At 66.7% G+C, this 57,671-nt stretch carries 51 protein-coding genes (2 of these 51 cut by a window edge); 20 read left to right on the top strand and 31 right to left on the bottom strand.

What is annotated here, in order from left to right; translation table 11 throughout:
• The 9 genes from ACFWO8_RS10405 to ACFWO8_RS10365 all read right to left on the bottom strand — a co-directional run.
• A protein-coding gene (locus tag ACFWO8_RS10405; RefSeq protein ID WP_378947369.1) for a hypothetical protein crosses the window boundary here: on the bottom strand, positions 1–471 show its 5' portion. 291 nt of this gene lie to the left of the window's left edge; 471 of the gene's 762 nt are visible here — the first part of the coding sequence; it begins with the start codon at positions 469–471; its stop codon lies beyond the left edge, outside the window.
• Positions 472–600: 129 nt separating this feature from the next.
• A complete protein-coding gene (locus ACFWO8_RS10400) occupies positions 601–1,779 on the bottom strand; it encodes an MlaD family protein (protein ID WP_378947366.1) in 1,179 nt (392 codons plus the stop codon).
• Positions 1,776–2,864 (bottom strand): MCE family protein, encoded by a 1,089-nt coding sequence (locus ACFWO8_RS10395; RefSeq protein ID WP_378947363.1) that lies wholly within the window; start codon positions 2,862–2,864, stop codon positions 1,776–1,778. The genes ACFWO8_RS10400 and ACFWO8_RS10395 overlap by 4 nt, the downstream gene beginning before the upstream one ends.
• Before the next feature lie 8 nt (positions 2,865–2,872).
• The gene (locus ACFWO8_RS10390; RefSeq protein ID WP_378947360.1) at positions 2,873–3,973 is read right to left on the bottom strand and encodes an MlaD family protein; all 1,101 of its coding nucleotides are present in this window, start codon (positions 3,971–3,973) and stop codon (positions 2,873–2,875) included.
• Positions 3,970–4,965, bottom strand: a complete 996-nt coding sequence (locus ACFWO8_RS10385) for an MCE family protein (protein ID WP_378947357.1) — start codon at positions 4,963–4,965, stop codon at positions 3,970–3,972. The genes ACFWO8_RS10390 and ACFWO8_RS10385 overlap by 4 nt, the downstream gene beginning before the upstream one ends.
• Positions 4,962–5,987, bottom strand: a complete 1,026-nt coding sequence (locus ACFWO8_RS10380; protein ID WP_378947354.1) for an MCE family protein — start codon at positions 5,985–5,987, stop codon at positions 4,962–4,964. The genes ACFWO8_RS10385 and ACFWO8_RS10380 overlap by 4 nt, the downstream gene beginning before the upstream one ends.
• The gene (locus ACFWO8_RS10375) at positions 5,984–7,480 is read right to left on the bottom strand and encodes an MCE family protein (RefSeq protein ID WP_378947351.1); all 1,497 of its coding nucleotides are present in this window, start codon (positions 7,478–7,480) and stop codon (positions 5,984–5,986) included. The genes ACFWO8_RS10380 and ACFWO8_RS10375 overlap by 4 nt, the downstream gene beginning before the upstream one ends.
• A gap of 7 nt (positions 7,481–7,487) precedes the next feature.
• Positions 7,488–8,351, bottom strand: coding sequence for an MlaE family ABC transporter permease (locus ACFWO8_RS10370; RefSeq protein ID WP_378947348.1), 864 nt, complete (start codon positions 8,349–8,351; stop codon positions 7,488–7,490).
• Between the two features lie 3 nt (positions 8,352–8,354).
• Complete coding sequence (locus tag ACFWO8_RS10365) at positions 8,355–9,209, bottom strand: MlaE family ABC transporter permease (protein WP_378947345.1); 855 nt, start codon at positions 9,207–9,209, stop codon at positions 8,355–8,357.
• A 490-nt stretch (positions 9,210–9,699) separates the two neighbouring features.
• Here ACFWO8_RS10365 and ACFWO8_RS10360 point away from each other — a divergent pair, with 490 nt between their 5' ends.
• Positions 9,700–10,368 (top strand): S1 family peptidase, encoded by a 669-nt coding sequence (locus ACFWO8_RS10360; protein ID WP_378947342.1) that lies wholly within the window; start codon positions 9,700–9,702, stop codon positions 10,366–10,368.
• A gap of 60 nt (positions 10,369–10,428) precedes the next feature.
• On the opposite strand, the gene ACFWO8_RS10355 is transcribed toward ACFWO8_RS10360, so the two are convergent.
• Positions 10,429–11,880, bottom strand: coding sequence for an MFS transporter (locus ACFWO8_RS10355; RefSeq protein ID WP_378947339.1), 1,452 nt, complete (start codon positions 11,878–11,880; stop codon positions 10,429–10,431).
• A 34-nt stretch (positions 11,881–11,914) separates the two neighbouring features.
• Positions 11,915–12,514 (bottom strand): hypothetical protein, encoded by a 600-nt coding sequence (locus tag ACFWO8_RS10350; RefSeq protein WP_378947332.1) that lies wholly within the window; start codon positions 12,512–12,514, stop codon positions 11,915–11,917.
• A gap of 256 nt (positions 12,515–12,770) precedes the next feature.
• Here ACFWO8_RS10350 and ACFWO8_RS10345 point away from each other — a divergent pair, with 256 nt between their 5' ends.
• From ACFWO8_RS10345 to ACFWO8_RS10315, 7 genes are all read left to right on the top strand, one after another.
• On the top strand, positions 12,771–13,931 hold the full coding sequence (locus tag ACFWO8_RS10345; RefSeq protein WP_378948194.1) for a serine hydrolase domain-containing protein: 1,161 nt from the start codon (positions 12,771–12,773) through the stop codon (positions 13,929–13,931).
• A 36-nt stretch (positions 13,932–13,967) separates the two neighbouring features.
• Entirely contained in the window at positions 13,968–15,305 is a 1,338-nt protein-coding gene (locus ACFWO8_RS10340; RefSeq protein WP_378947329.1) for a cytochrome P450, read from the top strand.
• A 317-nt stretch (positions 15,306–15,622) separates the two neighbouring features.
• Positions 15,623–16,513: a L,D-transpeptidase gene (locus ACFWO8_RS10335; protein WP_378947326.1), complete on the top strand. Its 891-nt coding sequence runs from the start codon at positions 15,623–15,625 to the stop codon at positions 16,511–16,513.
• A 150-nt stretch (positions 16,514–16,663) separates the two neighbouring features.
• On the top strand, positions 16,664–17,575 hold the full coding sequence (locus ACFWO8_RS10330) for a carbohydrate ABC transporter permease (RefSeq protein WP_378947323.1): 912 nt from the start codon (positions 16,664–16,666) through the stop codon (positions 17,573–17,575).
• Positions 17,572–18,438, top strand: coding sequence for a carbohydrate ABC transporter permease (locus ACFWO8_RS10325; RefSeq protein WP_378947320.1), 867 nt, complete (start codon positions 17,572–17,574; stop codon positions 18,436–18,438). Before ACFWO8_RS10330 ends, ACFWO8_RS10325 begins: the two co-directional genes overlap by 4 nt.
• A gap of 21 nt (positions 18,439–18,459) precedes the next feature.
• Positions 18,460–19,788: an ABC transporter substrate-binding protein gene (locus ACFWO8_RS10320; protein WP_378947315.1), complete on the top strand. Its 1,329-nt coding sequence runs from the start codon at positions 18,460–18,462 to the stop codon at positions 19,786–19,788.
• A gap of 68 nt (positions 19,789–19,856) precedes the next feature.
• Entirely contained in the window at positions 19,857–20,933 is a 1,077-nt protein-coding gene (locus tag ACFWO8_RS10315) for an ABC transporter ATP-binding protein (protein ID WP_378947312.1), read from the top strand.
• 4 nt (positions 20,934–20,937) lie between these two features.
• Here the strand turns inward: ACFWO8_RS10315 and ACFWO8_RS10310 are convergent, their stop codons facing one another.
• From ACFWO8_RS10310 to ACFWO8_RS10290, 5 genes are all read right to left on the bottom strand, one after another.
• The gene (locus tag ACFWO8_RS10310; RefSeq protein WP_378947309.1) at positions 20,938–22,131 is read right to left on the bottom strand and encodes a Fic family protein; all 1,194 of its coding nucleotides are present in this window, start codon (positions 22,129–22,131) and stop codon (positions 20,938–20,940) included.
• Positions 22,132–22,269: 138 nt separating this feature from the next.
• Positions 22,270–23,022: an MBL fold metallo-hydrolase gene (locus ACFWO8_RS10305; RefSeq protein WP_378947306.1), complete on the bottom strand. Its 753-nt coding sequence runs from the start codon at positions 23,020–23,022 to the stop codon at positions 22,270–22,272.
• 71 nt (positions 23,023–23,093) lie between these two features.
• Positions 23,094–25,109, bottom strand: coding sequence for a M13 family metallopeptidase (locus ACFWO8_RS10300; RefSeq protein WP_378947303.1), 2,016 nt, complete (start codon positions 25,107–25,109; stop codon positions 23,094–23,096).
• 42 nt (positions 25,110–25,151) lie between these two features.
• The gene (locus ACFWO8_RS10295; RefSeq protein WP_378947299.1) at positions 25,152–25,517 is read right to left on the bottom strand and encodes a DUF397 domain-containing protein; all 366 of its coding nucleotides are present in this window, start codon (positions 25,515–25,517) and stop codon (positions 25,152–25,154) included.
• Positions 25,518–25,527: 10 nt separating this feature from the next.
• Entirely contained in the window at positions 25,528–26,382 is an 855-nt protein-coding gene (locus tag ACFWO8_RS10290; protein WP_378947296.1) for a helix-turn-helix domain-containing protein, read from the bottom strand.
• Between the two features lie 221 nt (positions 26,383–26,603).
• Between ACFWO8_RS10290 and ACFWO8_RS10285 the strand changes: the two genes are divergently transcribed.
• Entirely contained in the window at positions 26,604–27,134 is a 531-nt protein-coding gene (locus tag ACFWO8_RS10285; protein ID WP_378947289.1) for a hypothetical protein, read from the top strand.
• 2 nt (positions 27,135–27,136) lie between these two features.
• On the opposite strand, the gene ACFWO8_RS10280 is transcribed toward ACFWO8_RS10285, so the two are convergent.
• On the bottom strand, positions 27,137–27,856 hold the full coding sequence (locus ACFWO8_RS10280) for a pirin family protein (protein WP_378922077.1): 720 nt from the start codon (positions 27,854–27,856) through the stop codon (positions 27,137–27,139).
• 247 nt (positions 27,857–28,103) lie between these two features.
• Between ACFWO8_RS10280 and ACFWO8_RS10275 the strand changes: the two genes are divergently transcribed.
• The gene (locus tag ACFWO8_RS10275; protein ID WP_378947286.1) at positions 28,104–29,417 is read left to right on the top strand and encodes an MFS transporter; all 1,314 of its coding nucleotides are present in this window, start codon (positions 28,104–28,106) and stop codon (positions 29,415–29,417) included.
• On the opposite strand, the gene ACFWO8_RS10270 is transcribed toward ACFWO8_RS10275, so the two are convergent.
• Positions 29,386–29,619, bottom strand: a complete 234-nt coding sequence (locus ACFWO8_RS10270; protein ID WP_378947281.1) for a hypothetical protein — start codon at positions 29,617–29,619, stop codon at positions 29,386–29,388. The two genes, ACFWO8_RS10275 and ACFWO8_RS10270, sit on opposite strands and share 32 nt — an antisense overlap.
• Before the next feature lie 127 nt (positions 29,620–29,746).
• Here ACFWO8_RS10270 and ACFWO8_RS10265 point away from each other — a divergent pair, with 127 nt between their 5' ends.
• The gene (locus ACFWO8_RS10265) at positions 29,747–31,267 is read left to right on the top strand and encodes a DUF4185 domain-containing protein (RefSeq protein WP_378947278.1); all 1,521 of its coding nucleotides are present in this window, start codon (positions 29,747–29,749) and stop codon (positions 31,265–31,267) included.
• On the opposite strand, the gene ACFWO8_RS10260 is transcribed toward ACFWO8_RS10265, so the two are convergent.
• The 7 genes from ACFWO8_RS10260 to ACFWO8_RS10230 form a co-directional block, all read right to left on the bottom strand.
• Positions 31,236–32,126 (bottom strand): biotin-dependent carboxyltransferase family protein, encoded by an 891-nt coding sequence (locus tag ACFWO8_RS10260; protein ID WP_378947275.1) that lies wholly within the window; start codon positions 32,124–32,126, stop codon positions 31,236–31,238. The genes ACFWO8_RS10265 and ACFWO8_RS10260 overlap by 32 nt on opposite strands.
• 69 nt (positions 32,127–32,195) lie before the next feature.
• Positions 32,196–32,870, bottom strand: a complete 675-nt coding sequence (locus tag ACFWO8_RS10255; protein WP_378922046.1) for an allophanate hydrolase subunit 1 — start codon at positions 32,868–32,870, stop codon at positions 32,196–32,198.
• Between the two features lie 15 nt (positions 32,871–32,885).
• Complete coding sequence (locus ACFWO8_RS10250) at positions 32,886–33,635, bottom strand: LamB/YcsF family protein (RefSeq protein ID WP_378947272.1); 750 nt, start codon at positions 33,633–33,635, stop codon at positions 32,886–32,888.
• 99 nt (positions 33,636–33,734) lie between these two features.
• On the bottom strand, positions 33,735–34,958 hold the full coding sequence (locus tag ACFWO8_RS10245; RefSeq protein WP_378948190.1) for a sulfate/molybdate ABC transporter ATP-binding protein: 1,224 nt from the start codon (positions 34,956–34,958) through the stop codon (positions 33,735–33,737).
• Positions 34,959–35,167: 209 nt separating this feature from the next.
• Positions 35,168–36,022 (bottom strand): ABC transporter permease, encoded by an 855-nt coding sequence (locus ACFWO8_RS10240; protein ID WP_378947269.1) that lies wholly within the window; start codon positions 36,020–36,022, stop codon positions 35,168–35,170.
• Between the two features lie 76 nt (positions 36,023–36,098).
• Positions 36,099–36,851: a molybdate ABC transporter substrate-binding protein gene (gene modA / locus ACFWO8_RS10235; protein ID WP_378947265.1), complete on the bottom strand. Its 753-nt coding sequence runs from the start codon at positions 36,849–36,851 to the stop codon at positions 36,099–36,101.
• A complete protein-coding gene (locus ACFWO8_RS10230) occupies positions 36,848–37,246 on the bottom strand; it encodes a molybdopterin-binding protein (protein WP_378947261.1) in 399 nt (132 codons plus the stop codon). Before ACFWO8_RS10230 ends, modA begins: the two co-directional genes overlap by 4 nt.
• A gap of 138 nt (positions 37,247–37,384) precedes the next feature.
• On the opposite strand from ACFWO8_RS10230, the gene ACFWO8_RS10225 reads away from it, so the two are divergent.
• Entirely contained in the window at positions 37,385–38,200 is an 816-nt protein-coding gene (locus tag ACFWO8_RS10225; protein WP_378947258.1) for a hypothetical protein, read from the top strand.
• Here ACFWO8_RS10225 and ACFWO8_RS10220 read toward each other — a convergent pair whose 3' ends face one another.
• Entirely contained in the window at positions 38,201–39,664 is a 1,464-nt protein-coding gene (locus tag ACFWO8_RS10220) for a CCA tRNA nucleotidyltransferase (RefSeq protein WP_378947254.1), read from the bottom strand. It abuts the gene before it with no gap.
• A 575-nt stretch (positions 39,665–40,239) separates the two neighbouring features.
• Here ACFWO8_RS10220 and ACFWO8_RS10215 point away from each other — a divergent pair.
• The 8 genes from ACFWO8_RS10215 (at position 40,240) to ACFWO8_RS10180 (ending at position 52,899) form a co-directional block, all read left to right on the top strand.
• A complete protein-coding gene (locus ACFWO8_RS10215; protein WP_378922054.1) occupies positions 40,240–40,695 on the top strand; it encodes an NUDIX hydrolase in 456 nt (151 codons plus the stop codon).
• Positions 40,692–43,151 carry a DUF6049 family protein gene (locus ACFWO8_RS10210; RefSeq protein ID WP_378947251.1) on the top strand — a complete coding sequence of 820 codons (2,460 nt, stop codon included), beginning with the start codon at positions 40,692–40,694 and terminating at the stop codon, positions 43,149–43,151. The genes ACFWO8_RS10215 and ACFWO8_RS10210 overlap by 4 nt, the downstream gene beginning before the upstream one ends.
• Before the next feature lie 1,512 nt (positions 43,152–44,663).
• Entirely contained in the window at positions 44,664–48,284 is a 3,621-nt protein-coding gene (locus ACFWO8_RS10205) for a murein biosynthesis integral membrane protein MurJ (protein WP_378948187.1), read from the top strand.
• A 356-nt stretch (positions 48,285–48,640) separates the two neighbouring features.
• On the top strand, positions 48,641–49,237 hold the full coding sequence (gene sigM / locus ACFWO8_RS10200) for an RNA polymerase sigma factor SigM (RefSeq protein WP_378922081.1): 597 nt from the start codon (positions 48,641–48,643) through the stop codon (positions 49,235–49,237).
• A gap of 95 nt (positions 49,238–49,332) precedes the next feature.
• Entirely contained in the window at positions 49,333–50,088 is a 756-nt protein-coding gene (locus ACFWO8_RS10195; protein ID WP_378947248.1) for a hypothetical protein, read from the top strand.
• Between the two features lie 129 nt (positions 50,089–50,217).
• Positions 50,218–51,204, top strand: coding sequence for a thioredoxin-disulfide reductase (trxB, locus tag ACFWO8_RS10190; RefSeq protein ID WP_378947245.1), 987 nt, complete (start codon positions 50,218–50,220; stop codon positions 51,202–51,204).
• Positions 51,205–51,221: 17 nt separating this feature from the next.
• Entirely contained in the window at positions 51,222–51,554 is a 333-nt protein-coding gene (trxA, locus tag ACFWO8_RS10185; protein ID WP_378947242.1) for a thioredoxin, read from the top strand.
• Between the two features lie 133 nt (positions 51,555–51,687).
• Positions 51,688–52,899 carry an N-acetylmuramoyl-L-alanine amidase gene (locus ACFWO8_RS10180; RefSeq protein ID WP_378947239.1) on the top strand — a complete coding sequence of 404 codons (1,212 nt, stop codon included), beginning with the start codon at positions 51,688–51,690 and terminating at the stop codon, positions 52,897–52,899.
• 57 nt (positions 52,900–52,956) lie between these two features.
• On the opposite strand, the gene ACFWO8_RS10175 is transcribed toward ACFWO8_RS10180, so the two are convergent.
• The 5 genes from ACFWO8_RS10175 to ACFWO8_RS10155 all read right to left on the bottom strand — a co-directional run.
• Entirely contained in the window at positions 52,957–53,682 is a 726-nt protein-coding gene (locus ACFWO8_RS10175; protein ID WP_378947236.1) for a GNAT family N-acetyltransferase, read from the bottom strand.
• A gap of 80 nt (positions 53,683–53,762) precedes the next feature.
• Positions 53,763–54,794, bottom strand: a complete 1,032-nt coding sequence (locus ACFWO8_RS10170; protein WP_378947233.1) for a ParB/RepB/Spo0J family partition protein — start codon at positions 54,792–54,794, stop codon at positions 53,763–53,765.
• Between the two features lie 33 nt (positions 54,795–54,827).
• Entirely contained in the window at positions 54,828–55,823 is a 996-nt protein-coding gene (locus ACFWO8_RS10165; protein WP_378947230.1) for a ParA family protein, read from the bottom strand.
• 515 nt (positions 55,824–56,338) lie between these two features.
• Entirely contained in the window at positions 56,339–57,085 is a 747-nt protein-coding gene (gene rsmG / locus ACFWO8_RS10160) for a 16S rRNA (guanine(527)-N(7))-methyltransferase RsmG (protein WP_378947227.1), read from the bottom strand.
• Between the two features lie 85 nt (positions 57,086–57,170).
• Positions 57,171–57,671, bottom strand: the 3' portion of a protein-coding gene (locus ACFWO8_RS10155) for a R3H domain-containing nucleic acid-binding protein (protein WP_266294803.1). 36 nt of this gene lie beyond the right edge of the window; the window shows 501 of its 537 coding nt (coding positions 37–537); its start codon lies off the right edge, out of view; the stop codon is at positions 57,171–57,173.

Here is a 57,671-nt window from a genome sequence, read left to right as displayed (position 1 = left end):
GACCTGGGCCTGCACCATGGCGCCCTTGAGCGCCTCGCTGGCATCGGTGAACTCCTTGAGGTAGTCGCCCGTGGCGCCCGCCTTCATCGACTCGATGTAGCCGTCGAGGTCCTTGGAGTAGTCGTAGTTGGCCAGGATGGCGCCGTAGTCGCAGGCGGCCTTGGTCGACTCGGCGATGGCGTCGAGCTTCTCGGCCTTGTTGTTGTTCTGCAGGAAGAACACCACACCCGCGGTGATCGCGCCGACCGCGACCACACCGGCCACACCTGCGGCGATCCAGCCCGTCGAGCTCGATGCCGCGCTCGGGGCAGCGGCCGGCGCCGGCGCCTCGGTCACGGTCTGTGCTGTGACAGTCGGCTGATCGACCTCGGGAGTCGCCGCCGCACCCTTCACGGTGTCGTCGGCCTTGGCCAGATCGGGCTTGTCTGCCGCGGCAGCATCGGACTTGCTCTGGGCATCGTCGCTGGTCATCGAATCAATCCTGCTCTTTCCCGGCGCACATATCGCACCGATTTTCCGATTGTGGTCCGTGAGCCGGGCCACACGTCTTCCCCGCGAGTATGCCCGGTCGAGCTGTGAACAGCCTGGCCGGGCATCACCTCACTTGGCGGGAATCGGCGTCCGTTCCTTCGGGTCGACACCCGGAGGCATCTGCGCGCCGTTATTGGGCACGTTCGGGCGCGGGGCGTTGGCCGAACCACGGATCTGCAGGTCGGAGGTCGGGTTGGTGCAGTAATTCCACTTCGGAATGCTGCCGTCCTGGACCTCTTCGTTGCGCCGGTACTCGGTGTCGTAGTTACACGTCGGACGTGGCCAGACGTCGAGGATGGTGTGGAATTCGCCGTCGTGCGCCGGGGCGCCGATGGACCCGAGACCCAGCGCCAGCGACGGGAACAGCAGCCGCATGGCAGGCGTACGCAACTGCGCCGCCCTGGTGATGGCCACGAAGTTGGCCGCCAGCGAACTGATCGGATCGGCCGTCGAATCCAGCACCGCGCCAAGGGTTTCGAACTGAGCGGGCGCGTTGTCGAGCACGCTCTGCAGCTCGGCGTTGGCATTGTTGAACTGCGTGAGCAGTGCACCCGAATTGCTGGTGAGCGTCTGCAGATCCGGCTGGGCGTTCGAGGTGGTCTCGGCGATCACCCGCAGGTTGGCGATGAGGTTCACCGTCTGCGGAAGCAGATTGTCCAGACCCGCGACCACCAGGCTGACGCCGTTGATCAGGCCGCGCAGCTGGTCGGGACCGGCACCGAGCGCGATGTCGAGCTCGTCGAGGATGACGCTGAACTGCTTCGGATCCACCGAGCCGATCAGCGCGCTCGTGTCGTCGAGCACGGCCCACACGGGAACCGGCGTCTGGATCTGCTCCGGGTTGAATTTGATCACCGCACCGTCACTGAGGAACGGGCCGACATCGCTGCGGGGACGGAAGTCGATGTACTGCTCACCCGCCGCCGACAGCGCCGCCACCTGGATCATGGTGTCGACCGGGATCTTGAAGTCCTTGTCGATCTGCGCCTTGGCGGCGATGGCCTCGCCGTCGTTGATCAGTTCGATCGAGGTGACCTTGCCGATCCGGAATCCGCGCATGGTCACGTCGTTGCCCGGCTGCAGACCGCCGGAGCGGTCCAGGTTGACGGTGACGTCGTACTCGGACCGCAGCGGATTGACCCGCATCACGTTGACCAGCAGGTACGTCCCGCCGAGCAACAACACGACTACCAGCGCGCAGTTCGCCAGCAAGATCTTGCTGCCCGCGAACTTCTTCAGCCTGCTCATCGGTGGCCTCCCACTCGGCCCTGAACGACCTGCAGCACCTGAATGAAGCTGCCGACGAAATCGTTCACATCTTTCATGTCCCAGAGCTTGCTGTTCGCCGGGTCGGTCAGCAGACCCACGTCGAGGTTGGTCAGCGTCGCGTACGGCGCCAGACCCTTACCCTGGAAGGTCTGGTTGGCGCCGGGCCGGATCGCGTGCAACTGGTCCATCACATAACCGAAGTCGCCGCCGGTCGCGGCCAGCGCGTTCATCAGGTTGTCGAGATTGGTGAGCAGTTCGGACAGCTGATCACCGGTGGTGTTGGAGTAGTCACCGATGGCAGCGGTGGCCGTGGCCAGCTTGGTGAGCAGATCACCGATCGCCCGGTTGTTCTCGGCGATCGCGCCGATGGCCTGGGGGAGTGTGTCGGCCACCTGGCCGAGCTGACCCTTGTTGGTCTCGATGGTGTTGGCGAGGGTGTTGAACTCGGTGAGCACCGAGTCGACCTTGGCGCTGTTGGCGTTGAGTTCGCCGATGACGCCGGTCATCTCGTAGATCAGATGCCCCAGCTCACCGCCGTGCCCGTTGAGGATCGAGCCGAGTTCGGTACCGAGCCTGCTCAAGCTGGCGACACCGCCACCGTTGAACAGCATCGACACCGAAATCAGCAGCTCTTCCACCGTGGCGCCGGCCGAGGTGGCGTCCAGCCCGAGGGTCGCGCCCGCGGGCAGGGTCTCCGCGCTGGTGATGTTCTTCGGCTGGTTCAGCGAGATGAAGACGTCACCGAGCGGGGTGGCCTGGCGCAGCTCCGCGGTACTGCCCTTCGGCAGCTTGAAATCGGTGCTGATCTCCATATCGACCAAGGCGGTGAAGTCCTTGGTCTTGATCGACGACACCACGCCGACATCAGAACCACCAACCTTCACCTTGGCCTGGTCGGGCAGGTTCAGCGCGTTGTCGAACTTCGCGTGCAGGGTGTAGGTCTCGCCGCCGGTGCCCGGCTTGGGCAGCGGCAGATCCTCTACGGTGAAGCCACAGCCGGTCGTGATCGTGACCGTGGCCAATGCGGCCGCGGAGAGCAGCGCGCGGCGGGCCTTCATCGTCATTCGCTGGTTCATTTCGTCAGTCCGAGCAGTGCGGCGGTGAGCCCGTAGTCGGGGCCGAAATCCTGGACGTTTCCGGAGCGGCAACCATCGGCCCGCATCTGGATCCGCTCACAGAACACGCTGACGATCTCGCCCGAGAGAGCGGTACCGATCAGCGCGTGCAGGCGGACGAAGCCCTTTTCCTTGTTGATGGCGCCGTCGATGTTCTGCATGAGCAGCGGCACCACGTCGACGATCTCGACCAATGCGCCCGAGTTGGCCCGCAACTGGTTGGTGACGGTGGTCAAGCCGGTGAGCGAGGCGGCCAGTTCTTCCTGATGTCCGGCGAAGGTCGTCGAGGTGTTGTTCAGGAACTGGTTGAGCTGGTCGAGCGTGGCCTGCAGACCGGGTGCCTGCTCGGCGAGCAGGCCCGACATGGCGGTCATCCGGTCGCTGAAGTCGCGCACCGACTGATCGTTGTCGGCCAGCATCGTCGTCAGCTCGTTGAGCTTGATGATGATGTTGGAGATGGCGTCCTTGTTGTCGACACCGACCTTCAACGCACCCGAGAGCGCGTCGAGGGTTTCCCTGATCTTCTGGCCGTTGCCGTTGAGCACCGGGTAGAGCACCCGGCCCGACAGCGGGCCGAGACCCTCCTGGCCGGGTTCGGGCTTCAGGGCGGCGGCGAACTGGTCGATGGTCTTGATCATCGTGTCCAGCTCGACCGGTGTCCTGGTCCGCGCCTTGGGCAGGTGATCGCCGGACTTCAGTGTCTCACCGCCGGTGAAAGGCGGGCTGATCTCGATGTGCCGGTTGGTGACGATCGACGGCGAGATGATCGCGGCGATCGCTTCCTTCGGAATCTTCGTGCCCGCGTCGATGGTCATGTGGACCTCGACGTAGGTGCCCTTCGGCACGATCTTGTCGACCTCGCCCACCGCGAGGCCGAGGACCATGACCTCGTTGCCCTCGAACATGCCCGCGATGTTCTCGAAGTCGGCGGTGATCTTGGTCGAGCGGCCGAGCGCGTCGTCGAACTGGCTCGGCAGCAGCGAGCAGCTACCGAGGGCCAGCGCGGTGGTGGCGATCATCATCGTCCGCGCGATGCGGAGCTTGTTGGTCAGTTTCATCCTTGGCACCCCTGGATCACCTGAACGAAGCACAGCCAGTTGTCCGGGAACAACCACGGCAGTGCGACCGAACCGTAGTTACCGTTGCCGAGCGCGTTGTTGAAGTAGCGCGCGGTGGGCTGACCGATCTGCAGCAGCTTGTCGAGATTGTCCTTGTTCTTCTGCAGGCCCTCGGCCATGGTGTTGAGCTGGCTGATGGTGCCGCCGAACTGGTCGCCGTTCTGGGCGCCGATCTCCTCCAGCTGACGGGTCAGCGTGGCGACGTTGTCCAGCAGCTGGCGCAGCAGACTCTGCCGTTCCATCACCCGGTTGGCGATGGCCTCGCCCTGGGTGATGACGAGCAGGATCGAGTTGCGGTTGTCGGCGAGCAGCTGCGTGACCCGGTTGAGGTCCTTGAGCAGGCTGTCGACCTCGCCCTTGCGCTGGTCGACGACCTTGGCGACCGCGCCGACGCTGTCGAGCGCCTGGGCAACCAGCTCCGGCGAATCGCCGAGCTGGGAGTTGATGGTGTTGAGTGAGGCGGCGAGCTTCTTGGTGTCGAGCGCCTCGAACTTCGGCGTACCGACCTGCACCACATCGGCGATGTCGTACGGCACGTCGGTGTTGCTGCGCGGGATCGTCTTGTCCTTCAGGCCCGATCCGTCGCCGGGCGTCAGGTCGACGTAGCGCGCGCCGAGCAGGGTCGCCATCTTGATCGCGGCGTGCGCGTCGGGACCGAGCTTCACCGAGCTGTCCACGTCGAGGGTGATCACCACGTGATCGCCCGCGAGCTTCGCACCGGAGACCGTACCGACCTGCACACCGGAGACCGCGACCTTGTCACCGGTCTTGATGCCCGCGGCCTGCACGAATTCGGCGTCGATGGACTGCTTTCCGAGCCCGATCAACCCGAAGATGCTCGAACCGACCAGCAGCAGCACGATGCACAGCGCACCGACCACACCCAGCCAGAAGTTGCGGTTACCGACGAAGGCTGACTTGATCTTGCTCATCTGCACACCTCGGAGTGGCCGTTGCCACCGATCTGGCTGAACAGACCGCGCGGGAACAGAACCCCGTACAGCGAGATGTCCAGACCACACAGGTAGGCGTTGGCGTGGGTGCCTTCCGATGTCATCCGGCCGAGGTCGGCGAGCATCGAAGGCATGTCGATCGCGACCTGGTCGAGCTTGGCGCCGTTGGCCAGCAGCAGATTCAGCGCCGCGGTGGTCGAGTTCTGGGTCGCCGCCAGCTTCGGCTGGATCTTGGTCATCATCCCGACCAGGGCGGTCGTCGAATCGGCGAGGGTAACCGTGGACGCCTGCAGCGACTGCCCCTGGTCGTAGAGTCCGCCGATCAACGCCCTCGTCTGGGTAACCAGGGTCTCCAATTCATCCCCTCGCTTTGCCAACCCGGCCATCACACCGGACAGGTTGGTGATCACGTCGGACAAGATCGCGTCGCGACGCTGGAAATCGGTGGCCAGCTGGGCCGCCTGAATGATGAACGCCGACAGCGAAACCCCGTCGCCCTGCAGCGCCTGGATCAGGGTCTCCGACATCGCGTTGACCTCGGCGGGCTCGAGCGCCTGGAACAGCGGCTGGAAACCGTTGAGCAGGGCCGAGATATCGAACGAGGGCTCGGTGCGCTCGAGCGGAATGGTGGAACCGCTCTTGAGCGCCTCCGGGCTCGGTGCCGCGCCCGGGGTCAGCGCGACATAGCGCTGACCGATCAGGTTCTGGTACCTGACCAGGGCCTTGGTGTCGTTGAACAGTGTCTGGTCGCTCTGCACGATGAACGACACCTTGGCGTCGTTCTTGCCGTCGAGCTCGATGTTCTCGACCTTGCCGACGCGCACGCCGGCCATCCGGACATCGTCACCGGGCCGCAGCCCGAGGACGTCAGTGAAGATCGCGGTGTACTTGCGGGTGTCACCGTCGACCGTGCGGGCCAGTGTGTTCCACACGACCACGGTGACCAGCAGTGAGACGAGCGCGAAGATACTGAACCCGATCAGTGGCTTGCGGATACTCATGCGCCACCCCCGTTTTCGGACACTTGCAGGGTTCCGCCCTTCAAAATCGGACCGAGCAGCAGATATTCGGACGCGTTCGGCTTGCGACCGAGCAGCTGAGTCATCGCCGCGTCACCGGTGTAGGAGATCGGTGTGGCGGCAGGCACCGTCGCCGGAGCGGGCGCCGCGGCCGGAGCGGCCGCGGGAGCGGGCGCACCACCCAGCCCGGGCAGACCCGGAATCTGGATCGACGGGACGAGGCCCTCGAGCGGCGTGCCTTGGAACGGCTTGATCTCGGTGCCGTCGGCCGTATGCATCGGCGCGACACCGGGACTGGTCAGACCCGGAATATCGGGCATGCCGGGCAGCGAGACCAGCGGCGGTAGGCCGGCGGCCGCGTCGAGCTTGCGCGGACGCAGGTTGTCCGGAATCGGCGGCAGGGAGACCTCAGCCGGTGCGGTGAAGCAGCTCGGGCCGAGCAGGTCGCCGTAGCGCGGGCAGTCGGCGGCGGTGTTGGGCTTGTACGGCGTCAGCGTGATGCCGGCGTTCCACACCATCTGCTTACCGCTCGGGCCACCGTGGAAGGTGGTGTTGAGCTGAGCCAGCGAGGGACCGAAGACCTGGAAGGTCCTGGTGATCGACGCGGGGTCGGCGGCCAGCGCACCCAGGGTGGCGTTCATGCCGACCGTAGCTTCCTTGCCCACATCGGGATTCGATGCGAACAGGTCGTTCACCCGGTCAGTGGTGGCGCTCGCACCGGCCAGCAGCGCGATCAGCTGTTCACGCTTGGTGGCGATGGTGTTCGCGGTCTGCACCGAGGAGCCGAGCACGTTGAGCAGTTCCGGCGCCGACTGGTTGAGCGCGTGCGCCGAGTTGGCGAAGTTGTCGAGCATGCCGCCCAGGTTCGGGCCCGCGTCAGCGACCGTGGTGAGCCAGTGGTCGAGGCGCTGGATGGTCGAGCCGGGGACCCGGCCGCTGCCGTCGAGTGCCTGGGTGAGCGTGCCGAGCACGCGTCCCAGCTGCACCGGGTCGACCTCGTTGAGGATGTCGCGCACCGTGGTGAGCGTGTCCTGCAGCGCGATCGTGCCCTGGCTGCGGTCCTCGGCGATCTGCGAACCTTCCTTCAGGTGCTGGCTGTTCGCGCCGTTGTAGACCAGCTCGACGGAGGTGACCGCGAACAGGTTGGACGGCACCACGCGTGCGGTGACGGTGTTCGGGATGCCGTCGGCGAACTCGGGCTTGAGCTCGATGTTCACCTTCTGCTCGCCGCTCTTGCGGATATCGACGTTCTTCACGACGCCGACGAGCAGGCCGCGGAACTTCACGTCGGCATTGGACGGTAGGCCGTCACCGGTGGTCGACAGGTTCGCGACCACATTGACCTTCGGGACGAAATATCCCTGGTACCTGGCGGTGAGGAAGCCGAGGATGATCGCGAAGACGATCAGACCGGAGATACCCGCCACGTACAGCTGTTTCATGGTGGGCCCGCGCCCACTCGGATCGATGATCATCGCGCCCCTACCCCGAGATCCTGATGCCGGGGTCGATGCCCCAGATCGCCAATGTCATGACGAGGTCGGCGAACACGACCAGGATGATGCACATCTTGATCGCGCGGCCGGCCGCAACGCCGACGCCTTCGGGACCACCCGAGGCGAAGAAGCCGTAGTAGCACTGGATGAACGTCGTGATCATGACGAAGATAATCGCCTTGAGCAGCGAGTAGAGCACGTCCACCGGTACCAGGAATTGGTAGAAGTAGTGCGAGTAGGTGCCCGATGCGGTACCGCCGATCAACTGCACGGTGACCGAGCAGGACAGGTATGCCATCGCCAAGCCGAGGCAGTACAGCGGCACGATCGCCATCACCGCGGCCATCATCCTGGTGCTGACCAGGTAGGGCAGCGGGCGGATGGCGATCGATTCGAGCGCGTCGATCTCCTCGGAGATGCGCATGGCGCCCAGCTGAGCGGTGAATCGACAGCCTGCCTGGGTGGCGAAGGCCAGTGCCGCCAGCAGCGGGCCGATCTCACGGGTGGTGGCGAAGGCCGAGATCGCGCCCGTGAGGGGGCTCAACCCGAGCAGGTTCAGCGAGGTGTGGCCCTGAATAGCAACCAGCATGCCGCCGAAGGCACTGATGATCAGGATGACGCCGATGGTGCCACCACCGACGACGATATTGCCGTTACCCCAGGAGACGTCGGAAAGCAGACGCCAGATCTCCTTCGGGTACTGCTTGAAGGCCAGCGGGATGGAGCCGACCGAACGCAGGAAGAAGAAGACTTGGTGGCCCAGGCGCGCGAGCAGGCCGCCGGGCGCCTTGCCCGCCTTCTTGAGCGTGTTCAGCGGCCGCAATAGCGGCGGTACGTAAGTAGATGACATGGCTCAGACCACCTGGGGAGGGAAGACGACGGCGTAGATCTGGGTGATCACCACGTTGACACCGAGCAGCATGACGGTGGAGCTGACCACCGCGGAGTTCACCGCGTTGGCGACGCCGCCGGGGCCACCGCGCGCGTTGAGGCCGCAGTCGCAGGCGATGATCGAGGCGATCAGACCGAAGATGACCGACTTCAGCAGCGCCACCGCCAGGTCGCGGGTGACCGCGAACGAAGCGAAGGTGCTCATGTAGGAGCCGGGCGTACCGCCCTGGGCGAAGATGTTGAACATGTAGCCGGTGAGGAAGCCGACGAAGACAACGAAGCCGCAGAGCAGGAAGCTGACCAGCATCGCGGCGCCGAGGCGGGGAGCCACCAGGCGGCGCAGCGGGTCGACACCCATGACCTTCATCGCGTCGATCTCTTCACGGATGGTGCGCGAGCCGAGGTCGGCGCAGATGGCCGAACCGACGGCACCCGCGATCATCAGCGCGGTAACCAGTGGGGCGCCCTGCTGAATGATGCCGAGGCCGTTGGCCGCGCCGATGAACGAAGTGGCACCGACCTGACCCGCGACCGCGCCGACCTGGATGGAAACGATCACCGCGATCGGGATGGCGACCAGCAGTGTCGGCGCCGCGGCGACACTGGACATGAACGCGGACTGCCGAACGAACTCATCGAAAGGAAAACGCCGACGGAAGATCGCGACGAACAACTCCGTGATCGCTTCGATACCCATCGTGATCTGTCGACCGAAGGTTTCCAGCGACTTCTTCGGATGGTCGTCCCAAAGGCCCTTCGTCCAGTCGGCAGCCTCACTGACTCGTGAACGTGTGGGCGGACTCTCGGTCGACTGCACTGCATAACCCCTCTCGACGCCGGACCCTCAACGCCCCGGCGACTTGTTTGCTTGACGCACCTTACTACGGAGTAGCCCAGAACACATCACCGACATGTGAGCGCAGTCATAGATAGAGGTCACTGTCCGAAACGGCTATGAAACCGGCCATAGCGGACCCTACAGTCCGTAATTCCGGGATTCCAGGGATTACGCGCGAAGGCCTATTCCCGCACGGTTTCCCCGTACCAGCGGTCGCGGTAAAGGAATATTGCGGAAGTTTGTCATTCATAACGAAACCCTCTTCGAATTATCCGAACACATCACGCGAGAAACACGAACGACGCGCTGCGGCAAGATTGCAATAGGGAATCGCTATGACAGCGCCTGCTCGGCGGCGCGCGCGACTCGCCCAGCAAACGCACCGGTCCGGAGGCGCGCCCGGGACCGAATACAGGCACGATAGACAGACCGTATTGATATCGTCCGAACTTCCGACATCTGGAGGGACATGTTCAGCAAACTCGCCAAGGTGGCCAACACCGCCTTCGCTCTAGCCCTCGGTGCAGCTCTGCTCGGCACCGGTGCGGCACACGCGCAAGCAGGCCCCCCGGTGATCGGCGGCGGCTCCGGCATCGTGATCGACAACGCGTTCGAGTGCACCGTCACCACGGTCGGACACGACGGCGCAGGCAGGCTGGTCGGCCTGACAGCGGGTCACTGCGGCGACGCCGGGGCCACCGTCAGCGCGGAGGTGGATCGCGGCTACGGCGAGATCGGCCGGTTCGTACACAGCGATGCCGAACTCGACTACGCGGTCATCGAGTTCACGCCCGGCCGGATCACCCCGGTCAACCGGATCGGCAACGTCACCATCACCGGTATCGGCGGGCCAGCGCAGTTCCCGACGATCGTCTGCAAGGAAGGCCGGACCACCGGCAACACCTGCGGCATCACCTGGGGCGACGTCTTCGCGACCAACACCGAGACCTGGTCGCAGATGTGCGTGGTCGAGGGCGATTCCGGCGCGCCGGTCGTGGTCGGCTCCACCCTGGTCGGCATGGTCAACGCCTACCTGGCCCTGGCCTGTGTCGGGCCAGAGGTCGGGACGAACATGAACTCGATCATGGACGACATCAACGCCCGCGGCGGTGTCGGTACGGGTTTCCACCCGATCTAGCGCCTTTCAACTCCCCGGATGTCGAGCGGGTCGCGTGGTTGTCCACGCGGCCCGATTTTGTTATGTGGCAAGTGATTTCGGCGCGATCGCGGGTCCGTCGGCGCCCGCGCAGTGCGGCAGGCAGTCGACACGTTCGGGCTGTGGCGGCTGACGCGGCACGCGAAGCAGAACCGCGGCGATCCCCGCGCCGATCAGGAGCAGCAGCGCGCACCAGCGCATCGCGGTGTCGAAGCCGGCGGCGAAGGCCACCGGATTGTCGAACGCACCGGACAACCCGGCCAGCCCGGGCAACGCCGCCACGGCGAGTAGCTGTGCCGTTCGCGCGACGGCGTTGTTCACCCCGGACGCGATGCCTGCCTCGCCCGCGCGCACCGCGGCGAGCACCGCGCCGGTCAACGGCGCTACCAGCACCGACAGCCCGAGCCCGAAGACGAATACGCCGGGCAGCACATCGGTGAGATAGACCGCGCCGGGTCCGATCCGCTGCAGCGCGAACACCCCGCCCGCGGCCAGCAGCGGACCGATCGTCATCGGAATCCGCGGCCCGTGCCGCTGCGCCCACCGTCCCGCCGGTGCCGAGAGCACCAGCATCAGCAGCGTGACGGGCAGTCCCGCGGCGCCCGACGCCATCGGCGAGTACCCGGCGACCAGCTGCAATTGCAGGACCAGCAGGAAGAAGACGCCACCGAGCGCGGCATACACGAGCAACGTCACCAGATTCGCCGCCGTGAACACCCGCGACCGGAACAGCGACGGCGGTACCAGCGGATTCCGGCTGCGCAGTTCCACCAGCACGAAACACACCAGCGCGGCCACCCCGACCGCGACCAGCACGACCCGGGAATCGATGAGCCCCAGCGTGAGGGCGCCGAGCCCGAGGGCGACGATCACCGCGCCGGGCACGTCGATCCGCGCGGGCGCCTCCGGATCACGACTCTCCGGCACGTATTTGAGCGTGACGACGGCGACGACCAGCGCGAGCGGCACATTGAGCAGGAAGATCGCCCGCCAGCCGACCAGATCGATCAGCCCACCACCGAGCAACGGCCCGAACGCACCGGCCACCCCGCCGAGACCGGACCACAGTCCGATCGCACTGCCCTGATCGCCTCGATCGATCGACGCCGAGATCAGCGCCAGACTCCCCGGTGTGAGCAGCGCGCCTGCCACGCCCTGCAGCAACCGCGCGCCGACGAGCATCTCGATGTTCACCGCGACCGCGCACAACAGCGAGGTGATCGCGAATCCGATGATCCCCCAGATGAATACCCGGCGCCGGCCGAGCCGGTCGCCGAGCGAACCGCCGAGCAGGATGAACGAGGCGAGGGTGAGGGTGTAGCCGTTGACGGTCCACTGCAACCCGGCGACATCGGTGTGCAGTGATTCGCCGATGCGTGGCAGCGCCACGGAGACGACGGTGGCGTCCAGCGACGCCATCGAGGAGCCGAGGATGGTGGCGAGCAGAATCCACCGGCCCGTGGCCGAGTTCAGCCGAACCGTCTGGGGCACCACCCCAAACTAGCCGCCACCGGCGTCTTTCGTCGGACTACAGGCTCTCCACGCAGACGACGACACGGCGCTCGGCGTATTTGAAGCCCGAATCGGCGGCGTCGGGGCAGTCGTCGACGCTGTCGGAGTCCTTGTTGATCGTGATCACCTTGACCGGTTCGGTCCCGCCCTCGCTGCACTCGATGCGCTTGGGTTCGTCGCCGCCCACGTCGATGCAGCCGCCGATGACCCAGTCGATGTCGAGGCACAGCGCGCCGGTCTCGATGCCGTTGAGCGTCTCGGCGTAGAAGTTGTCGCGGTCGCCGACGCAGCCGTTGCTGGTCTTGGCCTTGGCGATGACCTTGTAGTTCGACGAGCGGCTACCGCACGCGGCCTTCTCGATGGTCGCGTCGTTGACCGTGCCGCCGAGCGACACGCAGTCCCCGATATTGGCCTGGAAGTCGGTCTTGCCGCCCTTGCTCGACGTCGGCGCCGGCTTGGTGGTGGTCGACTTGCCCGGCTTGGTGGTCGGCGTCGCGGTGCTGGTGGCGGGGACGACGTCGATCGCGGGCTGGGCGTAGCCGTCGATCTTGCCACCGCAGGCGGTCGCGACCAGCGCGGTTACCGTGATGGCGAGCGCGCCGACGAACCGTCCCACTACCTTGCGCCGACCCGATCGAGCATGCGACCGCGACGGTGCGGAGGGTCGGCTCTGGTGCAAATCTGCGAACACCCATTGTGAATACACCACCGGAGCCACCCCCGTCGACTCGAGTCCGATCGCCGGGTCACTGCGATACCCTTGGGATTCCGGTCGCCACGTGCGGCGCAGGCCCCCGATCGTGTATCAGGAGGTCACCGTGAGTAGTACTCCAGCACCAGTACCGACCGGCGATTTCGCGGCGCCACGGCAGATGGTGGTCGATCCGCGCTTCATCCGTCTCGCCGATCATTTCTTCGGGATGTTCGCCCAGCCCAATCGCGGTGGCGGTGCGCTGGCCATCTATCTGGACGGCAGCCCGGTCGTCGATATCTGGGCCGGCTGGGCGGCCAAGGATCAGCGCTGGACCGGCGAGAACGTCGCGCTCACCTTCTCCACCGGCAAGGGCGTCGCCGCCACCGTGCTGCATCGGGTGGCCGAGCGCGGGCTCATCGATTACGAGGAGCCGGTGGCCACCTACTGGCCGGAGTTCGGGGCGCACGGCAAGGACGACATCACCGTGCGTGACGTGCTGTCCCATCGCGCGGGCCTGCACCGGGTGCGCGGGCTGGTGCCCGGTCGCGAGGGCATTCTCGACTACGACGCGGTGGTGACCGCCCTCGCCGAGAGTCCCGCCGACCCGCGCCGTCTCCGTACCTCGGGCTATCACGCGATCACCTTCGGCTGGCTGGTGGCCGAGATCGTGCAGCGGGTCACCGGCGATCCGTTCACCGAGGTACTGCGTCGAGAAGTGGCGCGGCCCTTGGGAATCGACGAGTTCTGGTTCCAGGTGCCGCCGGGCGAGCGGTATCGGATCGCGAAGATCTTTCCGCATCTGGCGCCACCGGGAATCCGCTGGAACACCGCGTCGTCGGTGCTGTCGTGGGTGCGGCCCGCGCGCGGGCTGGCCGAGGCGGGCATGCCGGAGGGTTTCGACGAACTCGTCCGCGATCCACGGGTGCACGATGCGGTGATGCCCGGCTGGAACGGGGTGTTCTCGGCGCGGGCGCTGGCCAGGATGTACGGCGCACTCGCCAACGACGGGCAGGTGGGCGAGGTGCGGTTCCTGCGGCCTGAGACGATCGAGACGATCAACCGGACCCAGCAGACCAGCAGCCGCGACTATGTCCTCGGACTACCGCTGCGATTCACCCTCGGCTATCACCGGCCGGTGCTGATGACCAAGCAGCAACCGCGCAATGCCTTCGGTCACTACGGTGTCGGCGGTTCCGGTGCGTACGCCGATCCCGATCTGGGAATGTCGATCGCGTTCGTCACCAACCGGCTGGGCGGGGCCCTCACCGCGCTCGGTGACGCACGCTTGGCCAAGTTGGCGGCGATCGCGCAGGGGACCGTGCGCACGGCCCGTTCCTGATCGAACCACCGGGAGGAGCCCGCCGTAGTAAAGGACATGAGTTCGCTGAACCCCGCGCCCGCCGCGCCGCGCTTGTCGTTGCTGCACGGCCTCGCCGCTGGGCGGGATTTCGGCGGTTACCTGCGACGACGCGCTGCCCGCAGTGATCCGTTCGCGGTCGGGTTCCCCGGGTTTCCGGCGGTGCTGTTCACCGGAACGGCCGAGGGGGCGCGCGAATTGTTCCGGGCGCCGGTCGCTCTGCTCGAGCCGCCGCTGCCCAATCCGATCGAGCCGATGGTCGGGGCAGCGTCGCTGATTCTCAGTTCCGGGACACGGCATCGCACGGATCGCGCGCTGCTGGCGCCCGCGTTGCACGGTGCGCGGGTGCGGTCGATGGAGAAGGTGATCCGGGATGTGACGCTGAACGAGATCCATTGTGGCGCAGATGGTCCCTGGCGAATCGGCACTCGGATCGATGCGCTCATGGCCGCGCGCACGATCACTCTGCGGGTCATCCTCGCCACGGTGTTCGGGTCCGATTCCGATCGTGAGGCCGAATACGGCGGTGTGGTAACCGATTTCCTCGCCGCGTTCACCACCCCACTCATGGTGGCGCCCGTATTACGCCGTGGCATAGGTGGTTTCGGTCCGTGGGAGCGGTTCACCGCAGCGCGGGCGCGGCTGGACGAGCTGCTCCTGGCCGACATCACCCGCCGACGCCGCACCGGCCCCGCCGGCGGCGACCTGCTCGACCTCCTGCTCACCACCCGCTACGACGACGGCAGCACCCCCACCGACACCGAACTGTGCGAACAGCTACGCACGCTGCTCGTCGCGGGTCACGAAACCACCGCGACCACCCTGACCTGGGCGCTCTACCACCTGCACCGCGAACCCGGCCTGCTCACCCGCCTGCTCGCCGAGCTACCCACCGCAGGCGACGACCCCGCCGAACAGGCCCGGCTACCACTGCTCGACGCCGTCTGCCAGGAAACCCTGCGCCTGCACCCCCCGGTACCGATCGTGTTGCGCACACTGACGGAGCCGCTGCGCTGGCGCGGAGTCGACGTGGCGGCGGGCGCCACCATCGGCCTTGCCGTCGGCGTACTCCACCGCCAGCCCGCCACCTGGCCCGCACCGCACCTGTTCCACCCCGACCGATTCCTCGATCGCACCGTCACCCCGTTCGAGTTCGCGCCGTTCGGCGGTGGTCACCGGCGATGCATCGGCTCGACGCTGGCCGACCACGAGTTGCGGATCGTGCTCGCGACGCTGCTGACCGAGGTCCGGTTGACCCTCGAGCCCGCACTGGCACTCGGTCGCCGACCCCGCACGGTGCCCCGCAATATCGCGACCGCGCCGGATCGGGCGATCCACTTCACACGGACCGGGTGATCTGCCTCACGTGACGTTTGAGAGTCACACCCCTGTGCTTCCCGGCTGTTCGTGCGCACCGCTATCGACTCGCCGCTGTGAGCGCGGCGTTTGACGAAAGCCGATGAATAACACCGCGTTATGTGACGCGCGGCACATAGTTGCCGCTCTGTTATCACCGCGCAACGCGGCTGGCACCTGTCACCTGGTGCGGGTAGTAATGGAGGGTCAGGGTCGGGGAAGTCGTTACCCCGTAGAGACCCGTTGCGGCCTCTGCGTCAAAGAGAACGAGCGTCACTGAGTAGATCTCGCGCGCCGCACGCGGAACGAGAGATGGAATGGACGAGAAACCTATGCACTACCAGGCAAATATGCGGCAATCGCACTGGCTTCGCCGGGGTCTGCTGCTGTCGGCAGCGATCGCAGCGACCGGCGCGTTGATCGCCGTGCCCGCGCAGGCTCAGCCGAATCTGCCGTTCTTCGACGGCGGTTCCAGCCAGCCCGCGGTGAACGAGCCCGCGCAGCAGGCGCCCTTCGCGCCGCCGAACATCAACATCGCCGACGGCGAGACCGTCGGCGTCGCGCAGCCGATCATCATCACCTTCAAGGAGCCGGTCGAGGACCGCGCCGCCGCCGAGCGGGCCATCAAGGTCACCTCGAGCACGAACGCGCCGGGCTACTTCTACTGGACCTCCAGCAAGCAGGTCCGCTGGAAGCCCGCCGAGTTCTGGCCCGCCAACACCAACGTGACCGTGGTCGCGGGTGGCACCACCAGCGCGTTCCACATCGGTGACGCGTTCGTCGCCACCGTCGACGACGCCACCAAGATGATCGTCGTGACGATCAACGGTGAGGTCGTGCGCGAGATGCCGACCTCGCTCGGCAAGCCCGGCTACGAGACCCCCAACGGCACCTACATCGTGGGTGAGCGGCTCGAGAAGATGACGATGGACTCGTCGACGTACGGCGTGCCGGTCACCGATCCCGAGGGCTACAAGCTCGAGGTCGAATACGCGACCCGCCTGTCCAACAGCGGCATCTTCGTGCACGCCGCCCCGTGGTCGGTCGGTCAGCAGGGCTACTCCAACGCCAGCCACGGCTGCCTCAATGTGAGCACCGAGGACGGAAAGTGGTTCCTGGAGAACACCCGTCGCGGTGACGCGGTCGTCATCACCGGCACCAAGGGCGGAACCCTCAGTGCGGGCGACGGTCTCGGCGACTGGAACTGAGCAAAACCCGCTGAACAAAACCCGAACAATACGATCAATCCCGGTCGTGTTGTTCGGGTTTTTGCTGTAATCGGTGCTGTGTGCCCGATGTTCAGGAAATCGGCGGGCAGGGTTAACCAACGGTTCGCCATGCGCCGTAAAGCTGCCGCGGTGCGAAAGAGTCCAGAGCGGGTGCTCCCCGGGAGAAACCGTCGGTGGCAGGACTACGCACTGTTCGCCGTACTCGTGGTGCCGAACCTGGCGCTGCTCACCCTGTTCGTTTACCGGCCGCTTGCCGATAACATCCGGCTATCGTTCACCGACTGGAACATCGCCGATCCGGTGGCGAAATCGGTCGGGTTCGACAACTACATCGAATGGTGGCAGCGCGACGACTCATGGAAGGTCGTCAGCAATACGGTGATCTTCACCGTGTCGGCTGTCGTGGTGAGCATGGCGCTCGGTCTCGCACTCGCCATGTTGCTCGATCGAAAACTGTTCGGACGCAATGTAGTCCGCTCGGCTATTTTCGCGCCATTCGTGATTTCGGGCGCGGCGATCGGCGTAGCTTTTCAATTCATCTTCGATCCGAGTTTCGGTCTGGTACAAGATGTTCTGCACCGGCTCGGCGTCGACAATGTTCCGGATTTCTACCAGGACCCGGAGTGGGCCCTGTTCATGGTGACGCTCACCTACATCTGGAAGAACCTGGGCTATGCCTTCGTGATCTATCTGGCCGCGTTGCAAGGTGTGCGCGCCGAATTGCTCGAGGCGGCCGAAATGGATGGTGCGAGCAGCTGGACTCGATTCACGAAAGTTCTTCTGCCCCAACTTCGTCCGACTACCTTCTTCCTGTCGATCACAGTGTTGCTCAACTCCCTGCAGGTCTTCGACATCATCAATGTGATGACGCGCGGCGGACCGCTCGGCAACGGCACGACGACGATGGTGTTCCAGGTGTACGAGGAGTCGTTCCGCAATTTCCGGGCCGGCTACGGCGCCACCGTGGCCACGATCATGTTCGTGGTGCTGCTGGTGGTCACCTTGGTCCAGGTGCGTGTGATGGATCGAGGCGAGCGATGAAACATGTAGGGCCCGAGACGCTTTCGTACAGGCGACGCGAACGCGCCGTCACCCTGCTCGGCTACGCGGCGATGGTGTGCGTGTTGATCATCGTCGGGGTCCCGCTGTTCTGGATCCTGATCACCTCGCTCAAGGACCGCTCCGACATCTACACCCAGCCCGCGGTCTACTGGCCGCACAGCTGGCATCCGGAGAACTACACCCACGCCACCACCACGGTGCCCTTCTGGACGTTCCTGCGGAACTCGCTGATCGTCACCGGCGTGGTGTCGGCGGTGAAGTTCGCGCTCGGTGTGTTCAGCGCGTACGGGCTGGTGTTCCTGCGCTTCCCCGGCAAGAACATCGTGTTCCTGGTGATCATCGCGGCGCTGATGGTGCCCAACCAGATCACAGTGATCTCCAACTACGCGTTCATCGCGCAGCTGGGCTGGCGAAACACCTTCCAGGGCATCATCATTCCGCTCTGCGGCGTCGCCTTCGGCACCTTCCTGATGCGCAACCACTTCCTGTCGCTGCCCGGTGAGGTCATCGAGGCGGCGCGGATGGACGGCGCGAACTGGTGGCGGCTGCTCACCAAGGTGGTATTGCCGATGTCGGGGCCGACGATGGTGGCGTTCGCGGTGGTGACGCTGGTCAACGAGTGGAACGAGTACCTCTGGCCGTTCCTGATGGCCGATTCCGCCGACGTCGCGACACTGCCGGTCGGCCTGACCCTGCTGCAGAACACCGAGAACCCCAGCGTCACCAACTGGGGGCCGGTGATGGCGGGCACCGTGCTCACGATGCTGCCGATCCTCATCGTCTTCCTTGCCCTGCAACGTCACATGATCAAGGGCCTCACCTCCGGTGCGGTCAAGGGCTAAATCTCGAACAGGAGTTCGCCAGTGTCCAACTCACGATTCCCGGCGCTGAGTCGCCGTGGCTTCCTCGGCCTGACCGGCGGCGTTGCCGCTGCCGCAGCCCTGACCGCGTGCGCGGGCACCGGCGGCGGGTCCGGCGATTCCGGCGACGCCAACACCATCACCTTCTGGTCCAATCACCCCGGCACCTCCAAGGAGCTGGAGCTGGAGCTGATCAACCGCTTCCAGGCCAAATACCCGGATCTGACGGTGAACCTGGTCGACGCGGGCAAGAACTACGAGGAGGTGGCGCAGAAGTTCAACGCCGCGCTCACCGGTGGTGAACTGCCCGATGTTGTTGTGCTGTCGGATGTCTGGTGGTTCAACTACGCGCTGAGCAAGGCCATCGAGCCGCTCGACGGGCACTTCGGTGCCGCCGGTGTGCAGCTGGGCGACTACGTCGACTCGCTCGCCGCCGACTACCTGTTCGACGGCAAGCACTACGCGCTGCCGTACGCCCGCTCGACGCCGCTGTTCTACTACAACAAGGACGTCTGGGCGAAGGCCGGTCTGCCCGACCGCGGCCCGAACTCCTGGCAGGAATTCGATGAGTGGGGCCCGAAGCTGCAGTCCCTCGTCGGCGCCGACAAGTTCGCGCACGCCTGGGGTGACGCCAAGAACTACCTCGGCTGGACCTTCCAGGGCCCGAACTGGACCTTCGGCGGCGCCTACTCCGATCAGTGGAAGCTGAAGTTCACCGATCCGGGTTCGATCGCCGCGGCCACCTACCTGCGCGACTCGATCAACGTCAAGAAGTACGCCGCGATCCGCCCGCAGATCGCGGTCGACTTCGGCACCGGCGTCGCCGCCTCGACCATCGCCTCCACCGGCGATCTCAAGGGCATCAAGAAGAACGCCGACGGCAAGTTCGAGGTCGGCACCGCGTTCCTGCCGCACCCGAACGGTCCCGGCGTCACCACCGGCGGTGCTGGCCTCGCCGTGCCGTCGCGCATCTCGGATGCCCGAAAGGTGAACGCGCTCAAGTTCATCGAGTTCATCACCAACGCGGCCAACACCGCGTACTTCACGCAGAACACGGGCTACATGCCGGTGCGCAAGTCGGCCGTGACCGACCCCAGCGAGATCGACTTCCTGGCGAAGAACCCGAACTCCAAGGTCGCGATCGACCAGCTGTCGGTGGCGAAGTCGCAGGACTACGCCCGCGTGTTCGTGCCCGGCGCCGACCAGATCATCGGCACCGGTTACGAGCAGATCGGCCTCCAGAATGCCGATCCGGCAACGGTTCTCGCGAAGGTCGCCGCCGACGTGCAGGCGATCATCGACCGGCAGATCACGCCCAAGCTGCCCAAGTAGATCCCCGCGGGCCGGTGGTCGCTTGTGATCGCCAGCCCGTTTCGCTTTCCCTCGTAGGAGAATTCGCCATGGCGACAGTGCAGTTCGACGGTGTGACCCATCGCTATCCCGGCGCCGACGCCCCCGCCGTCGACGCACTCGACATCGACATCGCCGATGGTGAATTCCTCGTGCTGGTCGGCCCTTCCGGCTGTGGCAAATCGACGAGCCTGCGCATGCTGGCCGGGCTGGAATCCGTCGAGGCGGGCACGATTCGGATCGGGGAGCGCGATGTCACCGACCTGCCGCCGCGCGCCCGCGACGTGGCGATGGTGTTCCAGAGCTACGCGCTGTATCCGAATATGACCGTCGCCGAGAACATGGGGTTCGCGCTGCGCAATGCGGGAATGTCCAAGTCCGACACCCTGGTTCGGGTGAAGGATGCCGCGGCGATGCTCGAACTCGAGCCGCTGCTCGACCGCAAACCGGCCAAGCTCTCCGGCGGCCAGCGTCAGCGCGTCGCCATGGGCCGCGCCATCGTGCGCCGCCCGCAGGTGTTCTGTATGGACGAGCCGCTGTCCAACCTGGACGCGAAGTTGCGGGTGAGTACCCGTTCCCAGATCGCCGCGTTGCAGCAGCGTCTCGGCACGACCACGGTCTACGTGACGCACGACCAGGTCGAGGCGATGACGATGGGTCACCGTGTCGCGGTGCTTCGCGAGGGCACCTTGCAGCAGATCGCGTCTCCGCGTGAGCTTTACGACAACCCGTTGAACACGTTCGTCGCCGGGTTCATCGGTTCGCCCGGCATGAATCTGCTCGAAGCGCCCGTGGTCGACGGCGAGGCTGTCCTCGACGGGCTGCGAATCCCCTTGCCCCGCATCATTTCCGGCGCTCGCGTAGTTCTCGGCATCCGACCCGAATCGTGGGAGGTCACTACCGATCCCGCCGGGATCACCGTCGTCGCCGAACTGCTGGAGGAACTGGGCGCCGAATCGTTCGTCTACACCCACGGCGCGGGCACCGACTGGTCCACCCGCTCCGGCAAGATCGTCGTCCGGGTGGACCGGCGCTTCCAGACCACCCTCGGCGAAACCCTGCACCTACGGCCGAAGCCCGAAGAGGTGTTCTTCTTCGATGCGGACACCGAACTGCGCTTGCGCTGAGCTATCAGGACACCGCCTCGGCGGAGCGGCGGCCGATGGCCGCACTGAGTGCGTCGAGTTCAGCGAGCACGTCGGTGGCCGCCCAGACGCGGTTTCGTTTGGACTCCGAGAGCACCTCGAGAATTCCAGCCTCGACGAGCCGGTCGAGGGCGCGATAAGTGGCGGACTCGGTGGTGCCGGTCAGGCTGTTTGCGATGTCGATGTTGAGAATCGGATAGTCGAGCAGGTGCATGATCAGCATTTCATCCGAGGACTTTGCCCGCGGCCTGGCGACATCACGCCAACGAGCAGGCAAGTCGGCCAACGAAAGTGCTGAGTCGGAGGCCGCCGCGCTCGAGTGCACCGCCGCCAGCGCGACGTACTCGACGAACTGGTCGACCTCGCCCGCGCGATACGCGGTCAGTTCTGCGAAATAGCGCCGGGTGTCGGCGAGCATGACCGAGGCGAGTGGGACCGTGACCCGGTCGGTCAGGCCGCGACGCCGAAGAATCGCACTGATCAGGGCACGGCCGATCCGGCCGTTGCCGTCGTCGAACGGGTGGATCGACTCGAACTGTGCGTGCGCGATCGCGGCCTGGGCGACGATCGGCAAGTCGCTGCGTGCGGCGAAGATCAGCAGGTCGTCCATCAGTTCGGCGACAAGCTCCGGCGGTGGTGGCACGTACAGCGCGTTGAGCGGGGTGTAGTCGCTGCCGCCGATCCAGTTCTGAACCTGCCGGAACCGGCCCGACTCGCGGGCCGCGTAGTAGTCCGGGCTCATGAGGAGGCGGTGAGCATTGAGCAGACCGGCCTTTGTGATCGGCCCCGCGCCTGCTGCATCGACCAAGGCGACCAAGGCCTGCACCGCCGCGAGCTGCGATTTTGCCTCGTCGCTCGCCTTCGCGCCGCCGACCGCCCGCCCGAACGCACGCCAGCCGGCGTCGATGTGCTCGATCTTTGATGACGCCACAGATTCACTGCGCAGCAGGAAATCCGCGAGCGGTGCCAGGTAGTGACCGTGCCCAGCTTCCAGCGTGGTGACGGCGATCAGCGCGGCCTCGTTTGCGCTGGCTACCTGGCCGCTCACGTGGTATTCGAGATCGGCGATGCGCGGTGGGATCGAGACGTCGACGTGCTCTAGCATTCGGTCGTCTCGGGAACCCTGTCGACGCTGCGGAGTCCACGTACGTTTTTCGACGCGATGCGGCGGCCATGTCATCTGCGGCCGCGACCAAAAAGTACAGCAACCATGCCCATACTATACTTTAGATACAACAAACGCGACTACGGTTCTCTCTTTTTACGTTTTAGGGCTTGAAGTACAGCAACCACTCGCTTACTGCATCTAGCCGCCAGCTCAACGCAGAAGGGTCGCGGCATGCTCGCGGGCCTGTGCGACTGCCTCGGCGATGCCTTCGGTGAAGGGGTCGCCGTGGCCGGGGAGAACCGGGTCCGCGGCGAGGGACTCTAGAACTTCGAGGGCTGCCAGGGTTTCCGGGGTCGAGTGGTTGAAGAAGTCGGGAAGTAGCTGGGGGCCTTGGATTTTCGAGGTGGGGTGGGCGGTAACCAGGGTGTCGCCGGTGGCCACCGCGCCTGCCGCTGGGAGATAGAAGGCGGAATGTCCCGAGGTGTGTCCCGGAGTCGGGATCGGCGTGGGGTGGCCGGGGAGATCCAGCGCGCCTTCAGTAGGGAAGGGCTGGATGTGGGGGACCGGATTTTTGCGGAGGCCGCCCGCGCGGGTGATGCGCAGAGCCCAGCCGCAGGTGGAGACGTCGGTGAGGCGTTTGATGACGTCGAGCGGCGTGGCCGACTCGTGGACCTCACCTTTGGCGTGGGCCACCTCGAGCCCGCTGGTGTAGGCGGGGATGCCGTACTTCGCCTGGAGGTGGTTGAGGGCGCCGACGTGGTCGAGGTGAGCGTGGGTCAGCAGGACCGCTCGGATGTCCTCGGGGCGGTGCCCGAGGGCCGCGATGGTGGCTTCGATCAGCCCCGCGTCGCCGTACCAACCCGCGTCGACCAGCGTCAGATCACGCCCTTCGCGGAGCAGGACCATGTTCACATCTGTGCCTGCGATGGTGAAGACATCGTCGGCTACCTGCTGATAACGCACTGATCGAACCCCTTCTCGAGCAACGGGTTCCGACCCTACCGGCGATCGGCTCGCCGGCAGGGACGAGCACGTCACCAGATCGTCACGCGCTCCGCGGGATCGAGGTACAGGGCGTCGGCGGGGGTCACGTCGAAAGCCTCATAGAAGCTGTCGATATTGCGGATCACCGCGTTGCAGCGGAACTCCGGCGGAGAGTGCGGGTCGACGGCGAGGCGGCGGATGGCCTCCTCGGTACGTGCCTTGGTGCGCCAGACCTGCGCCCAGCCGTAGAACACGCGCTGCAGGCCGGACAGTCCGTCGATGACCGGTGCTTGCCCGCCGTCGAGCGAGATCTTGTAGGCGGCGAGGGCGATCGAGAGGCCGCCGAGGTCGCCGATGTTCTCACCGATGGTGAACTCGCCGTTCACGGTGTGCTCGTCGTCCAGGTCGGCGGGGGAGAGCACGTTGTACTGGTCGATCAGCGCCTTGGTGCGCTTGCCGAACTCGGCGCGGTCCTCGTCGGTCCACCAGTCCTGCATGTTGCCGTCGCCGTCGTACTTCGCGCCCTGGTCGTCGAAGCCGTGGCCGATCTCGTGGCCGATCACCGCGCCGATCCCGCCGTAATTGGCGGCATCGTCGGCGTTCATGTCGAAGAACGGCGGGTGCAGAATCGCCGCGGGGAACACGATCTCGTTCATGCCGGGGTTGTAGTAGGCATTCACGGTCTGCGGGGTCATGAACCATTCGCCGCGATCTACCTCGCCACCCAGTTTGCCCAGGTCGCGATCGTGGTCGGCGGCGTGGCCACGGCGGTAGTTGCCGACGAGGTCTCCGGCGTCGATCTCGACCGCGGAGTAGTCACGCCACTTGTCGGGGTAGCCGATCTTGGGGGTGAACTTCTCCAGCTTGGTCAGCGCGGCGGCGCGGGTGTCGGGGCCCATCCACTCGAGGTCGGCGATATTGCGCCGGTAGGCCTCCTGGAGGTTGGCCACCAGTTCCACCATGCGGGCCTTGGCCTGCGGCGGGAAGTGCCGGGCCACATACAGTTTGCCGACCGCTTCGCCGAGCAGTTCCTGCACCAGTGACACACCGCGCTTCCAGCGCTCGCGGTTCTCCTCGGCGCCGGTGAGGGTGCGGCCGTAGAAGTCGAAATACTCCTCGACGATCTCGTCGGTGAGGAACCCGGCGCGCGCGTGCAGCACCTGCCACGCCGTCCACGTCCGCCAATCCGCTTGCGGTACTTCGGCCCACGCGGTGGCGAAGGCGCGCAGGTAGTCGGGCTGACGGACGACGAGCTCGGCGAACAGGTCCTCGCCGTCACGGTCGAGACCCGCGGCGACACCGTCTACCCAAGCCGCCCAGTCGAATTCCGGGTTCTCGGCGACCAGGTCGGCGAAAGTCGTGAGGTTGTAGCTCTTCTCGGCATCACGGCGCCGCACGACATCCCAATGGCCTGCGGCGAGTTTGCGTTCCAGTTCGAAGATGCGACGGGCGGCCTCGGCCGGGTCCGCGGGGAGCAGTCCATCCAGGGACGCGTCCCCGGCGGCGATGGTGAACATCTTGGTGATGTGGGCGATGTAGGCGTCGCGGATCCCCGCGAATTCCTCGGAGCGGTAGTAGGACTCGTCGGGCAGCCCGATGCCCGACTGGGTCGCGTGCACGAGGTAGCGGGTGGAGTTCTTGTCGTCGGTGTCGACGTAGTAGGCGAGCGCGCCACGCACTCCCGTGCGCTGCAAGCGGCCGAGCAGCGCGGCGAACGCGCTCGGGTCGGTCACCTCGGCGATCGCGCGCAGCTCATCGGCGATGGGGGTGAACCCGGCCGCCGCGACCACGTCGGTGGCCATGAAGCTCGAGAACAGATCCCCGATCTTGCGGGCATCGGCATCGTCGGCCGCACCGGACGCGCTGTCGGTGATGATCGCCTGCACATCGAGCTCGGCCTGGTCGTACAACGTGCGAAACGCACCGTCGACGGCCCGGTCGGCCGGGATCTCGTACCCGGCCAACCACTGCCCGTTGACATGCGTGAACAGATCGTCCTGCACCCGCACATCTTGATCGCGGAAGGACAGATCAATACCGGAGGGAGCACTCAGATCAGAAGTCACGCGGTCCAGTATGCCGAAACACCGGCGGCTGTCGACGTCATCTCACACGCAGGCGAACTCGTTGTCTCGGGCGCCGGCTACGAAGGCTTGCCATTCGGCGGCGGTGAAACGCAACTGCACGTCTTGGTGGCGGAGGGTGGTCGAGCCGTCGGGGGAGATGTCGGTGATGAGGTCGGGGTGGTGGTTTTCGGTCAGGAGGGAGTACAGGAAGGCTGTCCACACGGGGGCGTCGACGGTGATGATGGGCTCGGCCGAGCCGGTGTTCATCGGGTTGCGGCGGAATTTGCTGTCTCGTACCTGGACAACGTTTCCATCGAAACGAACCTCGACACATTGGTTGCCGTTATTGGAGCGTGACGAGGTGAACCAGCCGTGTTCGGCCGGGCGGCGGCGAGCGGTGGTGGACATACCCCGAATCTTACACGCTCACATACTCCCTGATCAGGGCGAGAGATTCGGTGCGGGAAAGGGATTGCTCGCGAGCACGCACGTAGGCGAAGCCGAGATCGCGGACCTGTTCAGCGTCGTCGACATGTCCACCGAACACCGCGCTCTCGGCCCAGGCGAAGGTTGGTAGCTGATCGCTTGCGAAGTCGAGCAGATGGAAGCTGGAACCGCCGAGCACGGCACCTTCGGGCGCGCTGAACGGGATGACGCGCACATCGACGGTGTCGAGCTCGCGCACCAGCGCGACCAGGTGCCGCAACTGCTCGCGCAGCACCTCGCCGCCGCCGGTTTGCTGACGGAGCGTGGCCTCGCCGAGCACCGCGGTGAGTTCGAGCGGATCGGGTTCACGCAGCCGTCGCTGACGGCGCAGCCGGATGGCGACTAATTGGTCTACTTGAACCGGCCGGATCATCACATCGGCGCTGATCAAGGCCCGCGCGTAAGCCTCGGTTTGCAACAATCCGGGCACTATCATGCTGTCGTAGCTGCGGATGCTCTGCGCGCCCGCCTCCATCCCGTACAGCCGCTGCAACTCGGGGCCGATCAGGGCCGAGGAGGCCGTCGCCCACCAGCCACGCTGCTTGCTCGCCTCGAGCAGGGCGAGCAGTTCGTGGCGTTCGTCGGGCGTGACATCGAGGACATCGAGAACCGGTTCGATGGTGGTGCGGGTGAGCACCCGCCTGCCCTTCTCGACGTGGGACCAGTTGGCGGGCGTGAACCCGACGCGGCGGGCGAAACCGGCCGAATCGAACCCGCGCTGCTCGCGGAGTTCACGCAAACGCAGGACGAGTTCCCACCGCGCGACGGTCGGCGAAACGGGAGCCATGGGCAAATATCGTACGCCGATCGACACGCCAGCTACTGACTATTGTCAGCATGGTTGTGCGGCTATAGGCTGTGCAGAACGGTCTTTTTCTCTCACGTCCTGCCGTTATGAAAAAGTTTCCCGCGCCACCGGGTCGTGATGCTTCAACTCTCACCGAGATTCGCCCGGATCGAGCGAACTCACAGCTACATCGAACCAGCGTCGACAGAGACGAGGTCGTGATGAGCACGTTGCGCACTGACGAGGACAAGGGCGGGTATACGGCGGCCGAGGAATACTCGGCCATCCAGGACGCTTTGGCGCGCTGTCGCCAGTACCGCAAGCACCATGGCCTCTACGGCGTCGTCGATGCGGCGCTGGGACGGATCGTGCTCGAGATCGGCGCGGTCGGCGCGGTGGTGATGCCATCCACGCTGGGCGAACGGGTCCGCGGGCTGCTCGTCACGCGCGGAATGCGCTGCGGGCCGATCATCGCCCATCCACGCTCCGGTCGCTGGACCTTCCTCACGGGGCCGGTCGACAACTCCTACCTCGACACCGTGCTGTTCGCCGAGCTGTTCCGGGTGTGCGCCTCGGTCGCCTTACCCGGCAGCGATATCGTGCTGCCGTCGCCGGCCGACGAGCGCAGCGGGTATCGCACCTGGATGCAGGCGCCCGACGGTGATTTCCGGCCGGATTTCGCGCAGATCGTCGCCGCTACCCGGTCCAATGCCAAGTCGGCGACCCTCTTGCGTCAGCCGGGTTCGGCCTGAGGTCACTGTCCGCCGAGACGCGCGTGCATCTCCCAGACGAGCACCTCGGCATCGCCGTGCGGACGGATCAGCTGGCCGCCGGAGCGGGTCAGCCGGACCGCGTCGCCCTGGGACAAGGTGCCGAGTCCCTCGACGTCGATCTCGCCGCGCGCGACGAAAACATGCAGGTAGGGCGCATCTGGGATAGTCACGCCGGGGCTGTCGGCCGTCATCCTGGCGACGTGCATGGCCGCGTGCGAGGAATTGATCGCGATGGCGGTGCGGTCGCGATAGCGGGGTAGGCCGGAGGCGACCGTCACCAGATCGCCGCGCGCTAGTTCGTCATCGATCTCTAGCTGCTGGTAGCCGGGGTCGACACCGGGCTCGTCGGGGACCACCCACATCTGCACGAAATGCACCGGCTCGTCATGGGACTTGCCGTCGAGGCGCCACGAATCGTTCTTCTCCGAGTGCTGGATGCCGGTGCCCGCGCTCATCCGCTGGGCCAGACCCGGATAGATGACACCGTTGTGGCCGAGCGAATCCTGATGCACGAGGCTGCCGCCGAGCACCCAGGTGACGATTTCCATGTCCCGATGCGGATGGGTGTCGAAGCCCTCGCCGGGCAGCACCACGTCCTCGTTGTTCACCAGCAGCAGCCCGTGATGGGTGTTGTCGGGATCGTAGTGCTCACCGAAGGAGAACGAATGCTTCGAGTCGAGCCACGGGATCCGCGTCTTCATCCGGTCGCCACCGCGGTGCAGTTCGATCCGCGGGGGTGTCGTCGATGTGGGCGTCACCGTTCAATTCTGGCACCAATAGTGAAGGTGTACAGCCCACGGGTGTGCGGCGGTTCGCCTCGGCGCCGGTGATGGTGTACTGCTCACGGGTATGAGTGCTCACCTGGACGGTTCTCCTTGGCACTATGGTCATGGCGTGTCGACTCATCCCTCTGACGGCTCGAATACGGCGGATGAGCAGCCGATCTCGATGAGACATCTGCTTCGCGACACCCGCGCGGTGATCCGCCGTAACCCGCGGATGCCGCGCTTGGCCCTGCTGCGGCTGGCCGCGCAGTTCGGTGACGGGATGTTCCAGGCTGCCCTGTCGGGCGCGATCCTGTTCAACCCGGAACGCGAGACCGATCCACTGGCCATCGCCGCCGGTTTCGCGGTGCTGCTGCTGCCGTATTCGATGCTCGGGCCGTACGCGGGCGCGCTGCTGGATCGGTGGGATCGGCGCAATGTGCTGTTGGTCGCGAGTGTGGCGCGGGCCGTCTTGATCGGCGTGGCCGCGATCGGATTGTTCGTGGGCGTGGGGGAGACGCCGCTGCTGGTGCTGGCCTTGGCGACGGTGGGGATCAGCAGGTTCGTCCTGGCCGGTGTGTCGGCGGCGCTGCCTCGGGTGCTCGAACAGCGCTGGCTGGTGCCGATGAATTCGGTGCTGGCGACGGTGGCCTCGGTGTGTGCCGGGATCGGCGCGGCGGCATCGGTGGCGGTGATCGCGCTGATCGGCGCGGGTGACGCGGCCTCGGCGGTGGCGGTGGCACTCAGCGGGATCGGCTCGCTGGTCGGTGCGGTGCTGGCACTCGGGTTCCGCCCGCAGGTGCTCGGGCCCGATCGCGGTTCGGCCGGGAGCGAGAGCACCGTGCACGCCATCGCGACCGGTCTGCGCACCGGCGCGCGGGCGGTGTGGCATTCGGTTCAGGTGACTACGGCGATGATCGGAATCGGCGCGCATCGGATCGTGTTCGGGATGAACACGCTGATCATGGTGCTGGTGCTGCGTCAGCCCACCGACGGCGCGCAGATGAGCGGCGGGTTGGTCGGCTTCGGGGTGGCGATCGGGTTCGCGGCGGCGGGCATGCTGGTGGCCGCGATCGGAACGCCGATCCTGATTCCCCGTCTCGGCAGGCCGCGCACCGTGCTGCTCGGCCTCACGACCGCGGTGATCGTGCAGCTCACGCTCGTGACACCGATCGCGCTGGCGACCGGCTCGGCGATCGACAACGCGCACCGGCTCCTGCTGATCGGCGCGTTCGGGCTCGGCCTCGCCGGTCAGACGATCAAGCTGACCGGCGACGCGAGCATGCAGATCGACATCGACGACGACCAGCGCGGACAGGTATTCGCCCTGCAGGACACGGTTTTCAACGTCTGTTTCGTGTTGGCGATCGCGGTGGCCGCGCTGGTGATTCCGGCCGACGGACGCTCCATCGCAGTGGTATTGGCCGGTGCCGGGGTCTACGCGCTCGGCATCGTGGCCATCGCGCTCAACTCCCGTCGAGCCAGGGTGGCCTGCTGAGGGTGCCCGCGGGTTCCTGCGCCAGGACCGTCCGATGGTCGACGGTGGCCAGCGGGATGTCGGGGAGGAAAGTGTCGTCGATGCCGGAGTCGTAGTCGATCCATAGGGCGTCGAAGGCGCTCGTGTCGGCCAATTCGTCGTGGCTCGACCAGTGGTGCACGACCGCGTCGCCGGTTCCGAAGACGTACTCGATTTCGTTCACATCTGTTTGGACGCACGGCAACAGCGATCGGTTCCGGTAAGTTCACACAGATCACAGGTGTTCCTCGCCGACACCGATTCCAGGGAGCCAGATGCGCGCAAGACCGGTATCGCACGGAACTGCCGTCATGGGTGTGGCGCTGTCTGCCATCCTCGCTGTGCCCGCGCAGGCGGGTCCGCTGCCGTGGCTGCCGCCGCCGGTAAACATGTGTGGGGAAACGGGATTCGACCCGGTCAACCGGCTGCCGGATCCCGCCGCGCCGCCCGCGCCGCCCGCCCCGGTCGTGCCGCCGAGCATCGATATCCCGGTCTGGGTGCCGGAGCTGACGCCGGTGCCGATTCCCGACCCGCCGCACGACAACACCCGCGTCGCGCAGGTTCCGCTGCCCTCGGATCCGTGCCGCAATCCGTGCCCGGAGGTGCGAGACACGCCGGAACCGGAACCGGAAAATACCCACGAGACAACGTCGACCGGTTCGGCGACCGGTTCAGGGACCGGTTCGGCCACCCCGTTGCCCCGGATCAGGATCAAACCGGAGATCGAGCCGATCCCGATCCCGGTACCCGGAGGCGAGGGCGAGCCGGCCCAGGAAGCGCCCGCGCCGCTGGTCCGGCCGATCGAGCGTGGCCCGCTGGCGGCGCCCGTCGTGCCCGCGAAGGTGGAATCCGTGCGGCTCGTCGAACAGGTCACCGGGCACGGCTCGGCCAACCGCACCGATATGCGCTGGCAGGTCGACGGCACCGACCTCGGGCTGTTCTGGGAAACCGAACCGGGCAAGGTCGCCATGGTTTTCGGCGACACCTTCGGCGAGGGCTGGGCCTACGGCGGCGCGGGCGCCGATACCGCCGACTGGCGGTCGAATGTGCTCGCCTACAGCACCGACACAGACCTGAGCGACGGGATCACCATCGACTCGATGGTGCAGGACAGCCCCTGCCATGCCGCCGAACTCCTCGGCAGCCGCAAGATCAAGAACTGGGAGACCACCACGATCCCGACCTCGGGGTTCGCGCTCGGGAAAAGGCAGTTCCTGAGCTACATGTCGGTGAACCACTGGTCGAAGATCCCCGGCATGTGGCTGACGAACTACGGCGGGCTCGCCTACTCCGACGACGGCGGCCAGACCTGGACCAAAGATCAGCATGCCCGCTGGGAGAACATGTTCGGGCTCGGGCAATTCCAGGTGGCCGCGATGGTGCCGCACGGGGATTACGTCTACATGTTCGGCACGCCCAACGGCCGGATCGGGATGATCGGGCTGGCCAGGGTGCGCAAGAACGACGTGCTCAACAAGACGGCCTACCAGTATTGGGTGGACGGCAGTTGGGCACCCGCGGCGCAGAACTCGGCGACACCGCTCGTGCACGGCACCGCCAGTGAGCTGTCGGTGCGGTTCGACGAGGAGAGCCAGCAGTGGCAGATGGTCTACCTCGATTCGATCGCGAGCCAGATCGTGTTGCGGACCGCGAGTCAGCCGCAGGGCGCGTGGACGTCGACGGTGCCGCTGGTGTCCACCGAGATGTATCCGAAGGGGTACGGCGGTTTCATCCATCCGTGGTCGACCGCGCAGGATCTGTACTTCACGATATCGGCGTGGGACAGCTACAACGTGTACCTCATGCACGCACGATTGAATCCGCCGCGCTGATCGCCGGAGCTGCCACGAACAGCAGTTTGTCGCCCGGACGAGCCTGCGCGACACGGTCGACATCGGCATCGAGGACGACGGCGATCACCGGGTAACCGCCGGTGATCGGGTGATCGGCCAGGAAAATGACCGGCTGACCGCTCGGTGGCACCTGCACCGATCCCAACGCCACGCCCTCCGAGGGCAATTCGCGCGTGACCGAACGCACCAGCGGCGGTCCGTCAGCGCGATCCAGGCGGGCGCCGACGCGGTCCGTATCGGCGGAAACGACCCAGGACCCGCGAAACAGCTGGTCCGGATCGGCGAACCAGTCGGCGCGTGGGCCCGGACACGCGCGGACCGTCAGAATTTCCGGCGGCTGCGGAACCGGCGCGAATTCCACGGTCGGCAAGGTGCGCGGCGGGGGACCGACGGGTAGGTACATGCCGACGAGCAATGGGTCCGGTCCGATGCCCGACAGCGTGTCGCGGCTGCGCGACCCCAGCACTTTGGCCACATCGATGCCGCCACGCACCGCCACATAACTGCGCAGACCGGTGCTCGCCAAGCCCAGTCGCAGCACCTGACCCTCGTCGAGTTCGAGCACGCTGGCATGGCCGACCGGGGTGCCGTCGACGGTGGCGGGAGCGGGGGCGCCGGTGACCGCGACGGTGAGGTGACCGTCGGCGCGCAGCGCCAGCCCCCCGAGTAGCACCTCGATGGCGGCGAATTCCTCCGGATTGCCGACCAGCCGGTTCGCCAGCCGTAGTGACCCGCGGTCGGCCGCGCCCGCCTGGCCGACGCCGGAGTCGAACCAGCCCTGTCTGCCCAGGTCCTGCACCGTCGCGAGCGGCCCCACCCGCTCTATCAAGATCAACATGCGATCTCTCCCCGATTGGTGAGTCGAGGCGGCGCACCGTTGAGCAGCCATTGATTTTCCCCGAAGCAGCTATTCCTCGGAAGCGACGAACCTGATCGCCGAACCCGCCCGCACCAGCGCGGGTGGATCGCGGTCCACCGCCCACATTCGCAGATCGGTGGTGCCGATCAATTGCCATCCGCCCGGTGTGCCGCGCGGATAGACCGCCGAATACCCGCCCGCGAGTGCCACCGCGCCCGCCGGGATCGCCGTGCGGGCACGAGTGCGCCGGGGCACCGTGAGCCTGCCGTCGGGCGAGGTTAGATAGCCGAAACCGGGCGCGAAACCGACGAACGCGCAGCGCCAGACGGTGCCGGTGTGCGCCGCGATCACCGCCGGGATCGACAGGTCGAGCAACCGGGCCACCTCGGGCAGATCCGCGCCGTCGTAGCGAACGGGAATCTCCACGACAGGCTCGGTATCAGGCACTGTTCCACGGGAAACATCCGGCGAATCCGCTTGCGGCGGCTCGTGATCCAGCCGGTCGAGCAGCGCGACGAGCTCGCGGCGGACCTGCACGCCGTAGCTCACCGAATGCATGGTGACCAGCACGGTTTCCGCCGCGGGCAGCACATCCTCGACACCGGCGATCGCGTGCACACGCAGCGCGGAGGCCAAGCGCTGCACCGGGCGCGGGTCGTCGAGGGTGATGAGCATGGCGCGGTCACCCGCGGGTCGGATCCGCGCGTTCCAATCGATGTCCATCCTGCCTCCCGCCCCTCAGCTGAACGGCTCCACCGGTATCCCGGCTTCGTCGAGCGCCCCCCGGATCCGGCGGGCCATCTCGACGGCCGCCGGAGAGTCGCCGTGGACGCACACGCTGGCCACGGACACGGCGACCGTACCGGGACCGTCTACGGTACGCGCGGTCCCTGACAGCGCAAGAGTTGTCGCCTGCGACACGGCGTCGTCGGGCGACAGCACCGCCCCGGCAACTCCGCGCGGGGCCAGCGAACCTGTTGCAGTGTAGGCCCGGTCGGCGAATCCCTCACCGATGAAACGCACTCGCTGCGCGGCACGTTCCAATTCGGTACCCGCCGGACCGAGCAGCGCCAGACCCGGTTCGGCCTCGGCCACAGCGGCGACAAGGGCCTCGGCGAGCAAACGATCGCAGGCCGCCGCGTGATAGAGCGCGCCGTGCGGTTTCACATAGCGCACCCGGTCGCCCGCCGCCCGCGCGAAGGCCGCGAGCGCGCCGATTTGATAGAGCACCTCGTCGCGCAGGTCGGCCGGGGAGATGGCGATATCGCGGCGGCCGAACCCGACCAGATCGCGATAGCCGACATGCGCGCCGATCCGCACACCCTTCGCCACCGCGAGTTCGCAGGTGCGGCGCATGATCGTCGGGTCGCCCGCGTGGAAGCCACACGCGATATTCGCGCTGGTCACGATATCGAGCATGGCGGCGTCGTCGCCCATCCGCCACGGGCCGAAGCCTTCGCCCAGATCACTGTTCAGGTCCAGCGGCATGCGACGCCCTCCGGTCTTCGCGGGTCACTCGCCGGGTAGGTACCCCGGTAATTCGAGCATGAACGCACAAATTCATACCGTTATCACCGGGGGCGTGGTTCAGCAGGCGTAGACGCGGACCTCGGTGGCCTTCACGGCGAAGAACACCTGCGCACCGATGGTGAGGCGGAGTTGGGCGACGGCCGCCGGGGTCAGATCGGCGCACAGGCCGGGTGCCTGCGGTGCGTCACCGCGGACCCGGACGATGCCGCCACGGTCGGTGATCTCCGCGATGTCGACGGTGAAGACATTGCGTGGGCTGCCGCCGGGCCGGGTGCGGAACACCGATACCGCGGCCGGTGAGAAGACCGCTGCCGCGCGGGAACCGGGGGCGAAATCGCCGACTACGCAGCCATCGACACCGAGGCCTTCGACGAGCACGGTCCCGAAGGTCGGGGCGCCGAAGTGGCCGGGGTGAGCCCGCGGCATCGAAGGTTCGCCGGCGCTGTGACGGCCCGCCGAACTCCGCTGATCCCAGGTCGGGGGTCCGGACTCCGGCCGGGCCTCGGCCGACGATGGAAGGAGCGCGGACTCGACGCCGGTACCGCGTAGGAGGTTGAGGCCGGCGATGCGGGCGGCGAAGGGGTTGCGTGGGTGCGACATCACCTCGGCGACCGGGCCGGAGTCGACGACGCGGCCCGCCTCCAGGACGACGAGGCGGTCGGCGAGGGTGATGGCGTCGATGATGTCGTGGGTGACCAGGACAGCGCAGCGGGGATGGTCGCGGCCGGGTTCGTCGCGCAGGACGCGGCGCAGCAGGGTGCGCATGGCCGGGGCTACGTCTACGTCGAGGGCCGACATGGGTTCGTCGAGGAGCAGCAGGTCCGGGTCGACGGCGAGGGCGCGGGCCAGGGCGACCCGCTGGGCTTGGCCGCCGGAGAGCGCGCCGGGGTGGCGGTCGGCGAGGTCGGTGGCGTCGACCGCTGTCAGCCAGTCTTCCGCGGCTTTTCGGGCAGTTCGGTTGTTCGCGCCTCGGCTACGTGGACCGAAGGCGACGTTGTCGCGCACGCTGAGATGGGGAAATAGGAGGGGATCCTGGGCGAGGAGGGAAACTCCGCGTCGATGTGGAGGTAGTGCGATACCTCTGGCGGTGTCGGTGAGGGTGCGATCGCCGAGCCGCACGTGTCCCTCGTCGGGGACGACCAGCCCGGCGATCACCTGCAGGAGGCTGGATTTGCCCGCGCCGTTGGGACCGAGCACGGCAAGGACCTCGCCTGGGGCGACGTCGATACGCATGTCGAGATCGCGGGCAGCGATCCGCGCGGATACTGATAGACCGATCAGACGGCTCGACGCCTCAACAGGCGAAGTCGCAGATACCGACAGGCCGGTCGAGTCACTCGACGCCTCGGCAGGCGCGGTCGCGGAATCCGACGCGCCTGTCGCCTCGCCCGGCGGATTGGCAGGTGCCCCCTGCGAACCCAGCGATTGGCCCATACCGCGCGGAACGTCGGCCGGTCCGGTCGCGGGGGCCTGCTCGCGAGAATCATCTGTCACTTCACGCCGCCGATCGCGCTCGGGGCACCACTGCGCAGCTGGGTGCCGGGGATCGGGCTGGTGCGACGGTAGGCGAGTAGAACTATCAGCACGGCGACGATGATGAGCACTACCGACAGGGCGACGGCCGCATCTGGATCGGCCTCGCGCTGGAGGTAGATCTCCAAAGGCAGTGTGCGGGTACGACCCTGGAGGCTGCCCGCGAAGGTGAGCGTGGCGCCGAATTCGCCGAGGGCGCGGGCGAAGGCGAGGACCGCGCCGGAGATCAAGGCCGGGCGAAGCAAGGGGAGGGTGATTCGCCACCAGACCGTGCTCGGCCCCGCACCGAGCGTCGCGGCGATCTGCTCGTAGCGACTACCCGCCGTCCGCAACGCCCCTTCGAGGGTGAGCACCAGAAAGGGCAGCGCCACAAAGGTTTGCGCCAGCACCACCGCGCTCGTACTGAACGCGATGTGAATTCCGGCGGCCTCCAGATGTTCGCCCAACAGTCCACGCCGACCAAAGGTGTAGAGCAGCGCGATACCACCGACAACCGGCGGCAACACCAAGGGCAGCAACACCAGCGCCCGCAACATCGGCAGTCCACGCCATCGAGCCCTCGCCAGCACCGCGGCCATCGGCACCCCGAACACCAGACACAACACCGTGCTCGCGGTCGCCGTCCGCAAGCTCAACCACAGTGCGTCCCTGGATGCTTCGGTACTCACCAGCTCGACGAATCGCCCCCACTCGACCCCCAAGGCCAACGCCGCGAGCGGAACCACCACCAGCCCGAACCCGATGACGGCGGGCACCAGCAACCACCGAGGCAGCCCAGCGGCACCGACCCCCGGACCACGAAGGAACTTCACGACACCAGCCAACCAGCACGAACAGAGCCGGTCCGCGCAACACGCGGGCCCGGTTCGCCTACGCCGCCGACGCCGATCACGGTGCGCCGAACCCCGCGTCGGCGAGGGCTGCTCGGCCGGTGGGCCCGGTGACCAACTCGGTGAACTTCCGCGCATTCGCGGCCTGTTTCGAATCAGCTACCACCGCAATCGGATACGAATTCACCGCAGCCGAGGACTCGGGCACCGGGACGGCGGTCACCTTCGGGCCCGCACCTGACGCATCGGTGACATAGACGAAGCCCGCGTCGGCTTGGCCGGAGGTCACCTTGGTGAGGACGTCGGCCACGGAGGACTCCTCGCTCACGGGGTGCAGCGTGGCGCCCGCGGCATCGGCGACCTTTTTCGTTGCCCGGCCGCACGGGACCTGGGGGGCGCAGACGACCAGGGTGGCGTCGGCGAGGTCGTTGATTCCGTTGATGCCCTTGGGGTTTCCCGGCGCGGTGACCAGTGTCAGGACATTGGTCGCGAAAGTCGCTGGTGCTGCGGTAATTCGGCCACTTTTGACGGCCTTGTCCATGGTCGGCTGGTCGGCCGACGCGAAAACATCAGCGGGAGCGCCAGCTTCGAGTTGCGCGGCCAGATCCGACGAGCCCGCGAACGAGAACTGCACGTCCACACCGGGATTGGCGGCTTCGAAGTCCTTCTCCAGCCCGGTGAAGACGCTCTTCAACGAGGCCGCGGCGAACACCGTCAGCGTGGATTCCCCGGTGGCACTGCCGTTCTCAGCACCACAACCGCTGGCCGTGAGCACCACCAGCACGGCACCGACCGCTACCCGGCGGATCATTCGGCGGCCTTCTCGACCACCACAGTCGTCGCCTTGACACTCGCCAACGCGACGCTGCCCGGCTCGAGCCCCAGCTCGCGTACCGATTCGCTGCTCATCAGCGAGACCACCGTGAAAGGACCACATTGCATCTGCACCTGTGCCATCACCGTGTCCGACACCACGCGGGTGACCAGACCGGGGAACCGATTACGTGCCGAGCTGGCACTACCCACCTGGGTGTGTGGCGTGCGCGCCTGCTCGACGGCGTGTTCGGCCAGCTCTCTGCCGTCGAGTACCAGGCGGCCCGCGGCATCCTTGGTCGCGGTCAGCGTGCCCGTGTCGATCCAGCGACGCACCGTGTCGTCGCTGACGCCGAGCAGATCGGCCGCTTCCTTGATTCGCAGTTTCGCCACGCGGTCAGGATATATCCGCAGATTCGGACATAACAAGAAAACAACTCCGCACTTTCGGAATCAGCCGGTCGTGATGTCCCATAATCGGGTCACACTTCGTGGCCACCGGAGATTCGGCCAAGTACGCTCGGTGCCATCATGGCCACGTATTTCGATCCGAAGTCCTGGTCACTGGCGGGCGCTGTCGATATGGGCAAACGCCTGCTCGACCCCTCCTGGATCGACCAGTGGCTCGGCTTCACCACGTCCTGGGCCGACCCCGTCGCCGACCTGGGTTCCGGCACCGTCACCGCGCTCATGCCCGATGTGCTGATGACCGTGCTCAGCGAGGGCATCCTCAGCCGTTTCGGCGGTCAGGAGATCAGCGCCACGCTGCTGGGGCACGACCTCACCGCCACCCTCGACACCTTCAAGGTGCGCAGACGCGGCGCTCACTTCCAGAGCAAGACGGTGCTGTCGAACCTGGTCTGGGACTCGCACCCCTTCGACACGGTCACCGTGGTCGCGCACGGCGTGCGGCTGATTCCCGGTGTGCCGACCAAGGTCCGGGTCCAGCAGCTCGATATCGAGGGCACCATCGGGATCGGCGCGATGACGGACTGGGTGGACGCCCAGAACCTGGACTGGCGGGTGCGGCTCGACGATCGCGGACAGATCGTCGCGACGCATCGCACGCGCAAGATGCGGGCGGTCGTCGACGGGCAGGTCTACGACAACCTGCTCACCCTCGATATCCGCAAGGCCAGCTGGTACGGCATCCGGCTCCCCAAACGCGTCGTGCCCGCACCCGCACTGCTACTCGACGACCTGCCCAACCGGGCGAGCATTTCCTACGCGCACCGTCGCGGCGACGAGGTGAAATTCCGGCTCGAACTGCCGGAGACCACCGGCTCGTTCGACCTGACCCAGATCCGCGACGCCATCATCGCGGGAACAACGCTGATCATCTTCTGATCAGGGCTGGGTATTCCACCATTCCCGGAGGGCTTCTTCAGCTTCTTCCCTCGTCATCGGACCGCGGTCCAGACGCAGATCCTTCAGGAACTTCCACGCCTTACCCACCTGCGGACCCGGCGGCAGACCGAGCAATTCCATGATCGCGTTGCCATCGAGGTCCGGCCGCACCCGCGCCAGATCCTCCTGCGCGCGCAGCGTGGCGATCCGGTCCTCCAGCTCGTCATAGGTCGAGCTCAGCGCGGCGGCGCGACGCTTGTTGCGAGTGGTGCAGTCGGCGCGCACGAGCTTGTGCAGCCGATCGAGCAGGTCGTCGGCGTCGGTGACATACCGGCGCACCGCCGAATCCGTCCACTGCCCCTTGCCGTATCCGTGGAAACGCAAGTGCAGAAACACCAGGCGCGCAACCTCTTCGGTGAACGCCTTCGGATACTTCAGCGCCCGCATCCGCTTGCGCACCATCTTCGCGCCGACCACCTCGTGATGGTGGAAGCTGACGCCGCCCGCAGGCTCGTTGCGCTTGGTGTCGGGCTTGCCGATGTCGTGCAGCAGCGCCGCCCAGCGCAACACCAGGTCGGGGTCGCCTTCCTCCTGGTCGATCGCCTGCGAGAGCACCGTCAAAGAATGCTGATACACGTCCTTGTGCTGGTGGTGCTCGTCGATCTCGAGCTTCATCGCGGGCACCTCGGGCAGCACCCGCTGCGCCAAACCTGTGTCGCACATGACGTTGATGCCGTCGATCGGGTGGTCGGCACCGATCAGCTTGTCGAGTTCGGCGCGCACCCGCTCGGCGGTGATCCGGTCGATCTGATCGGCCATCTCGATGATCGCCGCACGCACCCGCGGCGCCACCTCGAACCCCAGCTGGGCGACGAAGCGCGCGGCTCGCAGCATGCGCAGCGGATCGTCGTCGAACGAATCCTGCGGCGCCGCAGGGGTATCGAGCACACCATCGAGGAGCGCGTCGATCCCGTTGAGCGGATCCACGAATTCCAGCGACCCGTCGGCAGCGATCTTGACCGCCATCGCGTTCACCGTGAAATCGCGCCGCACCAGGTCGCCGTCGAGGGTGTCACCGAAAGTGACCTCCGGATTGCGCGAGACCCGGTCGTAGGTATCGGCGCGGAAGGTGGTGATCTCGAGCTGCTGATCATCCTTGGCCGCGCTGACCGTGCCGAAAGCCAGGCCACCGGTATCCCACAGGTGATCGGCCCACCCACGCATCAACTCCTGCACGACCTCCGGCCGCGCATCGGTGGTGAAATCCAGGTCGTTGCCGAGCCGGCCGAGCACCGCGTCACGCACGCTGCCACCGACCAGATAAAGACTGTGCCCCCGCTCGGCGAACATCCCACCCAACGGCGCCAAAACATCGTTGAGCTGCCCCAAAGTCACCGCCGCCCCCGCCAGCAGGCGAGCACGACGATCCGCCACAGCATCAGGGACAACATCGGGAGAAACCACAAAGGCACTTTACCGACCCCGTCGAATCCGTTCCCCGCAGTCCGCCATCACCACCTATCCCCAGCCACCCCCACCCGCCATGACCACACCGCACACCGTCGAGTCCGCCATAACCGCACCCCAAACCACACCGTGCACCCCAGATCCGCCATGACCGCACCCCCAGCCCCGCACCCGCGACCCCTGGGGAGCGGCGGCCACGAAGTGGCCGGTCCGCGGCCGGGTCGCCGATCAGGGCTCGAAAGCGCTACGCCGAAGGCGTTAGTCTCGAGCCCTGATCGGCGGCCCCTCAGGGCCGCGGACACGCGCGCGCCAGCGCGCCAAAAACACAGCGTATACAGCCCTGGGACTACCAAACCCTGGTCATCCCTTACCAACCCCACCTACCAATAGCCAGTTCCGCACACACCTCCCGTGACTACCGAACAACAAATCCCAACCCCGCACCCTCGACCGCGCCCGCACTCAATATGCACAGCTAAGCTGGCGAGGTGTCTCCTCCGGCCGATCGCGCGAACAGTCGACGCCGCCAGCCGCGGCGGCGCGGTTCGGCGAACACTGCCGGCAAACCCCGCATGCGCACCGTCCGGGAAACCTCGGCAGGCGGGCTGGTCGTGGAAGGCCTCGACGGCCCTAAAGACCAGCGCACCGCCGCCCTGATCGGCCGCACAGATAGACGCGGCCGACTGCTGTGGTCGCTGCCCAAAGGACACATCGAGCAGGGCGAGACCTCCGAGCAGACCGCGATCCGCGAAGTCGCCGAGGAAACCGGGATCGACGGCGAAGTAGTCGCCGAACTCGGCAGTATCGATTACTGGTTCGTCACCGAGGGCAGACGGGTACACAAGACCGTGCACCATTTCCTGCTGCGATGTCTCGGTGGTGAGCTGTCCGATGCCGATGTCGAAGTCACCCAGGTTGCGTGGGTTCCATTGAGCGAGTTGGATTCCCGATTGGCCTACGCCGACGAACGGCGGCTGGCCGAAGTGGCGAATCGATTGATCGACCGGATGGAGACCGGCAAGCGATGACGGGTGGACTGATCCGGCTGATCACGGCGGTCCTGACCATCTTGGGTTCGATGACGCTGCTGCCCGCGGTCGCGCACGCTCAAGCGGACGGGTCGGGAACGCCGAAGTTTCTCAAGCTGACCCTGGACGCGGTGGCGCCGGGCACGGTCACCACCGGCAGCGACCCGAAGCTGACCGTGTCGGGCACGGTCACCAATATCGGCGACCGGGTCGTCGACGATGTGAGCGTGCGAATCCAGCGGGCGGCCGCGATTGATTCGCCGAGCGGGTTGCGTAGTTCGCTGCGCTTGGACCAGGTGAACTACGAGGTGACCGGTCCGTTCCAGGATGTGGCGCCGCAGTTGAGTCCCGGTCAGCGCAAACAGTTCTCGGTGAGTATCGCGTTGCGCGCCGGCTCGGAGGCCTCGCTCGGACTGACCGATCCCGGTGTGTACCCGCTGCTGCTCAACGTCAACGGCGAACCCGCCTACGGCAACCAGGCCAGGCTCGACGACGCGCGCTTCCTGCTCCCCGTGCTGGGGCTGCCCGGCACCGACGACTTGAATCCACCGGTCGGGGCACCGCCGGACGCATCACCCGTCGCGACCACGATGATCTGGCCGCTGGCCGACCGGCCGCGCATGGTCGCGGGTAAACCCGGCGCGGTGAACGGCCAAGTCGAACTGCTCGATGACGAACTGGCGGCCTCGGTCGGCAAGGGCGGACGCCTCGAACAGCTCGTCGCCGCGCTGGAGTCGGTGGCGCCGACGCCGGGCAAAGACAAGGGTGTGGCCGGATCGGTGTGTATCGCCATCGATCCCGACCTCGTCTCGACCGTGCAGACGATGACGCGCGGCTATCGGGTGCTGGCGAGTCCGTCGGATCCGAGTGGCGCGACCAGGGAGGGGACCGGGGCGGCGAACGCGCAGGCCTGGCTCGACCGGTTGCGCGCGCTGGCCGGTTCGATGTGCACGGTGGCCTTGCCGTTCGCGCAGGTCGACCTGTCCGCGCTGGCCGCGGTGAACGATCCGGGGCTGTCGGCGCGGGCGCTGCTCGCGCCCGCCGATGTAGTGGACTCGATCCTCGGCACGCAGTCGTTGCGCGGGGTGAGCCTGCCCGACGCGGGCAGCATCGACGATCCGGCCGGGCAGTTGTTGCGCCGGCACGGATACGGGACGGCGGTGCTGGCCGGTACGGCGGTGTCGGGCGACGGGTCGCCTGCCGATACCGACAACGCGCTCACCTCCGCGCCGACCACGCTCGCGCCCGGTGTCGTCGTGGGTGGGGAACAGCCCGCGCCCGATGTCGTGCGGGTGCCGGGTGTGAGCGTCGAGCCGCCCGCCGGTGCCGCCGTGGGAACCGATCCCGCGCTGCACGTGACCACCTTCGATATCTGGTCGGCGACCGCGCTGGCCGCGGTCGGTTCGAGCCCGCCGACACCGTCGTTCACCCCGTCGAAGGTGCGTTTCGACGTCACCCATGACTCGCGGGCGGCCCGATTGCAGGACGCGCTCGGCGCGATGGCGTGGAGCGCGCTCAATCCGTCGCCGGACCGGCCGCGATCGCAGTTGCTGATGCCGCCGCAGCAGTGGAGTGCCAGCCGGGAGGAGGGCGTCGCGCTGCTCAAGCAGGTCGAACTGCTCACCCGCAACAACCTCGCGAGCCCGCGCGCCTTCGCCGACCTCGTCGCCCAGGCACCCGATCCGCGACCGTTCGCACTGGAGTATCTGCCACGCGCCGCCCAGGACGCCGCGCCGGACGAGTTCATCGCACCGATTCACGCCCAAGGTGCGCGGGTGACCGAACTGATGCGCGCACTGGTCGAACTGCCCGAATCCGAGCTCACACCGCACGCGTTCCTGACCCCGGCGCGCGAGGATCTGCTGCGCGCGCTGAGCCTGTCCGATCGCAGGGGCGACAACGACACACTCGCCGACCTGCACGCCCTACGACGCATCGATCAAGCGACCGACGAACTGGACACGATGTTCTCCGCCGTCTCGGTGCTGCCGCCGGGCGGGGTGTACACGCTGGCCTCCGAGCAGAGCCCGTTGTTGCTGGTGGCGCGCAATGAACTGCCCGTCGCCATCCGGGTGATGTTCCGAATCGAAGCGCCTGCCGAGACGAACATCACCGATATCGGCGAACAGCTGCTTCCGCCGTCCGGTACCCGGTCGTTCCAGATTCCGACCGAGGTGAGCGACAGCCGTAAGCTGGTGATTCCGATCGCCCTTACCACCCCGGACGGGATAGCGCTAGGAGAGGCGACGTCGGTCTCGGTGCGCTCGAACGCCTACGGTCAGGCGCTGGCCATAATTACCGCATGTGCCGCGATACTGCTGTTGCTGCTGGCTGGGCGCCGCCTGCTGCGGCGGTTCCGCGGGCAACCCGACCCCGCCGACGAAGGGTTCACCCCCGAGACGGTGGAACGGGCGGGTCGGCTGCGGCGCGCACGTCAGCGACTGCAGCGGCAGTGAACGCCCGCGCCTGACGCGCGGTCAGGGCACCATGACAGACAAGGACGAGAGTGGCACTGGTGAGCGAAACGCTCATCGGACCGGCGGGATTCGCGGGTCACGCCGGGTACAGGAGGCATGATGGGCGACGATGATTCCGCTCATCGGCGTGACCACGACGACGACCCGACCCTGCGCCGGGCTCCCAGCGCACCGTGGGAACGTGGGATGACGGCCGGGCAGGACGCCGATCGCGACGAGGCTGCGCCACCCGTGGATCGGCCGGGTCGCCCTGGTGCTCCCGGTCATCGACCCGACTTCGCCGCCCCCCGAGACGGGCGTCCCGGTGATCCAGGGTTCGATCCGCGGGCGATGCCTCGTCATCCTGATGCCGGCCCACGTCATCCCGCAGAGCGATCCGGTGCCGAACCTCAGCCCCCCTTCGATCAGACCGGTTACCGGCCGGGTTCCGCCGACCCGGGCGCACCGGTGCCGCCCTCGGCTCAGCGCACCCCCCGCCCCGCCATGCCGCCGGGTCAGCCGGCCTATCGCCCTGAACCGCCGCCCGGATACCGCCCCGGACCGGACCAACCGCCCGCTGGACACCGCGCCGGACCGGGCCGACCCGGTGCGCCCCAACCGCCCGGCGGCTATCGCTCCCCGGATCCGCAACGTCCGCCGCACGGCGAGCGGCCCGGACAGGTCCCGAACCCCCGTCAACAGCCGCCCGGCCCGGCGAATCGCTCGGGTGAATTCCCGCAGCAGCAACGCCCTGTACCGTCCCAGCGCCCCGGCGTAGTCGGCCCTTCCGGCGCACCACAGCACCCTGCCGGCCCGCCCGGCCGCGCCGGCGAGCCACTTCGTCCAGCCGCATACGACCCCGACGGTCGCCCCGTGCCTCCACAGCAACGCCGAGCGCCCGGTTCCGCAGGGCGCTCAGGTGAGTTTCCCCAGCAGCAACGCCCCGGCTCAGGTTCCGGCGGTCGTTCGGGTGAATTCCCCCAGCAGCAACGCCCTGGCTCGGGCTCCGGCGGTCGTTCGGGTGAGTTCCCGCAACAGCAGCGCCCCGGCTCGGGTTCCGCCGGGCGTTCAGGTGAATTCCCGCAACAGCAGCGCCCCGGCGCCGGACAGGACGGGTTAGCCCCGCGGCGGCCCGGACCGAACCCTTCGGGCGAGTTCCCCCAGCAACGCCCGGTCCCGCCGCGTGGTGCGCAGTCCGGCGCCATTCCGAGACAGGATCGGCCCGATCAGGCCGGTATGCGCCGACAGAACTCCCCGGAGCAGGCAGGCGGGCGCCGACCGGGTTCCCCGGAGCAGGGGCGGCCGGTGCCGCCGCGTGCGAGTTTTCCCGGTATGCCCGCCGCGGATCTCGCGCGAGATGGGCGTCGGGCAGGCGCTGGATTCGGCGAGCGCGGCCGGGGCGCGGGCGGTTCGCCTGCTGGTGATCGGTCGGCGGAGCGGACTCAGGTCATCGCCCGGCCGAAGAAGGTGGCGGCCGAACCTGCTTCTGCTGAAAAAGCGGGCGGCACACCGATGAGTGCCAACGCGAAGCTGCTCAAGGACTCGGGTTCGATCGCGGTTGCGACGCTGATCAGCCGGATCACCGGGTTCGCCAAGCAACTGCTGCTGCTGACGGTGCTCGGTCCGGCCATTGCCAGCGCGTTCATCTCCGCGAACCTGATCCCGAATATGATCGCCGAGCTCGTCCTCGGCGCCGTGCTGACCGCCATCGTCGTGCCGACCTTGATTCGCGCCGAGCAGGAGGACGACGACAACGGCGCCGCGTTCGTGCGCAGATTGGTGACAGCGGCCTTCACTGTGCTGTTCGTCGCCACCGTGCTGACCTTGGCGGCCACGCCGATCCTGGCCGGTCACGTACTTGTCTCCGCCGACGGCAAGGTGAACACGAACCTGACCGTCGCGCTGACCTACCTACTGGCACCGGCGCTCCTCTTCTACGGCATGTCGGCGTTGTTCACCGCGATCCTCAACACCAGACATGCGTTCAAGCCGGGTGCGTGGGCCCCCGTGATGAACAACGTGGTCGCGCTGACAGTGCTGGCGGTCTACGCGCTGACACCCGGCGAGATCACCCTCGATCCGGTGCGGATGAGCGATCCGAAACTGCTGGTTCTCGGCCTCGGTATCACCGCGGGCGTAGCGACACAGGCGCTCTGTCTGCTGCCCGCGATCCGCAGGCACGGGATCAACTTGCGTCCGCTGTGGGGCATCGACGCGCGCCTCAAGCAGTTCGGCAAGATGGGCATCGCGATCATCTTGTACGTGCTGATCAGCCAAGTCGGCTTGGTGGTCGCGAACAACATCGCCTCCTCGGCCGACGAAGCGGGTCCCGCGATCTTCGCGAACGCATGGGCGCTGTTGCAGCTGCCCTACGGCGTCATCGGAGTAACCCTGCTCACCGCGATCATGCCGAGGCTGAGCCGCAGCGCCGCCGACGACGACACGCCCGCGGTGGTCGACGACCTGTCCGTAGCCACGCGCCTCACGATGATCGCGATGATCCCGATCGTCACCTTTATGACCCTCGCGGGCCCGGAGATCGGCCAGGCGCTCTACGGCTACGCGCGATTCGCCGGGGACGCCGAACGGCTCGGCGATGCCGTGAGCTGGTCGGCGTTCTCGCTCATCCCGTATTCGCTCGTGCTCATTCATTTGCGGGTGTTCTACGCGCGCGAGCAGGCATGGACACCGACCTGGATCATCCTCGGCATCACGACGATCAAGATCCTGATCTCGGCACTGGCACCGGTCATCGCCCGCGACAGCGACGACGTGGTGATCATCCTCGGTGTCGCCACCGGCCTCGGCTTCACCGCGGGCGCCGTGATCGGCGGCGTGCTGCTGCACCGCAGTCTCGGCGACTTGCGCATGATCAATGTCGGCCGAACTGTGACCAGAGTGTTGCTCGCCTCGATCGCCGGCGGCGCGGTGATGCTGATCGTCGATACGGTGACCGGACTCGACGGTGTCTCGGGTGGCGCGGGCTCGCTGCTGCGCGTCGTCATCGATGCGCTGGTCATGTTCTCGGTGGCGTTCGGCCTGATGCGTCTGGCCGGTATCCCCGAGGTCGTCGCCATCACCGTCGCGATCTCGCGCAAGCTCGGTATCACCCCGCCCGCGCCGGATCTCGGGCTCGACGACACCCCGGCCGACGACATCTACGCGACCACCGTCCTGCGCCGTCCCGATACCTACGGATTCCCCGCTTATGGGCAGTCTTTGGACACTCAGACCATGGTTCTGCCCATCATCCGACCGGGTGCTGTTGACAGCACCGGTAAAGCACAGTTCCCGTACGCTGTTCCGCAGACCGACACGGGTTTTCAGGCCGAAGGAGGACCGAGGGTGAGCGATGACGCGGTGGGCGGCGTCCCGGCCGCTGATTCTGCGGCGCGCGCGGCAGCAGGAATGTCCACCGAGGTCGGGCCCGATGCGCCGAACTCGACGGATTCCGAGCATACCGACGCGCCCGACGAACGCGATACGCACGACGAAGACGCGCGTTCGGCCATGCCGCCGCACGATCCGACATACGACACCGGCATGTTGCCGATCCCACCCCAGGTGCCGCAGAACGCCGCGGCCAACCGTGCGCAGCGCGGCCCCAAGCTCATCCCCGGCGCGTCCGTCGCGGGCGGCCGGTACCGGCTGCTGGCCGGTCACGGCGGTGCGCGTGGGCTGAGGTTCTGGCAGGCACTCGATATCAAGCTCGATCGTGAGGTCGCGCTGACCTTCGTCGACGCCGATCAGACCTCCAGCGAGAACTCCGGTCACGACGGCCCGCAGGCGGTGCTGTCGCGCACCCTGCGACTCGGCCGGATCAATTCGCCCGGCCTCGCCAGGGTCCTGGACGTGGTTCGCGGCAGCTCCGGTGGCATCGTCGTGGCCGAGTGGACCCCCGGCCGTTCGCTGCGCGAGATGGCCGAGACCGTGCCGTCGCCGATCGGCGCGGCCAGGGCCATCAGGGCACTCGCCTCGGCGGCCGAACTCGCCCACCGTGGCGGCGGCTCGCTGTCGATCGATCACCCCGATCGGATCCGGATCAGTGCCTCCGGTGACGCCGTCCTGGCGTTCCCCGGCACGCTCGGTGATTCCGACGCCCAGGGCGATGTGCGTGGCCTCGGCGCGATGCTCTACGCCCTGATCACCGCACGCTGGCCGATTCGCGTCGGCGGCGTCACCGGCTCGGCGGCCACCATCGGCGGGCTGAGACTGGCCGATTTCGGGCCCGACGGCACCCCGGTGGAGCCGCGGCAGATCCGGCCGGAGGTGCCGTTCGAGATCTCGGCCGTCGCGGTTCGCTCGCTGGAATCCAACAAGGGCGTGCGCACCGCTGCCACCGTGCAGCACGTGCTCGAGCAGGCCTCGGTCGTCGACCAGAAGACCGACTTCATTCCGGTCTTACGGCTGGGTCAGCGGGCGGTGGCCCCCGGTGCCGATTCGCTCGCCGACCCGGAACTGCTCGCCGCCGAGCGGGAACGCTCCAAGCGGATGATGTGGATCATGGTCGCCCTCGGCGTGCTCGCGGCGCTGGTGGTCGGCGTGCTGATCTGGTGGATGGTCAGCATCTTCGCGCCCGGCGCGTCGGACAAGCCGCTGGACCAGCAGATCAATATCGGGCTCACCTCGAGTGTGGCGCCGCCGCCCGCGGCGTCGGCACCGCCCGCCGATGACCCCGCGGCACCGCCGACGAGTGTGCCGGTGCCGGTCACCGGTGCCGCGGTGTTCTCCCCGGAGGGCACGCCCGATGGCGCCGCGGCGGCGGGCGCGGTGCTCGACCACAACGCGACGACGGTGTGGCGCACCGATCAGTATTTCCAGCAGTTCCCCGCCCTCAAGAAGGGCGTGGGGCTGCTGGCCACGCTGCCGACGCCGGCGAAGCTGACCAATGTGTCGATCACCTCGCCCAGCGCGGGGAGCACCGTCGAGATCCGCACCTCGCCCACCGAGGCGCCCACCCTCGACCAGACCCAGCTGATCGGTTCGGCCAAGCTCGGTGACGGGGTCACCGATATCGCCGTGCAGACCGATCAGGCCGCTCGTTTCGTGCTCGTGTGGATTACCGGACTGGCGAATTCGGGCGGTCAGTTCCAGACCGCGATCGCCGACGTCCGCTTCGACGCGGCCCCTTAGTCCGTAAAACCCGGACCGCACCCCTCCCACCTCCGGCCTGAGCGGTGTACCGCGTGGACAAGTCCCGCGCGCTCGTCGACCTCGTTTCTGGCCTATCGACGCAGGTGGTCGATCATTTCTGGGCCCGTCGCCGATCTTCATCGAACCGCGGTCCGGTTGGTGCGTAATTGTTATCAACGATATGATCCCTGCGCGCTCTCGGTTGGGAGTTACCCAGGATTTGTCGACGTCGATCCTGGACGCCGCGTAGTAGTCAGGTGATGGATCGGGCTTGTTTCGCCGACTTGAAGTCGCCGTAATGAGCGCTGTCCAAGGGGTCAGTTTTGTCGCCGGATGTCAACGAGCAAGTCCGCGGTGTGCCACCGCGGCAGGTCGCGCCCAGCGTCCGCTCGTTCCTGGAGAACGGCAGCGACAAGCAATTGCTGGCCGCCCACGTGCGCGGGGAGCCGCACGTCTTCGCCGAACTGCTGCGCAGGCACTCCGACCATCTCTGGCAGACCGCGCTGCGCACCTCCTACAACCGCGAGGACGCCGCCGACTGCCTGCAGGACGCCCTGTTCTCGGCCCATCGCACCGCAGGCTCGTTCCGTGCCGAATCCGAGGTGCGCAGCTGGCTGCACGCCATCGTGGTCAATGCCTGCCTCGACCGGATCCGGCGCAACAAGACCCGTCGCGCCGTCTCGATCCTGCCCGACACCATGCCAGAGGCGATCGACCCGCATGATGCGTTTGCTCACTATGAACTGTCCACCGTTGTGAGCGAAGCGTTGTTCACCCTCCCTGACGAACAGCGGTTGGCGCTGGTGATGACCGAGATGGAAGGTCGCAGCGTCGCCGAAACCGCCGCTGCGCTCGGCGTGGCGCCGGGCACGATCAAGAGCCGATGCGCCCGAGCGCGCGTACGTTTGCAAGAACGTTTGGAATTTTTCCGGGATCCAGGGAACCGGATGTAGTCGGGATGCGTCATTAACAGTGACGAACAAGTCAGCGATGTAAATCCTGCGATCCGATATCGACAGAACAGGGGAGGTGCGAGGTGTCTCGATCCGTGCCGCAGCCTCCGTTCCCGTCGGAACTGCTGGCCGATCTGCATGCCGACAATCTCGCGCCCGAACTGCGCGAGCAACTGTGGCCCGTGGTCCGCACCGACGTAGACGCGCTGCACTACCTGAACAAGCTCGACGAGGTGAACACCCACCTCCGCACGCTCGCCACCGACGAGCGGGTCATGCACCGCATGCCCGACGACGTGGCCGACCGCATGTTCCGTTTCGTCGCCCAACTCGACGCGGGGGACGGGCCGACCGACCGAATCACACCGCTGTCGGTCGTTCCCGAGGCACCTCCCGCCGAGCCAACCGCCGGCGCGGCCCCAATCTCGCTGGACCGCTACCGTTCCCGGCGCCGACTGGGGCTACTAGCCGCGGCCGCCGCCGCGGTGGCCGTCCTGGCGGGGGCCGGTGCCGTGTTCAGCACATTCGACACCACCGAGGGCACCCCCACCGCCGCGCCGTTCACCGAACCGGCGGCCGACGACGAACTCACTACCGCCGCCGCACTGCGCGCACTGGGCAAACGCGACGTGATCGGCCCGCTGGCCGACGACGCCGCACTCACCCGCTGTGTGCAAGCCAACGGCATCGACCGGGCAGTGCTCGGAGCGTCGAATATCACCTTCCGTGGCTCCGACGCCGTTCTCGTCCTCGTCCAGGGCGTCGAGGCCCCCACCATCACCGCTCTCGTTGTCGGCACCGGCTGCACCACCGGCACCCCCGAACAGCTCACCCTGCGTGACATCGGCTGAACTGACCCGTACTCCTGGCCGGGCGAAGCCGAGAACCGCGGCACCCGCCGCAGAATGAACACAGGGAACAACACCGATTAGGGTGTTGTTGACTGACACGTCCCCAGATTGCTTTTTCGGAAGGGCCCTATGAGCACGCCAGTTCGCGACCTGATCATCGTCGGCTCAGGACCCGCCGGCTACACGGCGGCCGTATACGCCGCCCGCGCGGAGCTTTCGCCGCTGGTCTTCGAGGGCACCCAGTTCGGTGGCGCCCTGATGACCACCACCGAGGTGGAGAACTTCCCCGGTTTCCGCGACGGCATCATGGGTCCCGACCTCATGGAGCAGATGCGCGACCAGGCCAAGCGCTTCGGCGCCGAGCTGCGCACCGAGGACGTCGACGCGATCGATCTGTCCGGCCCGGTGAAGAAGGTCACCGTCGGTGACGAGACCTTCGAGGCCTACGCCGTCATCCTCGCGATGGGCTCGGCCGCGCGCTACCTGAACGTGCCGGGGGAGCAGGACTTGCTCGGCCGCGGGGTGAGCGCCTGCGCCACCTGCGACGGTTTCTTCTTCAAGGGCCAGGACATCGTCGTGGTCGGCGGCGGCGACTCCGCCATGGAGGAAGCGACCTTCCTCACCAAGTTCGCCGCGAGCGTCACCATCGTGCACCGCCGTGAGGAGTTCCGTGCCTCCCGGATCATGCTCGAGCGCGCCAAGGCCAACGAGAAGATCAAGTTCCAGCTCAACTCCGAGGTCGTGAAGGTCAACGGTGAGAAGAGCGTCACCAGCCTCACCCTGCGCGACACCCGCACCGGCGAGGAGTCCGAGCTCGACGCGACCGGTCTGTTCGTCGCCGTCGGCCACGACCCGCGCAGCGAACTCGTCAAGGGCCAGATCGCACTCGACGGCGAGGGCTATGTGCAGGTGACCAATCCGGGTACCGCCACCGACGTGGCAGGCGTGTTCGCCGCGGGCGATCTCGTCGACCACACCTACCGGCAGGCGATCACCGCCGCGGGCACCGGCTGCCGCGCCGCGATCGACGCCGAACGCTGGCTCGCCGAGCAGGGCGACATCACCGCCAACACGCTCGACCACGCCGACGGCCCGGCCGCCGTGCGCACCAACTGATTCAAGGAGATACACCCATGGCCGACAGCGCCAACACCATCACCGTCACCGACCAGTCCTTCGCTGATGACGTCCTGCTCAGCGAAAAGCCGGTGCTCGTCGACTTCTGGGCCGACTGGTGCGGCCCGTGCAAGATGGTCGCCCCCGTGCTGGAGGAGATCGCGGGCACCCACGCCGACAAGCTGACCATCGCCAAGCTCGACACCGAGGCCAACCCCGGCATCGCCCGCGACTACCAGATCCTCTCGCTGCCCACGATGATCTTGTTCCAGGGCGGCAAGCCGGTGAAGCAGATCGTCGGCGCCAAGGGCAAGGCGGCACTGCTGCGCGAACTCGAAGGCCTCATCTAACACAGAGCATCCGATAAAAGCGTCTCCTACCGGCCGACGCGCCGTAGGATGCCTGGACCCGGGATTCCCGCAAAGCGGCCCGGGTCTGCGACAATTGACGCCACGCTCCGGCCGAAGGAAAGGGCTCTCACGCATGCACCGACTTCGTCACGGCGATTCAGGACCAGCCGTCGCAGAGGTTCGGAGCACCCTCGCAAGCCTCGGCTTCCTGCATCTCCCGCACGTCGAATCCACCGACGGCCCGGAGTATTGGAAAGACACCGAGGCGGTGTTCGATCGGCCCCTCGATTCGGCGACCCGCGCGTTCCAGCAGCAGCGCGGTCTCCTCGTCGACGGGGTGGTCGGTCCGGCCACCTACCGCGCGCTGAAGGAAGCCTCCTACCGGCTGGGTGCTCGCACGTTGATCTACCAATTGTCGGCACCGCTCTACGGTGACGACGTGGCCACCCTGCAGCGCAAGCTGCAGGACCTCGGCTTCTACGTGTACCGGGTGGACGGGCACTTCGGTCCGCACACCCACGACGGGCTCAGTGCGTTCCAGCGCGAGATCGGTCTGTCCGCCGACGGTATCTGCGGGCCCGACACCTTGCGCTCGCTGGATCTGCTCGGCGCGCGCGTCACCGGCGGCAACCCGCACCGCATCGCCGAAGAGGAAGTGGTGCACCGGGCAGGTCCGCAGCTCACCGGCAAGCGGATCGTCATCGATCCCGGATTCGGCGGCACCGACAAGGGTTTCGCGGTGCCTACCGAATTCGGCGACGTCTACGAGTCGGAGATCCTGTGGGATCTGGCTTCCCGACTCGAGGGCCGGATGGCCGCCACGGGCATGGAAACCTTCCTGTCCCGGCCATGGGGCGCCAACCCCACCGATGTCGAACGCGCCGATACCTCCAACGCCTTCGATGCCGATCTGATGATCTCGCTGCGCTGCGCGACGAGTGACAACCCGTCCGCGAAGGGAGTGGCCGGCTTCTACTTCGGCAACTCCCACGGTTCGGTCTCGATGATCGGTCAGGTGCTCGCCGGCTTCATCCAGCGCGAAGTGGTTGCCCGAACCTCGGTGCAGGACTGCCGGACTCATCAGCGCACCTGGGACCTGTTGCGTCTGACCAAGATGCCGACCGTCCAGGTCGACCTCGGCTACCTCACCAACGACTACGACGCCTCGGTGCTCACCAACCCGCGCATGCGCGATGTGATCGCCGAAGCGATTCTCATCTCGGTGAAGCGGCTCTACCTACTCGGCCAGGACGACCAGCCCACCGGCACCTACACCTTCGCCGAGCTACTCGCCGAAGAACTCGCTGCCGCCGACGCGGGCCACGTTCCGGCCCCACGCGTCTAGCTTCGTCAAAGACCAACGGCCCCGCGGTTTCCGCGGGGCCGTTCTTGTTGTCTCGGGTCAGAGCACGCCGACGCGCGACGGTGGTTCCATCGAGGCAGCTGCGAGGAGTTGGTCGAGTGCTCGCTCGACGTCTTCCTTCCAGCCGTGATCGGAGTTGAGCTCCAGCCGCAGGCGGGGGAAGCGGTGATGCGGGGCCACCACTTCGAAACCGACCTCGGCGAGGAAATCCGCGTCGATCATGCAGGTTTCGGGAGTGCACCGGGTCGCGGAGGACGGGTCGCGCAGTGGCGCCGCGATCCGTTCCATCAACCGCATCGACGATCCGAAACCCCGATCGGCCACCGAACTCGACGGTGGGCCGTTGCGAATGCCGAATGCCTCCAGCGCCCGCACGCCACGACGCACCAGATCGGCCACCACGGCCTGAACCAGGCGATGGGCTACATCGGCCTCGTCATAGGGGAATTCGGCCTGCAGCGTGGTCAGCAGGACCGCGTCCGGGCTCACGGGGGAGGTAGGGAACAGCGCGGAACGCGGCACCGCACTCGGAGGCGAGTACAGCGCGCAGCCCGCGAGGGTGTTCTCCACGTGGGCCACCTGCCCGCACGAACCCCACTCGAGCATCACCGTCGAGAGCCAGGCTTCCTTTTCGAAGACCGGATCGCTGAACGCGTGCGAGTCGGCGGCGACGGCCGGGTCGAGCTCCCAGAACACACACCGTCGGGTGTGCGCCGGGAGCTGACCGAGCCCGTCGAGAGTCAACGCCGTGACGCTGGTCGACACTGCTCTGTTCAGCCTCCAGCTATCGGATTCATCCACGCTCACGCCACATCACTATCCACAGTACGTGCCGCCTCTTTCAGTCACAGTGACGTTTCGGGGCCGACTTGCTCCATCAGCGCCACAATGCGCTCGAGATCTTCGACGGAACCGAACTCGACAACGATCTTGCCCTTGTTCTTACCGAGGCTGACCGTGACCCTGGTGTCGTAAGACCCCGAGAGTCGTTCGGCAACATCCTGCAGTCCCGGCATGTGGATCGGTTTGCGTTTCGGCGCCGGGGGAGCGGTCGGCGAGGGCTCGCGATTCGCGAGTTGCACCGCTTCCTCGGTAGACCGAACCGACAGCCCTTCGGCGACGATCCGCGCCGCCAATACTTCCTGTGCGTCCGCGCCGGCATCCAAGCCGAGCAGCGCCCTGGCGTGTCCGGCCGAGAGCACCCCGGCGGCCACCCGACGCTGCACCGGAATCGGCAGCTTCAGCAAGCGAATCATATTCGTCACCACCGGCCGGGATCGACCGATTCGCGAAGCCAACTCCTCGTGGGTGACATCGAATTCCTCGAGCAGCTGCTGATAGGCCGCCGCCTCTTCGAGGGGGTTCAGCTGCACGCGGTGAATGTTCTCCAGCAGCGCGTCACGCAGCATCGAGCCGTCGTCGGTGTCGCGGATGATCGCCGGGATAGTGGCGAGTCCGGCCTCCTGGCACGCGCGCCAGCGGCGCTCGCCCATGACCAACTGGAACTTGTCGACGCCCGGTTCGACGCGACGCACGACGATCGGCTGCATGAGCCCGAACTCGCGAATCGAGTGCACCAGCTCGGCGAGTGCGTCTTCTTCGAAGACCTGCCGCGGCTGCTTCGGGTTCGGCTTGATCTGATCGGCCGGGATCTCGCGGTACACCGCGCTGCCGGGGGAGACCAGTTCGGCTTCGGGCTCGGGTTCCGGCTCGGCGTCCGGGACCCGATGCAGGAATGCCTCGGCGGGCTGCGGGCCGATCGGGTTGATGCCGATCACGCTCGCCGCGGCACTACTCAAGCCCGGCGCCACGGCCGGACCCGTCGGGATCAATGCGGCCAACCCGCGACCGAGACCGCCCTTTTTCGCCTGACTCATCGGCTACCGATCCCTTCCTCGTTCCAACTCACGCTACGACGCGTCTTGCTTCAGCTGCGCACGACTGGCGAGCTCGCGTCCCGCGTCCATGTAACTCATCGCACCGCGGGAGCCTGGATCGTAATCGAGCACGGTCATCCCGTAGCCCGGCGCCTCCGAGACCTTCACGCTGCGCGGGATCATCGACTTGAGGACCACGTCGCCGAAGTGGTTGCGCACCTCCTCGGCAACCTGATCGGCCAGCTTGGTCCGGCCGTCGTACATCGTCAGCAGGACGGTCGACACGTGTAGTTCCGGGTTGAGGTGCGCCTGCACCAGCCCGATATTGCGCAGCAACTGGCCGACACCCTCCAGCGCGTAGTACTCGCACTGGATCGGGATCAGCACCTCCTTGGCCGCCACGAGCGCGTTGACCGTGAGCAGACCCAGCGAGGGCGGGCAGTCGATCAACACGTAATCGATGTCGAATCCGACCATGCTCGCCTCGCGAATCGCGGTCTTCAACCGGCCTTCCCTGGCGACCATCGAGACCAGTTCGATCTCCGCACCGGCAAGGTCGATAGTGGCCGGGACGCACAGCAGACGCTCGCTGTGCGGGCTCACCTGAATCGCGTCCTTGACCGCCACTTCGCCGATCAGCAACTCGTAGCTGGACGGCACACCCGAGTTGTGCGCGACGCCCAGCGCCGTACTCGCGTTCCCCTGCGGATCCAGATCGACCACAAGGACCGTCATTCCCTGGTGCGCTAGCGCCGCAGCGAGATTGACCGTCGTAGTCGTCTTGCCGACGCCGCCCTTCTGGTTGGCGATAGTGATGATTCGTTGCTCGCGAGGTTTCGGCACAGTGACCTTTCCTGGATGCAGAATCTGGCTGGCGCGTTGCGCTTCCGCCGCGATCGGGGTCTCGGCCGGGGAGATATGCCCGAAAGGAGTATTCCCGAACGTCTCCGCGTCGAAGCTGCTGGAATCCAGCATCCCCGGGACCCGCGACGCTGTTTCCCGTGAAACATTCGCCGGACCGCTCGACATAGATTGCTCCTAACCCGAGAAACTTCAGATCACGTATCCCCGACGAACGTCGGCGCCGTGTCGTCACAAACAAACTGTGTCGGTGGAGAACTCGAAGACTCGAGGAGGGTGGCTCACTCCCGCCCGACTCTGACAGCTTGCCAGCCCCAAGACAGTTAGGAAAGCTGAATCGCGGCACGCCGACAAGGACACGCCTATTCCGCCTCTCCGAGCCTTCAGCGTGCCGTCCGGTAGTGCGGCCGTTCTCCTTCGGCCTCGCGTGATGCGGGTCGCCATTGGGAGGTGGCCGAGGAGTTACCCATGTCCTCGCGAGATCATTCGGTTGCGTCCCGCCGATCAATCTCCGCAGCGAGGAACAGTCCGTGTTCCACGTGAAACACTTCCGCTCCGCGAACGCGACACCCCTCCGCAACTAACGAAAATAGATCCGCCTCAAGCCCATACAACAACCCTCGGCACGATTCGTCACGTTACGAAACATGCGAATCCGCTCGGTGGACGAAATTTCAGGCCGATCAGGATTCGCGACGCTTCCGAGACTTCTTCTCTACCCCGGCGGCCTTCCGTTCGCTGCGACGCGTCGGACGCTCGGCACGGGGGAGGAGTTCGGCACTGATGACGAGGGTGGGTATTTCCACGATGCCGGCGCCACAACCGACGACGCGGAGATCGGTGGCGCCATCGCGGATCAACTCAGCACCATCCCGCTCGAGTTCTTCGGCGGCGCTGGTTCCTTTGAGAGCAAGCATGCGGCCGTGGTCGCGGAGAAGGGGGAGCGACCAGTGGGCGAGTTTGGCGAGAGGAGCGACCGCGCGCGAAGTAACGACATCCGCACCGCCCGCTTCCTTGATCACCCCGGACTGCTCCGCGCGACCACGAACCACAGTGACATCCAGCCCGACTTCTTCGATGAACTCGCTCAGGAAGATCGTCCGACGCAGCAGCGGTTCCACGAGAGTGATGCGAAGGTCGGGCCGGGCGATCGCGAGAGGGATTCCGGGAAGCCCGGCGCCGCTGCCGATATCGACCACCGAAGCGCCTTCATCGATCAGCTCGCCGATGACGGCACAGTTGAGAATGTGGCGCTCCCACAGCCGGGGAACCTCGCGGGGGCCGATGAGACCGCGTTCCACGCCGGCCGTCGCCAGCGCCGCGTAGTAGCGGCGGGCGATGTCCAAGCGGTCGCCGAACACCCGGGCAGCGGCGGCGGGCGGTTCCAGCTCGTCGGACGGCGTGCCCAGTTCTCGTTCCACGTGAAACATCCTTCTCCGTTGAGGGCAATGAAAAAGCCCCCGGTCCGAGACCGGAGGCCTAATCACATCATTCGTGGTTACGGCGGGGGTAAGCCTACTCGGGCACTACCACCACGTGACGATTCGGCTCGACGCCTTCGCTCTCGCTCGCCACGCCATCGATATCGGCCACGGCGTCGTGCACGATCTTGCGCTCGAACGGAGTCATCGCCGACAGCGCCTCGGGCGCGCCCGACTCGAGCACCCGCTTCGCGGCGGCGACGCCGATCTCGCTCAGATCGGTCCGGCGCTGTGCACGCCAACCGGCCACATCGAGCATCAGCCGGCTACGCACTCCGGTCGCCTGCTGCACGGCGAGCCGAGTCAGCTCCTGCAGCGCGTCGAGTACTTCACCGTTGCGCCCGACGAGCTTGGTCAGATCACGGCCGCCGTCGATGCTCACGATGGCGCGGTCGCCCTCGACATCGAGGTCGATATCGCCGTCGAAGTCGAGCACGTCGAGTAGCTGCTCGAGATAGTCGCCCGCGATCTCGCCCTCTTCGATCAACGCTTCTTCGGCGTCGTTCACGACGTCAACAGCAGTTGTCGCCACAGT

It is taken from the genome of Nocardia sp. NPDC058480, from assembly GCF_042720495.1.
Taxonomy (GTDB): domain Bacteria; phylum Actinomycetota; class Actinomycetes; order Mycobacteriales; family Mycobacteriaceae; genus Nocardia.
The sequence above is the reverse complement of the archived record's forward strand: the minus strand, read 5'-3'. Positions and strand labels throughout refer to the sequence as shown.

Bases quoted from the DNA above. Each gene is read 5' to 3' on its own strand.
- ACFWO8_RS10275 (WP_378947286.1), top strand. From the start codon at position 28,104: ATGAGACATCTGCTTCGCGACACCCGCGCGGTGATCCGCCGTAACCCG.
- ACFWO8_RS10215 (WP_378922054.1), top strand. From the start codon at position 40,240: ATGCGCACCGTCCGGGAAACCTCGGCAGGCGGGCTGGTCGTGGAAGGC.
- ACFWO8_RS10290 (WP_378947296.1), bottom strand. From the start codon at position 26,382: ATGGCTCCCGTTTCGCCGACCGTCGCGCGGTGGGAACTCGTCCTGCGT.
- ACFWO8_RS10340 (WP_378947329.1), top strand. From the start codon at position 13,968: ATGAGTTCGCTGAACCCCGCGCCCGCCGCGCCGCGCTTGTCGTTGCTG.
- ACFWO8_RS10255 (WP_378922046.1), bottom strand. From the start codon at position 32,870: ATGGACATCGATTGGAACGCGCGGATCCGACCCGCGGGTGACCGCGCC.
- ACFWO8_RS10310 (WP_378947309.1), bottom strand. From the start codon at position 22,131: ATGACATGGCCGCCGCATCGCGTCGAAAAACGTACGTGGACTCCGCAG.
- ACFWO8_RS10205 (WP_378948187.1), top strand. From the start codon at position 44,664: ATGAGTGCCAACGCGAAGCTGCTCAAGGACTCGGGTTCGATCGCGGTT.
- ACFWO8_RS10380 (WP_378947354.1), bottom strand. From the start codon at position 5,987: ATGAGTATCCGCAAGCCACTGATCGGGTTCAGTATCTTCGCGCTCGTC.
- ACFWO8_RS10325 (WP_378947320.1), top strand. From the start codon at position 17,572: ATGAAACATGTAGGGCCCGAGACGCTTTCGTACAGGCGACGCGAACGC.
- trxB (WP_378947245.1), top strand. From the start codon at position 50,218: ATGAGCACGCCAGTTCGCGACCTGATCATCGTCGGCTCAGGACCCGCC.
- ACFWO8_RS10260 (WP_378947275.1), bottom strand. From the start codon at position 32,126: ATGTTGATCTTGATAGAGCGGGTGGGGCCGCTCGCGACGGTGCAGGAC.
- ACFWO8_RS10210 (WP_378947251.1), top strand. From the start codon at position 40,692: ATGACGGGTGGACTGATCCGGCTGATCACGGCGGTCCTGACCATCTTG.
- ACFWO8_RS10285 (WP_378947289.1), top strand. From the start codon at position 26,604: ATGAGCACGTTGCGCACTGACGAGGACAAGGGCGGGTATACGGCGGCC.
- ACFWO8_RS10360 (WP_378947342.1), top strand. From the start codon at position 9,700: ATGTTCAGCAAACTCGCCAAGGTGGCCAACACCGCCTTCGCTCTAGCC.
- ACFWO8_RS10345 (WP_378948194.1), top strand. From the start codon at position 12,771: ATGGTGGTCGATCCGCGCTTCATCCGTCTCGCCGATCATTTCTTCGGG.
- ACFWO8_RS10280 (WP_378922077.1), bottom strand. From the start codon at position 27,856: ATGAAGACGCGGATCCCGTGGCTCGACTCGAAGCATTCGTTCTCCTTC.
- ACFWO8_RS10180 (WP_378947239.1), top strand. From the start codon at position 51,688: ATGCACCGACTTCGTCACGGCGATTCAGGACCAGCCGTCGCAGAGGTT.
- ACFWO8_RS10315 (WP_378947312.1), top strand. From the start codon at position 19,857: ATGGCGACAGTGCAGTTCGACGGTGTGACCCATCGCTATCCCGGCGCC.
- trxA (WP_378947242.1), top strand. From the start codon at position 51,222: ATGGCCGACAGCGCCAACACCATCACCGTCACCGACCAGTCCTTCGCT.
- ACFWO8_RS10400 (WP_378947366.1), bottom strand. From the start codon at position 1,779: ATGAGCAGGCTGAAGAAGTTCGCGGGCAGCAAGATCTTGCTGGCGAAC.
- ACFWO8_RS10265 (WP_378947278.1), top strand. From the start codon at position 29,747: ATGGGTGTGGCGCTGTCTGCCATCCTCGCTGTGCCCGCGCAGGCGGGT.
- modA (WP_378947265.1), bottom strand. From the start codon at position 36,851: ATGATCCGCCGGGTAGCGGTCGGTGCCGTGCTGGTGGTGCTCACGGCC.
- rsmG (WP_378947227.1), bottom strand. From the start codon at position 57,085: ATGTTTCACGTGGAACGAGAACTGGGCACGCCGTCCGACGAGCTGGAA.
- ACFWO8_RS10390 (WP_378947360.1), bottom strand. From the start codon at position 3,973: ATGAAACTGACCAACAAGCTCCGCATCGCGCGGACGATGATGATCGCC.
- ACFWO8_RS10375 (WP_378947351.1), bottom strand. From the start codon at position 7,480: ATGATCATCGATCCGAGTGGGCGCGGGCCCACCATGAAACAGCTGTAC.
- ACFWO8_RS10295 (WP_378947299.1), bottom strand. From the start codon at position 25,517: ATGTCCACCACCGCTCGCCGCCGCCCGGCCGAACACGGCTGGTTCACC.
- ACFWO8_RS10170 (WP_378947233.1), bottom strand. From the start codon at position 54,794: ATGAGTCAGGCGAAAAAGGGCGGTCTCGGTCGCGGGTTGGCCGCATTG.
- ACFWO8_RS10165 (WP_378947230.1), bottom strand. From the start codon at position 55,823: ATGTCGAGCGGTCCGGCGAATGTTTCACGGGAAACAGCGTCGCGGGTC.
- ACFWO8_RS10395 (WP_378947363.1), bottom strand. From the start codon at position 2,864: ATGACGATGAAGGCCCGCCGCGCGCTGCTCTCCGCGGCCGCATTGGCC.
- ACFWO8_RS10335 (WP_378947326.1), top strand. From the start codon at position 15,623: ATGGACGAGAAACCTATGCACTACCAGGCAAATATGCGGCAATCGCAC.
- ACFWO8_RS10225 (WP_378947258.1), top strand. From the start codon at position 37,385: ATGGCCACGTATTTCGATCCGAAGTCCTGGTCACTGGCGGGCGCTGTC.
- ACFWO8_RS10370 (WP_378947348.1), bottom strand. From the start codon at position 8,351: ATGTCATCTACTTACGTACCGCCGCTATTGCGGCCGCTGAACACGCTC.
- ACFWO8_RS10250 (WP_378947272.1), bottom strand. From the start codon at position 33,635: ATGCCGCTGGACCTGAACAGTGATCTGGGCGAAGGCTTCGGCCCGTGG.
- ACFWO8_RS10385 (WP_378947357.1), bottom strand. From the start codon at position 4,965: ATGAGCAAGATCAAGTCAGCCTTCGTCGGTAACCGCAACTTCTGGCTG.